Source organism: Kitasatospora sp. NPDC089797, from assembly GCF_040684795.1.
Taxonomy (GTDB): domain Bacteria; phylum Actinomycetota; class Actinomycetes; order Streptomycetales; family Streptomycetaceae; genus Kitasatospora.
In genome coordinates this window covers 1-57,671 of sequence record NZ_JBFBGS010000005.1, presented here as the reverse complement: position 1 = coordinate 57,671, position 57,671 = coordinate 1, and the positions used below count along the sequence as shown (strand labels likewise).

Annotated in this window: 46 protein-coding genes and 1 pseudogene (1 of these 47 running past the window's edge); 17 read left to right on the top strand and 30 right to left on the bottom strand. The window is 71.6% G+C overall.

Translation table 11 applies throughout. From position 1 onward, the window contains the following. The 11 genes from AB0O91_RS05900 to AB0O91_RS05850 all read right to left on the bottom strand — a co-directional run. Positions 1 to 4,873: the 5' portion of a hypothetical protein gene (locus AB0O91_RS05900; protein WP_363428300.1), read on the bottom strand. It extends 8,129 nt beyond the left edge of the window; only the first 4,873 of its 13,002 coding nucleotides appear in the window; its start codon is at positions 4,871 to 4,873; its stop codon lies off the left edge, out of view. Positions 4,874 to 5,142: 269 nt separating this feature from the next. Further along, positions 5,143 to 5,733 (bottom strand): fasciclin domain-containing protein, encoded by a 591-nt coding sequence (locus tag AB0O91_RS05895; RefSeq protein ID WP_363428298.1) that lies wholly within the window; start codon positions 5,731 to 5,733, stop codon positions 5,143 to 5,145. A 131-nt stretch (positions 5,734 to 5,864) separates the two neighbouring features. After that, complete coding sequence (locus AB0O91_RS05890) at positions 5,865 to 8,165, bottom strand: glycosyltransferase family 4 protein (RefSeq protein ID WP_363428296.1); 2,301 nt, start codon at positions 8,163 to 8,165, stop codon at positions 5,865 to 5,867. Beyond that, entirely contained in the window at positions 8,162 to 10,939 is a 2,778-nt protein-coding gene (locus AB0O91_RS05885) for a polysaccharide pyruvyl transferase family protein (RefSeq protein ID WP_363428294.1), read from the bottom strand. Before AB0O91_RS05885 ends, AB0O91_RS05890 begins: the two co-directional genes overlap by 4 nt. After that, entirely contained in the window at positions 10,936 to 12,255 is a 1,320-nt protein-coding gene (locus AB0O91_RS05880; RefSeq protein ID WP_363428292.1) for a glycosyltransferase family 4 protein, read from the bottom strand. Before AB0O91_RS05880 ends, AB0O91_RS05885 begins: the two co-directional genes overlap by 4 nt. Further along, on the bottom strand, positions 12,252 to 14,702 hold the full coding sequence (locus AB0O91_RS05875; RefSeq protein ID WP_363428290.1) for a DUF2206 domain-containing protein: 2,451 nt from the start codon (positions 14,700 to 14,702) through the stop codon (positions 12,252 to 12,254). The genes AB0O91_RS05880 and AB0O91_RS05875 overlap by 4 nt, the downstream gene beginning before the upstream one ends. A gap of 76 nt (positions 14,703 to 14,778) precedes the next feature. Next, positions 14,779 to 15,870, bottom strand: a complete 1,092-nt coding sequence (locus tag AB0O91_RS05870) for a glycosyltransferase family 4 protein (RefSeq protein ID WP_363428288.1) — start codon at positions 15,868 to 15,870, stop codon at positions 14,779 to 14,781. Continuing rightward, entirely contained in the window at positions 15,867 to 16,640 is a 774-nt protein-coding gene (locus tag AB0O91_RS05865; RefSeq protein ID WP_363428286.1) for a polysaccharide deacetylase family protein, read from the bottom strand. The genes AB0O91_RS05870 and AB0O91_RS05865 overlap by 4 nt, the downstream gene beginning before the upstream one ends. Continuing rightward, on the bottom strand, positions 16,637 to 17,179 hold the full coding sequence (locus AB0O91_RS05860; RefSeq protein ID WP_363428284.1) for a hypothetical protein: 543 nt from the start codon (positions 17,177 to 17,179) through the stop codon (positions 16,637 to 16,639). Before AB0O91_RS05860 ends, AB0O91_RS05865 begins: the two co-directional genes overlap by 4 nt. Next, on the bottom strand, positions 17,176 to 17,919 hold the full coding sequence (locus AB0O91_RS05855) for a glycosyltransferase family 2 protein (RefSeq protein ID WP_363428282.1): 744 nt from the start codon (positions 17,917 to 17,919) through the stop codon (positions 17,176 to 17,178). The genes AB0O91_RS05860 and AB0O91_RS05855 overlap by 4 nt, the downstream gene beginning before the upstream one ends. A gap of 1,131 nt (positions 17,920 to 19,050) precedes the next feature. Then, a complete protein-coding gene (locus AB0O91_RS05850) occupies positions 19,051 to 19,788 on the bottom strand; it encodes an FCD domain-containing protein (protein ID WP_363428280.1) in 738 nt (245 codons plus the stop codon). Between the two features lie 55 nt (positions 19,789 to 19,843). Between AB0O91_RS05850 and AB0O91_RS05845 the strand changes: the two genes are divergently transcribed. After that, on the top strand, positions 19,844 to 20,686 hold the full coding sequence (locus tag AB0O91_RS05845; RefSeq protein ID WP_363428278.1) for a type 1 glutamine amidotransferase: 843 nt from the start codon (positions 19,844 to 19,846) through the stop codon (positions 20,684 to 20,686). Beyond that, positions 20,683 to 22,122 carry an amino acid permease gene (locus tag AB0O91_RS05840; protein ID WP_363428276.1) on the top strand — a complete coding sequence of 480 codons (1,440 nt, stop codon included), beginning with the start codon at positions 20,683 to 20,685 and terminating at the stop codon, positions 22,120 to 22,122. The genes AB0O91_RS05845 and AB0O91_RS05840 overlap by 4 nt, the downstream gene beginning before the upstream one ends. A gap of 191 nt (positions 22,123 to 22,313) precedes the next feature. Here AB0O91_RS05840 and AB0O91_RS05835 read toward each other — a convergent pair whose 3' ends face one another. Both AB0O91_RS05835 and AB0O91_RS05830 read right to left on the bottom strand, forming a co-directional pair. Continuing rightward, complete coding sequence (locus AB0O91_RS05835; RefSeq protein ID WP_363428274.1) at positions 22,314 to 23,129, bottom strand: DUF6551 family protein; 816 nt, start codon at positions 23,127 to 23,129, stop codon at positions 22,314 to 22,316. Then, positions 23,126 to 24,022: a ParB/Srx family N-terminal domain-containing protein gene (locus AB0O91_RS05830; RefSeq protein WP_363428272.1), complete on the bottom strand. Its 897-nt coding sequence runs from the start codon at positions 24,020 to 24,022 to the stop codon at positions 23,126 to 23,128. Before AB0O91_RS05830 ends, AB0O91_RS05835 begins: the two co-directional genes overlap by 4 nt. A gap of 12 nt (positions 24,023 to 24,034) precedes the next feature. Here AB0O91_RS05830 and AB0O91_RS05825 point away from each other — a divergent pair, with 12 nt between their 5' ends. Next, positions 24,035 to 24,301, top strand: a complete 267-nt coding sequence (locus AB0O91_RS05825) for a hypothetical protein (protein WP_363428270.1) — start codon at positions 24,035 to 24,037, stop codon at positions 24,299 to 24,301. A gap of 259 nt (positions 24,302 to 24,560) precedes the next feature. Further along, the gene (locus AB0O91_RS05820; RefSeq protein WP_363428268.1) at positions 24,561 to 24,842 is read left to right on the top strand and encodes a hypothetical protein; all 282 of its coding nucleotides are present in this window, start codon (positions 24,561 to 24,563) and stop codon (positions 24,840 to 24,842) included. Between the two features lie 157 nt (positions 24,843 to 24,999). Here AB0O91_RS05820 and AB0O91_RS05815 read toward each other — a convergent pair whose 3' ends face one another. The 4 genes and pseudogenes from AB0O91_RS05815 to AB0O91_RS05800 form a co-directional block, all read right to left on the bottom strand. After that, positions 25,000 to 26,250 carry a histidine kinase gene (locus AB0O91_RS05815; protein ID WP_363428266.1) on the bottom strand — a complete coding sequence of 417 codons (1,251 nt, stop codon included), beginning with the start codon at positions 26,248 to 26,250 and terminating at the stop codon, positions 25,000 to 25,002. Then, a complete protein-coding gene (locus AB0O91_RS05810) occupies positions 26,247 to 26,927 on the bottom strand; it encodes a response regulator transcription factor (protein WP_363428264.1) in 681 nt (226 codons plus the stop codon). Before AB0O91_RS05810 ends, AB0O91_RS05815 begins: the two co-directional genes overlap by 4 nt. Before the next feature lie 597 nt (positions 26,928 to 27,524). Next, positions 27,525 to 27,824: pseudogene (locus tag AB0O91_RS05805) on the bottom strand (transposase); the annotation flags it as partial. 1,272 nt (positions 27,825 to 29,096) lie between these two features. Further along, the gene (locus AB0O91_RS05800) at positions 29,097 to 30,128 is read right to left on the bottom strand and encodes a helix-turn-helix transcriptional regulator (protein ID WP_363428262.1); all 1,032 of its coding nucleotides are present in this window, start codon (positions 30,126 to 30,128) and stop codon (positions 29,097 to 29,099) included. A 521-nt stretch (positions 30,129 to 30,649) separates the two neighbouring features. Here AB0O91_RS05800 and AB0O91_RS05795 point away from each other — a divergent pair. The 11 genes from AB0O91_RS05795 (at position 30,650) to AB0O91_RS05745 (ending at position 41,350) form a co-directional block, all read left to right on the top strand. Next, the gene (locus tag AB0O91_RS05795) at positions 30,650 to 30,916 is read left to right on the top strand and encodes a hypothetical protein (protein ID WP_363428260.1); all 267 of its coding nucleotides are present in this window, start codon (positions 30,650 to 30,652) and stop codon (positions 30,914 to 30,916) included. A gap of 93 nt (positions 30,917 to 31,009) precedes the next feature. Next, positions 31,010 to 32,332, top strand: a complete 1,323-nt coding sequence (locus AB0O91_RS05790) for a hypothetical protein (RefSeq protein WP_363428258.1) — start codon at positions 31,010 to 31,012, stop codon at positions 32,330 to 32,332. Between the two features lie 76 nt (positions 32,333 to 32,408). Then, entirely contained in the window at positions 32,409 to 33,092 is a 684-nt protein-coding gene (locus tag AB0O91_RS05785; protein ID WP_363428256.1) for an HAD family hydrolase, read from the top strand. A gap of 30 nt (positions 33,093 to 33,122) precedes the next feature. Beyond that, positions 33,123 to 33,578: a discoidin domain-containing protein gene (locus AB0O91_RS05780; protein WP_363428254.1), complete on the top strand. Its 456-nt coding sequence runs from the start codon at positions 33,123 to 33,125 to the stop codon at positions 33,576 to 33,578. A gap of 89 nt (positions 33,579 to 33,667) precedes the next feature. Beyond that, positions 33,668 to 34,099, top strand: coding sequence for a cupin domain-containing protein (locus AB0O91_RS05775; protein ID WP_363428252.1), 432 nt, complete (start codon positions 33,668 to 33,670; stop codon positions 34,097 to 34,099). Between the two features lies 1 nt (position 34,100). Further along, positions 34,101 to 35,459 (top strand): aspartate aminotransferase family protein, encoded by a 1,359-nt coding sequence (locus tag AB0O91_RS05770; protein WP_363428250.1) that lies wholly within the window; start codon positions 34,101 to 34,103, stop codon positions 35,457 to 35,459. A 13-nt stretch (positions 35,460 to 35,472) separates the two neighbouring features. Then, positions 35,473 to 36,855: an ATP-grasp domain-containing protein gene (locus AB0O91_RS05765; RefSeq protein ID WP_363428248.1), complete on the top strand. Its 1,383-nt coding sequence runs from the start codon at positions 35,473 to 35,475 to the stop codon at positions 36,853 to 36,855. 60 nt (positions 36,856 to 36,915) lie between these two features. Further along, positions 36,916 to 38,028 carry an Ldh family oxidoreductase gene (locus tag AB0O91_RS05760; RefSeq protein ID WP_363428246.1) on the top strand — a complete coding sequence of 371 codons (1,113 nt, stop codon included), beginning with the start codon at positions 36,916 to 36,918 and terminating at the stop codon, positions 38,026 to 38,028. A gap of 58 nt (positions 38,029 to 38,086) precedes the next feature. Then, complete coding sequence (locus AB0O91_RS05755; RefSeq protein WP_363428244.1) at positions 38,087 to 38,482, top strand: VOC family protein; 396 nt, start codon at positions 38,087 to 38,089, stop codon at positions 38,480 to 38,482. A gap of 255 nt (positions 38,483 to 38,737) precedes the next feature. Next, positions 38,738 to 39,982: an Nramp family divalent metal transporter gene (locus AB0O91_RS05750; protein WP_363428242.1), complete on the top strand. Its 1,245-nt coding sequence runs from the start codon at positions 38,738 to 38,740 to the stop codon at positions 39,980 to 39,982. A gap of 120 nt (positions 39,983 to 40,102) precedes the next feature. Further along, complete coding sequence (locus tag AB0O91_RS05745; protein WP_363428240.1) at positions 40,103 to 41,350, top strand: MFS transporter; 1,248 nt, start codon at positions 40,103 to 40,105, stop codon at positions 41,348 to 41,350. A 20-nt stretch (positions 41,351 to 41,370) separates the two neighbouring features. On the opposite strand, the gene AB0O91_RS05740 is transcribed toward AB0O91_RS05745, so the two are convergent. Further along, positions 41,371 to 41,556, bottom strand: a complete 186-nt coding sequence (locus AB0O91_RS05740; protein WP_363428238.1) for a helix-turn-helix domain-containing protein — start codon at positions 41,554 to 41,556, stop codon at positions 41,371 to 41,373. Between the two features lie 8 nt (positions 41,557 to 41,564). Then, complete coding sequence (mobF, locus tag AB0O91_RS05735; RefSeq protein WP_363428236.1) at positions 41,565 to 46,595, bottom strand: MobF family relaxase; 5,031 nt, start codon at positions 46,593 to 46,595, stop codon at positions 41,565 to 41,567. A 315-nt stretch (positions 46,596 to 46,910) separates the two neighbouring features. Between mobF and AB0O91_RS05730 the strand changes: the two genes are divergently transcribed. Beyond that, positions 46,911 to 47,381 (top strand): hypothetical protein, encoded by a 471-nt coding sequence (locus AB0O91_RS05730; protein WP_363428234.1) that lies wholly within the window; start codon positions 46,911 to 46,913, stop codon positions 47,379 to 47,381. A gap of 104 nt (positions 47,382 to 47,485) precedes the next feature. On the opposite strand, the gene AB0O91_RS05725 is transcribed toward AB0O91_RS05730, so the two are convergent. The 4 genes from AB0O91_RS05725 to AB0O91_RS05710 all read right to left on the bottom strand — a co-directional run bounded on the left by AB0O91_RS05725 (position 47,486) and on the right by AB0O91_RS05710 (position 52,234). After that, positions 47,486 to 48,478, bottom strand: coding sequence for a hypothetical protein (locus AB0O91_RS05725; RefSeq protein ID WP_363428232.1), 993 nt, complete (start codon positions 48,476 to 48,478; stop codon positions 47,486 to 47,488). 559 nt (positions 48,479 to 49,037) lie between these two features. Next, on the bottom strand, positions 49,038 to 50,075 hold the full coding sequence (locus tag AB0O91_RS05720) for a hypothetical protein (protein WP_363428230.1): 1,038 nt from the start codon (positions 50,073 to 50,075) through the stop codon (positions 49,038 to 49,040). Positions 50,076 to 50,430: 355 nt separating this feature from the next. Then, entirely contained in the window at positions 50,431 to 51,279 is an 849-nt protein-coding gene (locus tag AB0O91_RS05715) for a phosphoadenosine phosphosulfate reductase family protein (RefSeq protein ID WP_363428228.1), read from the bottom strand. Beyond that, complete coding sequence (locus tag AB0O91_RS05710) at positions 51,242 to 52,234, bottom strand: DUF2637 domain-containing protein (RefSeq protein ID WP_363428226.1); 993 nt, start codon at positions 52,232 to 52,234, stop codon at positions 51,242 to 51,244. The genes AB0O91_RS05715 and AB0O91_RS05710 overlap by 38 nt, the downstream gene beginning before the upstream one ends. Before the next feature lie 138 nt (positions 52,235 to 52,372). Here AB0O91_RS05710 and AB0O91_RS05705 point away from each other — a divergent pair, with 138 nt between their 5' ends. Beyond that, positions 52,373 to 52,510, top strand: a complete 138-nt coding sequence (locus AB0O91_RS05705; RefSeq protein ID WP_363428224.1) for a hypothetical protein — start codon at positions 52,373 to 52,375, stop codon at positions 52,508 to 52,510. Between the two features lie 104 nt (positions 52,511 to 52,614). Here AB0O91_RS05705 and AB0O91_RS05700 read toward each other — a convergent pair whose 3' ends face one another. From AB0O91_RS05700 to ssb, 7 genes are all read right to left on the bottom strand, one after another. Beyond that, entirely contained in the window at positions 52,615 to 52,803 is a 189-nt protein-coding gene (locus tag AB0O91_RS05700; protein ID WP_363428223.1) for a hypothetical protein, read from the bottom strand. Positions 52,804 to 52,888: 85 nt separating this feature from the next. Then, complete coding sequence (locus AB0O91_RS05695; protein ID WP_363428221.1) at positions 52,889 to 53,401, bottom strand: hypothetical protein; 513 nt, start codon at positions 53,399 to 53,401, stop codon at positions 52,889 to 52,891. Between the two features lie 272 nt (positions 53,402 to 53,673). Continuing rightward, positions 53,674 to 53,952 carry a hypothetical protein gene (locus tag AB0O91_RS05690; RefSeq protein WP_363428219.1) on the bottom strand — a complete coding sequence of 93 codons (279 nt, stop codon included), beginning with the start codon at positions 53,950 to 53,952 and terminating at the stop codon, positions 53,674 to 53,676. Positions 53,953 to 54,037: 85 nt separating this feature from the next. Beyond that, on the bottom strand, positions 54,038 to 55,192 hold the full coding sequence (locus AB0O91_RS05685; protein WP_363428217.1) for a DUF932 domain-containing protein: 1,155 nt from the start codon (positions 55,190 to 55,192) through the stop codon (positions 54,038 to 54,040). 431 nt (positions 55,193 to 55,623) lie between these two features. Next, complete coding sequence (locus tag AB0O91_RS05680; protein ID WP_363428215.1) at positions 55,624 to 56,535, bottom strand: hypothetical protein; 912 nt, start codon at positions 56,533 to 56,535, stop codon at positions 55,624 to 55,626. Between the two features lie 49 nt (positions 56,536 to 56,584). Further along, the gene (locus AB0O91_RS05675; RefSeq protein ID WP_363428213.1) at positions 56,585 to 56,854 is read right to left on the bottom strand and encodes a hypothetical protein; all 270 of its coding nucleotides are present in this window, start codon (positions 56,852 to 56,854) and stop codon (positions 56,585 to 56,587) included. Positions 56,855 to 56,919: 65 nt separating this feature from the next. After that, positions 56,920 to 57,405, bottom strand: coding sequence for a single-stranded DNA-binding protein (gene ssb / locus AB0O91_RS05670; protein ID WP_363428211.1), 486 nt, complete (start codon positions 57,403 to 57,405; stop codon positions 56,920 to 56,922). Positions 57,406 to 57,671: the final 266 nt, after the last annotated feature.

Below are 57,671 nucleotides of genomic sequence, written 5' to 3'. Positions count from 1 at the left end.
CCTGCGGCGACGGCGAGGAGCTCGGCGAGGCGACGGCGGTGCGCGCCGTCGCCGACGGGTCGGGACCGCCGGTGACCACCGCCGTGTTGGTCGGCGTGGTGGTCGCGTCGGGGGCGAGCGTGCCGGTCAGCGTCCAGGTGAGCGTGTCACCGACGGGGATCTCGACGGCCGGGCAGGTGGCGGTGCCGTTGGCGATCGGACAGGCCGTCCCGTCCGAAGCCGCCATCGAGGCATTGGTCACGCCCGCCGGAACCTGGTCCGTCACCACGACGTTGCGAGCGCGCGACGGACCGTTGTTGGTGACGCTCACCTGCCACTGGATCTGTTGACCCGGCACCACCGGGTTCGTCAGCAGGGTCTTGGCGATGCTCAGGCCCGCCTGCGGTGTCGGGGTGCCGGTCGGCGAGGCGACGGCGGTGTGGCTGGAGGCGGTCGGGTCCGGGCCGCCGGTGACAGTGACGCCGTTGGTGGGGGTGGTGGTCGCGTTCGGGTCCAGGGTGCCGGTCAGCGTCCAGGTCAGTGTCTGTCCGGCCGGGATCTCCACGGCCGGGCAGGTCGCGGTCCCGTTGCTGATCGGGCAGGCGGTACCGTCCGAAGCCGTCATCGAAGCGTTGGTCACGCCCGCCGGAACCTGGTCCGTCACCACGACGTTGCGAGCGCGCGACGGCCCGTTGTTGGTGACGCTCACCTGCCACTGGATCTGCTGACCCGGCACCACCGGGTTCGTCACCAGCACCTTCGACACCGACAGGTTCGCCTGCGGCGAAGGCGAGTTGGACGGCGAGGCAACGGCCGTGTGGGTCGGCGTGGCGGGGTCGGGCCCACCGGTGACGGTGACCGTGTTGGTCGGGGTCACGGTGGCGTCGGAGGCGAGGGTGCCCGTCAGCGTCCAGCTCGCGGAGGAGCCGGCCGGGATCTCCACCGCCGGACAGGTCGCGACGCCGTTGCTGATCGGACAGGCCGTCCCGTCCGAGGCCGCCATCGAGGCGTCGTTCACGCCCGCCGGAACCTGGTCCGTCACCACGACATTACGGGCCCGGGACGGACCGTTGTTCGTCACGCTCACCCGCCACTGGATCTGCTGACCCGGCACCACCGGATTCGTCACCAGCACCTTCGACACCGACAGATTCGCTTGCGGCGACGGCGAGTTGGACGGCGAGGCAACGGCCGTGTGCGTCGAAGCCGTCGGATCCGGGCCGCCCGTCACCGTCACCGTGTTCGTCGGGGTCACGGTGGCATCGGAGGCGAGGGTGCCGGTCAGCGTCCAGGTCAGTGTCTGCCCGGCCGGGATCTCCACGGCCGGGCAGGTCGCGGTCCCGTTGGCGATCGGACAGGCCGTCCCGTCCGAGGCCACCATCGAGGCATTGGTCACGCCCGCCGGAACCTGGTCCGTCACCACGACATTACGGGCCCGGGACGGACCGTTGTTCGTCACGCTCACCCGCCACTGGATCTGCTGACCCGGCACCACCGGATTCGTCAGCAACACCTTCGACACCGACAGATTCGCCTGCGGCGACGGCGAGTTGGACGGCGAGGCAACGGCCGTGTGCGTCGAAGCCGTCGGATCCGGGCCGCCCGTCACCGTCACCGTGTTCGTCGGCGTCACCGTCGCATCGGAGGCGAGCGTGCCCGTCAACGTCCACGAGGCGGTCTGCCCGGCCGGGATCTCCACCGCCGGACAGGTCGCGGTCCCGTTGCTGATCGGGCAGGCCGTCCCGTCCCGGGCGGTCATCGTGGCGTTGGTCACCCCGGCCGGGACGGTGTCGGTGACGACGACGTTCCGGGCGCGGGAGGGACCGGAGTTGAAGACCGTGACCTGCCACTGGATCTGCTGCCCGGGCACCACCGGATTGGTCAGCAGGGACTTCGACACCGTCAGGTTGGCCTGCGGTGAGGGCGAGGAGGTCGGGGAGGCCACCGCCGTGCGGGTGGAGGCGGAGGGATCGGGGCCGCCCGTGACGGTCACCGTGTTGGTGGGGGTCGTGGTCGCGTCCGGGGACAGCGTGCCGTTCAGCGTCCAGCTGGTCGACGTCCCGGCCGGGATCTCGACGGCCGGGCAGGTGGCCGTGCCGTTGCTGATCGGGCAGGCCGTCCCGTCGGCGTCCGCCTTCATCGTGGCGCCCGTGACCCCGGTCGGCACGGTGTCGGTGACGACGACGTTGCGCGCCCGGGAAGGGCCGTTGTTGGTGACGGTCACCCGCCACTGGATCGGTTGACCGGGCACCACGGGGTTCGTCAGCAGGGACTTCGACACCGTCAGGTTCGCCTGCGGCGACGGCGAGTTCGACGGCGAAGCCACCGCCGTGCGGGCCGTGGCCGAGGGGTCGGGGCCGCCCGTGACCACCGCGGTGTTGGTCGGGGTGGTGGTCGCGTCCGGCGACAGGGTGCCGGAGAGCGTCCAACTCGTCGACGTCCCGGCCGGGATCTCCACGGCCGGGCAGGTCGCGGTGCCGTTGGCGATCGGACAGGCCGTCCCGTCCGCGGCCGCCATCGAGGCATTGGTCACCCCCACCGGGACCTGGTCGGTGACGACGACGTTCCGGGCGCGGGACGGGCCGTTGTTGGTGACGGTCACCCGCCACTGGATCTGGGCGCCCGGGACGACCGGGTTGGTCAGCAGGGTCTTGGAGATGGTCAGGCCGGCCTGCGGGGTGGGCGTGGCGGTCGGCGAGGCCACGGCGGTCCGGGAGGAGGCGGACGGGTCGGGCCCGCCGGTGACCACGGCCGAGTTGGTCGGGGTGGTGGTCGCGTCGGGCGACAGGGTGCCGGTCAGGGTCCAGCTGGCGGTGCCGTTGACCGGGATGGTGACGGCCGGGCAGGTCGCGGTGCCGTTGCTGACCGGACAGGCCGCGGAGTCCTGGTCGTTGGCCATGGTCGCGCCGGTGACCCCGGCCGGGACCTGGTCGGTGACGACGACGTTGCGGGCCGTCGAGGGGCCGTTGTTGGTGACCTTGACCTGCCACTTGATCGGCTGGCCGGGGACCACCGGGCTGGTCAGCAGGGTCTTGGAGACCACCAGGTTGGCCTGGTTGCCCGGCGGGATCGGGTTGGCGGTGCTGGTGCAGTTCGGCGAGCAGTTCGGGTCGGTGACGCCGGCCGGCGGGGTGACGGTGGCCCGGTTGTCCAGGGAGCCGGTGGCGTCCGGCGGCACGGTGCCGGTCAGCCGGTACGTCACCTGGCCGCCGGCCGGGAGGTTGACCGTGGTGTTGATGTTGCCGGTGCCGGAGGCGGTGCTGCCGCAGCTGCTGCCGGAGGCGGCCGTGCAGGTCCAGGTGAAGTTCTGGATCGCGGCGGGCAGGGTGTCCCGGACGCTCACGCCGGTGGCGTCCGACGGGCCGTCGTTCTTCACCGTGATCGTGTAGGTCAGCGGCTGGCCGGGCACGTACGGGTTCCTGTCCGGGGTCTTGGTCACCGAGAGGCCGGTGGTGACCTGTCCGGGGGTGTCCACGGTGCTGGAGCAGGTCGGGCCGCAGTTGGGGTCGGTCGAGGCGGCGGGGCGGGTGACCGTCGCGGTGTTGGAGAGGGTGCCCGTGGTGCCGGACGGGACGGTGCCGGTGATGGTGTACGTGACCCGGTCGTTGACCCCGACGGTGGCGGTGGTGTCGATGCTGCCGGTGCCGCTCGCGTCGCCGCAGCCGCTGTTGGGGCCGGCCGCGCAGGTCCAGGTGAAGCCGGACAGTGCCGACGGCAGCGCGTCGCGCACCGCCGCGCCCACGGCCGGGGCCGGACCGGAGTTGCTCACCACGACCGTGTAGGTGAGGGTGCGGCCCGGGACGTAGGTGGTCGGGGAGGCGGTCTTGGCGATGGAGAGGCCGACCAGGGTCTGCCACTCGAGGACGACCTCGCCGTTGCCGCCGTTGGTGTAGCCGCCGCCGTTGCCGATACCGCTCGAGTACTGGGCGTCGGTGCGGCCGCCCGAGGTGCCGCCCACGCCGTTGCCGCTGGCGTTGGTGCCGTTGGAGGTCTGGGTGTTGGTGACGCCGGCGCCCCGGTTGTAGCCGGAGCCGCCACCGCCCATGCCGTTGGCCTCCGAGCCGCCGGAGCGTTGGCAGGCGCCGCCGCCACCGCCGTAGTAGCCGCCACCACCGCCGCCGCCGCCCTCGTAGGTGCTGGCGCTGGCCCCGCGGCCGCCGAGGTACTGGCTGCCGGCCTGGGCGGCCGCGCAGGCGGTCTGGGTGGCCGCGGCGCCGCCCGCGGTCTGGCTGCCGCCGCGGCCGGAGATGGTGGGTTGGTTGTCCTGGCCCCCGTTGCTGCCGCCGCCGCTGCCGCCCGCCGGGGTGAAGGTGTCGCCGCCGGGCGAGGAGCCGCCGCCACCGCCGGCGACCAGCAGCGGGTTGGTGCCGTAACCGCCGTTCCAGACGGCGCTCAGGCCGCCGCCGCTGCCGCCGGTCCCGAGGTTCTGGTAGCCGCCCAGGCCGCCCGCGCCACCACCCCCGTAGGTCGTGGCGGTGCTGTTCAACAGGCCGCCCTGACCCGCGGTGACGGTCAGCTTCTGCCCGGGCGTCACCGCGATGCTGCCGGTGGTGTAGCCGCCGCCACCGCCGCCGTACTGGCCGGTGTAGTAGGCGCTCGGGGAGCCCGCGCCGCCGCCGCCGAAGACCCGGGCGTACACGCTGGTCACGCCGGGCGGCACGGTGAAGGTCTGGTCGCCGCCGCTGTAGGTGTAGCGGACGCAGTTGGTGGCACCGGCGAACTTCGGTGTGCAGGCCACCGCCGCCCGCTGCCGCTCCGGGAGCCCCTGCGGCGCGTACGCGGGCGCGGCCGCGGCGACCGCGAGCCCGCTCTGGGGCACGAGGCAGAGCAGCGCGAGCAGCCCGCGCAGCGCCGTCGGGAACCGACCGCCGGGCAACGACCTGACCGGAGCCATCCGGCGTCTCCTCTCGCGACCGCGCACCGCTGGACGCAGACGGGCGGACCACACGACAGTCACGCGAATGCGCGTGCGAGATCAGAGCGTGCCTAGGGAAGGCCCCGCGTCAGGATGACCTGACATCGTGTCATCGGATGTTCGCCACGGAATCCGCACGTTCGGCGCAACACCCCGGACCGTTCGGCGCAGTCTGCCCGCGCCCGGGCCCCGGCACACGACGAGGTGGGCCGGTCCACCGGACCGGCCCACCTCGGGAACGCCGCTCGTCAGCCGAAGGACGGCACCGTGTCCAGGACAGCGAGCCGTGCGTTGGCCGTCTTGATGCTGCCGCAGAGCACCTGCGCGCCGCCGATGCGGTAGTCCTCGCCGCTGCCGGCGGCCTTGATGACGGCCCCCTGGAGCGAGGTGTACTGCTTGTCCTGGAGGTCGTCCTTGCGCAGGTCCCGGACCACGATCAGCTTGCGGACGAGGTCCCCCGCGCCCTGCTGGGTGGCCAGCGGCTTCTTCTGGTCCTCCGTCAGCTTCGCGAAGGCGGCGTCGTTCGGGGCGAAGACGGTGACGTTCTCCATCGAGTCGAAGATGTCCTTGGCCTTGGCCGTCTTGATCAGGGCCGACAGCTGACCGAGGTCCTTGGTCTGGTCGATCGCGGTCAGCACGGGCTGGCCGCCCAGGGCGTCGAGGCCGCCGCCGTTCCCGGACAGGGCGGTGCAGGCCTGGCCGAAGGCCTTCTCCGGCGGCGGGGGCGCGGCGACGACCGGCCCGGGCGCGTCCACCCCGCCGCTGCAGCCGGTGAGCGGGGCGAACACGATCACGGCGCCCGCCAGCAGGGCGGCCGGGCCGAGGGGACGACTGGGCATGCGGATTCCTCCTCAAGGGCGAAATGCCCTGTTCCGTGCGGATCGGTCCGATAGTGACACCCGATCGGACGGCGACGCGGGAGGACATGCGCGGCCGCCGCCGTCTCGCCCACCGGGGCCCACCGCGCCGGTCAGGACCGCGCTGGCTCCGCGAACAGCTCCAGGTAGCGCCGGGTCAGCCCGGGCCAGGCGTAGTGCTCGGCGACGTGGCGCCGGCCCGCGGTGCCGAAACGGTCGGCGGTGCGGGGGTCGGTGAGCAGCCGTCGGCAGGCCGCGGCCAGCGCGCGCTCGTCGCCGGGCGCCACCAGCAGGCCGGTCACGCCGTCGTCCACCACGTACGGGATGCCGCCGACCCGTGAACCGACCACCGGGGTGGCGCAGGCCATCGCCTCGATCAGGGTCATCCCGAAGGACTCGGCCGCGCTCAGCGAGGGCAGGACCAGCAGGGCGGCCTGCTGGAGTTCGGCCACCAGGGCCGGGCCGGTCAGCGCCCCGGTGAACTCGACCCGGTCCGCGAGGCCCAGCCGGTCCGCCTCGGCCCGCAGCTCCGGCCGGGCGTCGCCGTCGCCGACCAGCCGCAGCCGGGCCCCGGGCAGGTCGGCCAGCTGGGCGAAGGCGCGCAGCAGCACCGGTACGCCCTTCCAGGCCGAGGTGCGGTCCATCCGCCCGACGTAGAGCACCGTGGGCGGCCGCCGGGCGGCCGGCGGGCCGGGGGTGAAGCGGTCGGTGTCCACTCCGGGCGGGATCTGCAGCGCACCGCGACGGCCGGCCGCCAGTGACACCGGGGAGACCGCGACCAGGGCCGCCGCCCGGCGGAAGACCCTCGGCAGCAGGAACCGCTCGTAGCAGCCGATCAGCCGGTCCACGCCGCGTTCGCCCTTGGCCATCGAGCCCGCGTGGTAGGTCAGCACCGAGGCCCGCGCGCCGCCGAGCGCCACCGCCAGGTCCGCCAGGCCCGGCACCGGGGCGTGCGCGCTGACCACGTCGATGTCCAGGCGGCGCAGCCAGTACGGGAGTTGGAAGGGCCAGAGCGGGCTGAGCGGGGTGTTGGAGAGCCGGGCCCAGGTGCCGAGCCGGACCACCGGCAGGCCGTCCTCGATCCGGACCGTGGTGCGGCGGCCGGCGGTGTTGCTGGTGATCACGGCGGCCCGCAGGCCCGGTTCCTGCGCGACCGCGTCGGCGATCCGGGCCGCGTAGTTCTCCACGCCGCCGATCTTCGGCGGGTAGTAGGGGGCCACCACCGCCACCCCGCGCCGGCGCCGGCCGGCCAGTGCCCGGGCGAAGACCTCCGCCGTCCGGTCGGCCTGCCGCTCCCAGGAGAACCCGGCCTCGACCCGGCGCCGGCCGGCGGCGCCGAGCCGACGGGCGAGTGCGTCGTCGCCCAGGACCGCGGTCAGCGCCGCGGCCAGCGCCGGGCGGTCGCCGGGGTCGGTGAGCAGGCCGTTGGCGTCGTCGGTGCCGCCGCCGTCGATGGAGCCGGGGCGGTCCTCGGTCACCAGCGAGGGGATGGCGCCGACCCGGGTGCTGACCACCGGGCGCCCGACGGCCATCGCCTCCACCAGCACGCTCGGCAGACTGTCGTAGTGGGTGGGCAGCGCGACCACCCGGGCCCGGCGGTAGGCGGCGGCCAGCTCGGCTCCGGCCAGCCGGCCGCTGAACCGCACGAGCGGGGCGATCCCCAGGCGGTCCGCCAGGCGCCGGTACGCGGCCGCGGCCGAGCCGTCCCCGACCACCTCCAGGCTCACCCCCGGTACGCGCAGGGCCAGTTCGGGCAGGACGTGCAGCAGATCGGGCAACCCCTTGTAGGAGGTGGCACGGGCGAGTGAGCCGACGAACAGGATCCGGGGCGCGCCAGGCACCGGGCTCGCGGTGAAGCGCGCCAGGTCGGCGCCGGGCGGCACGGTGACGGCCCGCCCGGCGAACAGCCGGGCGAGATCGCCCCGGACGTGGTCGGAGGAGCAGATCAGCTCGGCGGCCCGGCGCACGGTGCCGGCCAGCAGGGTGTGCTCGTAGAGCGAGCAGGCGGCCGTGCCCAGCGGATCGCGCTTGTGCATCCGACCGGTGTGGTACGTCAGCACGAACGGCAGGTCCCCGCAGGCCCGGGCGGCGGCGTCGGCGAACAGCGGCACGGGGGCGTGCGCGTTCACCAGGTCGACCCGCTCCTCCCGGATCAGCGTGCGCAGTGCGGCGCGCCAGCCGGTGCCGAGCCGGGTGCGGGAGACCCGCAGCGGGGCGGGCAGCCGGTGCACCACCAGGCCGTCCGGCTCCACGTGCCGGCCCGGGCGGCCGCCGTCGCCCACCGTCGCGGCGACCACCACCCGGTAGCCGTGCCGGGCCCGCAACTGCCGGGCCAGCTCCCAGGTGTACTGCTCGACCCCGCCGGTGTCGGGCGGGAAGTAGGGGGTCGCGAGCAGGACCGTGCGCCCGGTCATGCCGCCACCCGCTCCGGCGTGCGGTCGGCGGCGGCGCGCAGCAGCTCCGGCAGCTCCTCGGCGCGGGCCACGTAGCCGGGCATCCGCTCGGCCAGCACCCGCAGGTACTCCTCACGCCCCAGCCGGAGCCGCTCGACCAGTGTGCCGAGGCTGGCCGCCGACACCTCGGCGATCGGCAGCACCCAGGATTCGAGCCCCAGGTCCCGCATGATCCCGCGGGTCTTGTGCTCGTACTCGATCGCGATGCACGGCACCCCGCTGGTCAGCGCGAAGATCACCGAATGGAAGCGGGTGCCCAGCACGTAGGCGCACTCGCCGTACAGGCCCTTGAGTTCGCGGAAGTCGACCCGCTCGTCCACCCGCAGGGGCGGTGTGGCGCAGTGGCCCGCGATCCGGCGGTCCACGATCCGGTCGTCGTCGCCCAGGTAGTCGGTGGTGACCTGGGGGATCAGCACCACCTGGGCGCCGGTGGCCCGCACCGCGTCGATGGTCTGCGCCAACGCCCTTTCGTAGCGGTCCTGTTCGGCGGCCGCCAGCCACTGCCGGGCGGTCACGCCGACCAGCGGCACCTCCGGCCCCACCCCCAGCCTGGCCCGCCAGTCGCCCCGCGGCGGGGGTGCGAAGGCGAACCCCGAGTCGACCGCCCGGCGCACCGGGCCGCCGCGCACCCCGCACCGGGCCAGGATGTCCGTGCTGACGTCCTCCCTGGTCAGGACGAGCGCGGCCCGGCGCAGGACGTAGGCGGCGAGCCGGCGTTGGGCCGGGGCCGGGAACGGGCCGAAGGACTGCGGGGCGAACACCACCGGCACGCCCCGGCGGTGGGCCAGCAGCAGCGGCAGCGCCACGTAGAAGACGTTCTGGTAACCGTCCAGGCCCGGGCGGGCGTTGAAGTAGCCGCCGCCCATCGACACCACCAGGTCGGCCGCCTCCACCGCCTCCACCTCGCGCCACACCTCGGTCGGCAGCAGCGTGCGCAGCAGCCTGCCCGGCGCGCGCGACGGCAGTGACAGGACGAGCGGCAGGGCCAGGAGTCCCAGCGCCTTGCGCGCGATCCGGCGCGCGGTGCCGATCCCGGCGTCCGCCACGTAGCGGCGGATGGAGCCGATGTTGGCGGCGCCGTCGAAGGCCGGGTGGACCACCGGGTCCTCCATCCCGGCGACGGTGACCACGGCCTCCGGGAAGGCCGCGCGGACCTGGCGCAGGCACACCGCCAGCAGGGCGGCGTCTCCGGCGTTCTCACGGACGTAGGCGTTGACGACCAGCACTCTCATGGGGGCGTGTTCCGTTCGTGGGCCCGCCGGGGCGGGGGACGGGGTGGCGGGGGCGGTGGTCCGTTCGGGGGTGGTCCGTTCGGGGGTCGTCCGTTCGGCGGCGGTCTGCTGTGCGGTGGTGCGGCCCGGCAGCGGGGTGCGGGCCAGCGCCAGGACCGCGATCAGACCGGAGGCCAGGTTGCCCAGCCCCCAGGCGTAGCCGAACCAGATCAGTCCGCGCCCGGCCCACGCGGCGGCCAGGCCCACGGTCACCACGGCGTAGACGACGTTGCTCCACACCAGCGGCGCCATCCGGCGGACCAGCTTGAGCGCGAAGCTCCCGACCGTGTTCAGCGCCACCGCGCCGGTGCCCACCGCCAGCACCACCAGCAGGCCCTGGGCCCGCGCGGGGTAGGACCCGCCGAACAGCCGCAGCAGCAACCCGCTGCCGGCGGCCAGCGCCACCGCGGCCGGGAGTTGGAGCAGGACGATCAGCCGGGCCGAGCGGCGCAGCACGGGCACCAGGCGCGACTCGTCGGCGGACACCTCCGCGAACATCGACTCGCAGACCGCGAACGGGACCGCGTTGGCCAGGTTGGCGATCTGGAAGGCGACGAAGTAGTAGGCGGCCGCCTCGGCGCCCAGGCGCTGCAGCACCAGCAGCGGCAGCACCAGCAGCGGTACCAGGTTCAGCAGGCTGGACAGGTAGCTGCCGGCCGAGAAGCCCAGGTGCTCGCGCAGTCGGGTGCCGCCGCCCAGGACGGTCGGGCGCAGCCCGATCCGCCGCCGCAGGAACCAGAGCGAGGCCAGCACCGCCACCGCGTAGCCGCCGCCGATGGACGCGACCAGCCCGAACGACCCCAGCCCCGTCAGCAGGAACGGCAGCCCCAGCTTGGCCAGGCCCTGCAACACCCCGTCGACCAGGGTGTTGTACTGGGCGAGCCGCTCGCCGACGAAGACCGCGTCGGTGAGCAGGTTGACCGCCGACAGGGCGCAGAACAGCACGATCAGCCCTGCCTGCACCGGGTCGGCCCGCACCGCGAGCAGCCGGGTGCCGTACAGCGGCAGCCCGAGCAGGTAGCCGGTGCCGAGCAGGCAGCCCGCGCCGAAGACCAGCAGCACGGCCCGGTTGATCTGGGCGTGCCGCCGCTCGGGGGCAGCCGGGAAGCGCACCAGGGTGCTGTTGAGGCCGCAGAGGCTGAAGTAGGCGATCAGCGAGATCGCGTTGGTGAGCGAGGTGGCCGTGCCGACCTGGCTCGGGGAGAACAGCCGGGCGGCGGCCACCCAGAACAGGAAGCCCAGCGCGGAGGTGCTGACGGTGGCGGCCATCAGGTAGACGGAGCTGCGGGCCACCTGGTCGTGGCGGGCGGTGCGGACGGCGCGGGCGAGGCGCGCGACGAGGCCGACGCCGGTGGTGCGTCCGGCCCGGTCGGGCCGGACTGGTCGGCCCGACCGGCTCGCTCGGCCCGGCCGGCCCGGCCCGTCGGCACCGGGCGCCGGGGAGCGCGGGCGGTCGGTCGTCATCCGCCCGCCCTCGTCCCCGTCGGGGCCCACCCGGCGCTCGGCGTGCTCGCCGCCGCGTAGTGGCCGAGCAGCGCGCTCACGTGCTCCGACCAGCCGAAGCTGCGCTCCGCGTAGGACCGCGAGTAGCGCCCCATCCGCCTCCGCCGGCGCGGATCGGCGACCAGCGCCGCCAGTTCGGCCCGCAGCCGCTGCGCATCGCGCGGCAGCAGGCTGACCTCCGCCCGGTCCAGCGCGTACGGCGCGTACCCCGGGTCGTCGGTGGTGACCACCGGCAGCCCCGAGGCCATCGCCTCCTGCACGGTGAGCGGGAAGCCCTCGGCGGTGGAGGGCAGCGCGAAGACGTCGCAGGCCCGGTAGACCTCGGCGACCCGGTCGGGCGGCAGGGCCCCGAGGTGGTGGACGCCGGCGCCGCCGCCGCGGTGCTCCTCCCCCCCGGCTCCGGTCCCGACGAAGACCAGGTCGTAGGCCGGATCGGCGGCCGCGCGCAGCAGGTCGTACCCCTTCTTCGGGACCAGTCGTCCGACGAAGAGCACCAGGGCCCGGTCGGCCGGCAGCCCGTACTCCTCCCGCAGCCGCCGGGTCTCCTCCGCCGAACCGGCGGGGTGGAACAGCACGGTGTCCACCCCGTTGGCCAACTGCCGTACGGCGTGGGCGCGGGCACCGTGTGCCCGGGTGAAGGCGCGGACCGTGTCGTTCAGCACCAGCACCCGCCGGGCCCGGTGCAACAGGGCCCGGCCGAACACCCCGTACACCACCCGCTGCACGGCGCGGACCAGTGCCGAGGGGTGCGCCACCAGGCCGACGTGCTGGGTCAGGACCAGCGGGGTGCGGGTGAGAGTCGAGGCCGCCCAGGCCGCCCAGGAGGTCGGGTAGAGGCAGTCGTGCAGGTGGATCACCTCGGCCCGGCGCGCCTCGCGCACCGCGTCGAGCAGCAGCCGCGGGGAGGGGACGGGGAACGGTACGCCGGTGCGGCGCTCGATCCCGTTCCAGGCGGCGCAGCGCAGGACCCGTACGCCCGGCTTCCCGTTCTCCGGCGTTGTCACCGCATCCGCGTCCGGCTCCGGCTCCGGCCCCGGCTGGGCCCGGGCAGGTCGGGTGCCGGTGGTGAGCACCGTCACCGCCACGCCGCGGCGGGCGAGTTGCTCGGCCTCCTGGCGGACGACGTTCTCTATCCCGCCGACGTGCGGCGGGTAGTAGTGGCTGACCAGCAGCACCCGTCCGGCCCTGGCGCTGTCGGCGCTCTCGGCGCTCCGCGCGGTCCTGGTGGTCTTGGCCGTCGTCGAGGTCGTGGCGGTCTTGGCGGTCTTGTCGGTCATCGGTAGATCTCCGCTCCGTCGCTGCTGTAGATCTCGTTCTTGGTGGCGTCGAGCAGGCCCATGGGGTAGCGGTAGGTCACCAGGTCGCCCTGGTAGAAGGCGGTCGCCTCGCCCTTCGCCACCGTGGTGCTGCCGAGGAAGACGTAGGAGTCGGCGCCGATCAGGGTCGGGTAGATGTCGTCCAGTGCCCGACCGCGAATCAACGTCTGGAGCCGGCTGAAGGTGTAGCGGTCCGTCTGCACCTCGGACTGGACGTTCTGCTTGCGGTCGCCGGCGGTGAGCTGCTCCAGCCAGGTGATCGCGGTCCGCTCCTGCGGCTGGACGTAGTAGATGTCGTAGTACTGGCCCGCGTTGTTGAGGTTGAGTTGGGGCGGGTAGCCGCCGATCAGCTGCGGGACCGCCCCGGTGAGGTCCAGGAAGAAGGCCACCGCGAGGGCGCCGGCCAAGGGCGGCGTCCAGCGCCCGGCCCAGCGGAGGACCCGGAGCGAACCGGCGGCGATGAACGGCGCGAAGAAGAACAGGCCCTGCTGGAAGGCGCGCAGCACGCCGTAGTCCACGGACAGCTGCGGCAGCACGGTCAGCAGCCCGATCACCGTCAGCATGCCGATGGTCAGGGTGATCTGGTCGCGCGCCGGGCGGAAGGCCCGCCGCTTGCTCCACAGGCAGACCGCGAGCCCGACCAGCAGCAGGAGTTGGAGCAGGTCGGCGGCCCACTGGCGGATCGCCTTGTTGGCGGCGGAGACGTCCAGACCGGTGTGCTGCAGGGCCCGGCCCAGCGCCGTGAGCGGCAGGTCCGGTTCGGTCACCGCCGCCACCGGGTACCGGCCGACCTGGTCGGCCGACAGGTAGTCGCCGTTCGCCCGGCCCTGGGCGGTCAGTTGCAGCGTGCTCTGCTGGTACTGGGCCAGCCGCTGCTGCGGGGTGACCGCCTGCCCGCCGAGCAGGCTGTAGGAGGTGTCCGAGGAGCCGCTCTGCACCTGGGCCGGGTCCGTGACGTCCCGCACCGTCGCGCTGACCGTACTGCGCAGCTGCCCACCGGTGCCGGTCAGCGGTCCGGTCCACAGCACCGCGGCCACCGCCGTGGCGAGCACGATCCACCAGGTCACGAACGCGGTGGCGGTCGGCCGCGGCCGTCCCGCGCGCCGGGCCCGGAGCCGGGAGAGCAGGCGCCAGCCGTGGTCGGTGAGCAGCGCGATGGCGAGCACCGCCACCAGCACGAAGGTGGTCGAGTAGTGCGAGAGCACCACGCCGCCCATCAGGGCGGTGAACACCACCCGGCGCCGGCGCAGCGGCCGCCCCCGGTCGGTGAGCACCACCAGGGCGGCGCCCGACAGCAGGAAGGCGATCTCCTGGCGGGCCAGGAAGGTCATGTCGGTGAAGAAGGTGGGGAAGGCCGCGAAGTACAGCGCGGACAGCAGCGCCACCGTCCGGCGCGCGACGTTGCGCACCGAGCGGTAGACCAGGGGCACGCTCAGCGCGAAGAGGAGCGGGAAGACGGCCTTGAAGACGTACAGGCCGCTGATCCCGGTCAGCCGGGCGAAGGCCGTGGGCAGCAGGGTGATGCTCAGGCAGGCGTTGTAGGGGTCGCGGAAGGCCGCGATCTGCCAGCGGTCCGCGCCGGACGCCAACTGGAAGACCTCGTACTCGCGTTGGATGTCGTGGCCGGTGATGAACCAGCCGCGCAGGGAGGTCAGCAGCAGCAGTGCGGCGGCCAGCAGGAACAGGCCGAGGCAGAGCACCTCCTCCGGGTAGCGGCGGCGGCCGCGCAGCAGTTGGACGAAGAGCACGGCCATGGCGCCCAGGGCGAGCAGTGCCATCGTCGGGCCCAGGCCGTTGTTCAGCCGGATCGCCCCGCCGACGGCAAGGACCAGGCAGCCGGAGCCGAGCAGCAGCACCGGGCGCAGCCCGGGGGTGCGGCGGCGGGGCGTACCGGCGCGGCGGCGGTGTCGCGGCCCGGCGGCAGCGGGCTCGGGCTCGGGCTCGGGCTCGGGGCCGGACTCGGACGCGGGCGCAGCCTCGGGCGAGCGCTCGGGCGAGCGCTCGGGCGAGCGCTCGGGCAGTGGCAGCATCCAGGCCGCCAGCAGGACCGCCAGCGCCGCCGACAGCGCCAACGGGGCCTGGCGGAGCGGGCGGTCGTCGCCGAGCAGCGGCAACGTGGTGTTCAGCAGCAGTTCGGTGGCGAGGTCGCCGCCGATCGCCAGCCCAACGGCCACCAGTGCCCGCCCGGCCCTGGTGGCGACGAAGGTGTCGGCGTACCCGTACCAGAGCAGCCAGGGCCCGCCGAGCAGCAGCCAGCAGCCGGACGGCACCAGCAGCGGGGCCGGCACACCGGGCAGGACGTCGACGACCACGGCCAGCGCGGTGACGGCCAGCAGCCTCCACCGGGCTGCGGTGCGGCGGCCGACGGCCCGGCCGCCGCGTCGCAGTGGGGCCGTCGCGCGCCTCATCGGCCGGCCCCGGTCGGCCGGGCGGTCGTCGACGGGCCGGTGACGGACAGCGGCCCGGTGGTGGGAGCCGGCCCGGTCATCCGAGCACCTCCGCGTAGATCCGCTCCACCTGCCGGACCACGGTGTCCCACGCGTAGGCGGGCGCTGCGGCGACGCTCTGCTCGGCCAGTCGGCGGCGCAGTCGGGCGTCGCCCGCCACCCGGTCGACGGCGGCCGCCAGCGCGGCCGGGTCCGGAGCCGCCAACAGGCCGATTCCTTCGAGGAGTTCGGTGTTGCCGGGGACGTCGGTCGCGATCACCGGCAGGCCAGCGGCCATCGCCTCCAAGACGACCAGCGGCATCCCCTCCCGGTCCGAGGGCAGTACGAAGGCCTCCGCCTCGGCGTAGCAGCGGACCAGCTCCGGCCCCAGCTTCGCCCCGGCGAACTCCACGTTCTCCAGGCCGAGTTCGGCGGCCTGCCGCTCCAGTCGGCCGCGCAGCTCACCGTCGCCGACGATCCGCAGCCGCACCGGTCGGCGCAGCAGGGCGATCGCCTCCAGCAGCCGGCCCACGTTCTTCTGCGGGCTCAGCCGCCCCACGTAGAGCAGTTGCAGGGGCCGCTCGACCGGGTCGCGCACCGGCATGAAGTAGCCGCCGTCCACGCCGTTGGGAACCACGTGGATCCGCTCCCCCGGCACCCGGTAGACCGTTCGGACGAAGTCAGCCTGACGGTCCGTCAGGACGATCACCGCGGCGGCCGCCCGCAGCACCGGGCCGAAGACGTACTTCTTGTAGGCGGGCAGCAGCACACCGAGCCGGCCGGAGGAGTCGACGTCCAGATGGAAGTGCAGTACGAACGGTCGGCCACGCAACCGGGCGGCGAGCGCCACCAGTTCGGGGAGCAGCGCGTGCGCGGCGTGCAGGTGCAGCACGCAGTCCCGCCGACCGCGCAGCAGCGCCAGCGGCAGTCCCGGGACCAGCGGGGTGTGGGCGAGCTCCACCGACCGGTGGCGCCGTACCGTCACGCCGCCCTGCCGACTGCGCCGCGGGGCGCCGCCGGAACCGATCGTCGTGGTCAGCACCTGGACCTCGTGCCGCTCGCCCAGGCCGGCCGCGAGGTTCTCCACCACCCGTTCCAGGCCGCCCAGATGGGGCGGGTAGTAGGGGGTGATCTGCAGGACGGTGCTCATCGGGCCGCCAGGTCGAGCAGTTCGCCGTTGGTGCGGTACGCCACCTGCGGGCGGTCCGCGATGTGCGCCAGCACCCGCTCCAGACGGGCCCAGTCGCCCCGGGCGTCCACCTCCCAGCTGTGCCCCCACAGGTGGTACACGCCGCCCTCGCTCAGGCAGCGGTCGAACCAGTGGACGGCCAGGTCGTCCCAGGCCAGGAACAGCCTGGCCGCCTTCCGTGGCCGGCCCCGGGCCAGCCGCAGGGCCGACGGCCCGTCCACCCGGTGCGCGTAGGCGTTCACCGTGGTGGCCAGCTCCAGCGCGGGCCCGGGCCGCAGGCGGCCGCGCCGCACCGTGCGGGCCAGCGTGAAGCCGGCCCGGCCGACCAGCGGGAGGTGGCGGGCGGCGTACTCGCCGCGCGGATAGCAGAAGCTGGTCACCGGTCGGCCGATGACGGACTCGAGCTCCTCCCGGCCGGTCCGGATCTCCCCGGCCGCGACGGCGTCGGTCAGCCGCGGCAGCCGCCGGTGGGTCAGGGTGTGCCCGCCGATCTCGAAGCGTTCGGCCAACTCCCTGATGCCCGCTGCGGGCAGCCGCTCGGCCGCGGTGAGCTCGAGGTTGCGCGGGGCGATGTAGAAGGTGCCGGGCAGCCGGTGGCGCTCCAGCAGCGCCGCCAGGCGGGAGTCGAGGACGTGCCCGTCGTCCCAGCTGGTCGTGACGGTGACGGGCCGCCGGCCGGTCGTGCCGTCCGTCCTGCTGTGCGTCGTGCTGCTGTTCGTCGTGCTGCTCATCGTGGTGAGGCCTCGGGGTCGGGGGAGGCGGCGGCCTGGAAGCGGTAGTGCAGGGTCTGGTCGTGACCCAGCAACGCGACCTGGACCTCCGCGTCCGGCTCGGTCAGCGGCAGGTGGACGGTGGTGCCCACCGGGGTGTCCGGCTTCGGGACGAGGGTGACGGTGGTGCTCCCGGTGACCGTGCCGCCGGGGGTGGTGAGCGAGACCCGCACCTGGAGATTCGGGGTGGGGGTGCCGTGCTGCACCACCGAGAGCGGGATCACCGCCTGGCCGCCGGCTGTGGTCGGCAGTTGGGTGAAGTACAACTCGTCGTAGTCGGCGGGGATCCGGGTGAACGTCTGGCGCAGCGCCAGACGCACCGTCGGCTGGGCCCACAGCAGCGGTACCGCGACCGCCGTCGCGAGCACGGCGGCCAGCAGCACCACGGCCCGCAGGCGCGGCCGCCGGCCGGGCGGCCGACCCCGCCGCCGGCCCGCCCGGTGGGGCGAGGGGGCCGGCGACGGCGTCAGACCCTGGACCCCGCCCAGGGGTTCGGTCATACGGGATCGAACTCCTGGGCGGCGGCGTCGATCAGCACCGGTCGGCGGACCGGCCGGGCGCGGCGGAAGTTGTGCTCGAAGAGCTGGCGCAGGTTCTCGGTGCCGTCGCGGAGCGCGTTCAGCTTCACCTGCCCGCCGCGCTTGCGGTACTCGATGGGGAGCTCCAGGTAGCGGTAACCGGCCCTGGTGGCCGCGTTCTTGATCTCCTGGGAGAAGGCCATCCCGGTGGAGCGGACGTCCAGCCGCTGCCAGACGTAGCGCCGGAACACCCACATGCCGGACTGCGAGTCGCGCAGCTCGTTCCGGAACAGGGAGCGGCTGATCGCGCTGAGCACGTGGTTCCCCAGCGAGTGGGAGGGCTTCATCGCCTCGCTGTTGCCGCGGGCCAGCCGGTTGGTCGTCATGAACTCGACGTCGTGGTCGACCAGGGTCCGGAGCAGGCGGGGCAGCGCGTCGAAGGGGTAGGTGCGGTCGGCGTCGCCGGTGGCGATCACCTCGCCGGTGGCGGCGCCGAAGCCGGCGCGGTAGGCGTTGCCGTAGCCGCGCGCGGGTTGGTGGACGACCTGGGCGCCGAGCAGCCGGGCGACGTCGCCGGTGCCGTCGGTGGAGCCGTTGTCGACGACCAGCACCTCGGCCTGCCACCCGCCGTCCTTCAGCTCGGCGAACGGGATCGAGGCCATCACGGCCGGCAGGTTTTCGGCCTCGTTGAGCGCGGGTATGACGATGGACAGTGTGTTCATGTGAGCTCCCTCTGGCATGCGGAGATCAACGCTGGATGGTCCGCCCCACGAGCGAACGTGGGGTCGGGTGGGACCGCGCCTGGCAGCGCGGTTGACACAACCCTTCGGCACCGTCGGGCAGTTGCGCCACGACGGCCGGGATCCGTACGGGTGGTTGCGAGCACACGGAGGGCGGCCGGGTTCACCGGCAGGATCCGACCCGCCGGGCAGCACGGGGTCAGCACACCCCGGCTTCGAGTTGGGCGCGGCCGCCCGCCCTCACCCCTGGACGTCTACCGGCTCTCCCTGACCGGTCTGACAGGGACGGCCTGTCGTTCCGCACCGGCGACATCGGCGACGCCCATGACTCCCCCTCAGGCCGTGGATGGCTGTATCCCAGCGCATCGCTGTGCGTGAGCACCACACTAGGCAGAGGCCTGACGGGTTGTGAAGCAGTTCCCGATTTCCTCGTCCGATTCTCAGCTTGACAGCGCCGGGACTTGGGCTTCTTTCCCGGGAAGGGTCCGCCGGGTCGACGTATCTGAGAATCCTTAACGACCGCTGACAATTCTCCGAAAGCGATCGGATTTCCAGCCCGGGTCCGCTACTCCCGTACGGCTTTCCGCCGAGCCGCCGGCCGCCCTTCCGGCCTCGGGCGCGCTCGCGACGGACGCCGGGTGCCACGAAGTTGACACAGTGTCAGAACGACGGAACCGCAGGCCCCTTGGAGGCGTCGTAGCCTGTCGCGGGGTGGCCCGGTCCGCTCCTGCCGTCGGGCACCGAGCCGTCGACGGCGGCCGACGACGCCGTCGCGCACCGACCGGCCCCGGCTGGCCACTTCACCGGGTTTTCCCACACCGTTCACCGGCCGCCACAAAAACGACTGAACGTTTCTCCATCCATTTCACCGCCGCTGCACCCGGGACCGGCGGCCTTTTCCGTTTCCGCCCGCGACACGGCTCCGGGCGCTTCCGGACTTCCCCGGGAAATCCCGACTCCCCCGCAATACCGAGCCGGAAACGCCACCGCGGTCGCCGCCGGGCGGACCGACGAGCCCGCGGTCCAGCAGGTTCGGCCTCTGGCCTCCGATCGAGGAAACCCCGCAGGAGGCCGGGATCGAGCGCTCCCTGTCGCTGCTGCGGGCCGGGGCGGTCAGGCCGGGTGGGGCGGCTGCTGGACGAAGGGGAGGAAGAGGTCCGCGGTGGCCTCGGCGTGGACGGTGAACTGTTCGCGGGCGCGGGCCGGGTCGTGGGCCTCGATGGCGGCGGCCAGGGCGCGGTGGCGCTGGCCGGGGGTGCTGCGCGACTCGGTGCCGCCCGGGTGGTGGGCGAGCAGCCGGGTCAGCTCGTGCTGGATGCCCTGCTCGGCCTCCAACAGGCGTCTGGAGCCGGAGAGTTCGGCGATGTGCAGGTGGAGGCAGGCGTCCGCGGTGCGGTAGGCCTCGGCGTCGGCGACGGCCGCGTCGGCGGCGGCCTCCAGCTCGCGCATCCTGGCCAGCCCCGCTGCGGAGGCCCGGCGGGCGGCCCGGGCGGAGGCCTCGCCGGACACGGCGATCCGCCAGGCCGTCAGCTCCTCGATGTCGGCGAGCGTGTACGGGTGGAGAGCGGTCAGTTCGCCGATGCGGGCGAGGATGTCGGGGACGACGTAGGTGCCGGCGCCGTGGCCGCGCCGGGTCTCGATCAGACCGTCCTCGCGCAGCACCGCCATCGAGTGGCGGACCGTCATCACGGCGACCCCGAAGAGCTCGGCCAGGGTCTTCTCCGGCGGCAGGCGGTCGCCTCCGACGAGGATCCGCGCGCCGATGAGTTCGCCGAGCCTCCGGGCGATGGCCTCGGCGGCCCCCGCCGAACGCACCGGTTCGATGTGTCGAGTCCAGCCCTTGCCATCCATGAAATCTATCTTCTAGATTTCGCATCTCATCCGCAAGCCGTTCACTGGAGAGCCTATGAGCGCCACCGACCACCCGGCACCCCTCATCGGGATACCCGTGCGCCTCAGCGACGGCGACGCGCCCGGCGCCGACGAGCGCATCGGCGAGGCGAACCGCATCTTCGACGACGTCGTCGCCCTGGTCCGGGCCGCCGGCGCCGAGCCCGTCCTGCTGCAACCGCACTCCGAGGACAGCCCCCTGGAGGAGCGGCTCGCCAGCTGCGCGGGCTTCGTGGTGCCCGGTGGCGGGGACGTCGACCCGGCCCTGTACGGTGCCGATCCCGGCCACCCGTCGCTGTACGACGTCAACCCCGCACAGGACCGGCTGGACGTCGCGGTGATCCGGCACGCCCTGGAGAACCGGCGGCCGATGCTCGGGATCTGCCGCGGCATGCAGCTGCTGAACGTCCTCTGCGGGGGGACCCTCCACGTCGACATGGCGCCGACCCCCGTCACCCACAACCCGGAGCCCGGGACCGAGTGGGCCGTCCACGACGTCGCGCTGTCGGCAGGCAGCGCGCTGACCGAGGCGTTCGGGGACGACCGGATCGCGGTGGCGTCCGGTCACCACCAGGCGGTGCACCGGGTCGGCGACGGACTGCGGGTGTCGGCCCGCGCCGACGACGGGTGCGTGGAGGCCGTCGAGGCCGCCGCCGGCCCGGAGGCGGCCTGGACCGTCGGCGTCCAGTGGCACCCGGAGGCGCTCGTACCGGACTCCGGGCTGCGGCTGCCGCTGTTCCGTGCGCTGCTCGCCCAGGTGGAGGCGGGCTCGGGCGCCGGTTCTCGTCCGAGCTCCGGCTCGGGCTCGGGCTCGGGTTCCGACGCTGACGCCCGGCGGAGAGCGGAGCCGCAGCCGTGAGCGCGGTGAAGGGACGCGCGGACGCCGGCACCCTGCGCGACGGCGACCGCGGTGAAGATGTCCGCGGTGAAGGTGCCGGCGGGCCGCAGCTGTCCCGGAGCCTGCTCAGCCGCCACATGACCATGATCAGCATCGGCGGCGCGGTCGGCGCCGGACTGTTCGTCGGTTCGGGCGTGAGCATCCAGCAAGCGGGCCCGGGCGTGCTGATCGCCTACGCCCTGACGGCCGCGATCGTCGTGGTCGTCATGCGGATGCTCGCCGAGATGTCCGTGACCCGCCCCGACACCGGCGCCTTCGCGGTGTACGGCCGGCTGGCGTTCGGCCGCTGGGCCGGGTTCGCCAGCGGCTGGATCTACTGGGTCGGCTGGCCGCTGGGCATGTGCATCGAGTCGATCGCGGCCGGGCAGATCGTGCACGGCTGGCTCCCGGCGCTCCCGGTCTGGCTGGTCGCCCTGCTGATGCTCGGCACGGTGACCGCCGTCAACCTCGTCTCCGTGCGCGCCTACGGCGAGATGGAGTTCTGGGTGGTGTGGGTCAAGGTCGCGGTGATCGCGCTGTTCATCGCCGTCGGCCTCGTCGCGGTGGCCGGCCTGCTGCCGGGCACGCCCGCCCCCGGCACCGGGAACCTGCTGGGCCAGGGCGGCTTCCTCCCGATGGGCCTCAGCGGTGTCGTGATCGCCACCTCCGGCGCGATGTTCTCCTTCTCCGGCACCGAGATCGTGACCATCGCCGCCGGCGAGGCCGAGGACGCCGCCGCGGCGATCCGCAGGAGCACCCGCACCATCATGTGGCGGGTCAGCGTCTTCTACCTCGGTTCGCTGTCCGTCGTCGTCCTGCTCCTGCCCTGGAACAGCGCCGCCGTCGGCGCGAGCCCGTTCGCCGCGACCCTCGACCACCTCGGCGTGCCCGGCGCCTCCACCGTGCTGAACGTCGTGCTGTTCGCGGCGATGCTCTCCACCATGAACTCCCAGGTCTACGCCAGCTCCCGGATGCTGTTCGCACTGGCCCGGGACCGCGACGCGCCGTCGCTGTTCGCCCGGATCTCCCGACGCGGGGCGCCGCACACGGCGATCCTCTTCACCTCCGCCCTCGCGGGGCTCTGCCTGCTCCTCCAGGTCTCGCACCCCACGACCGCCTTCAGCCGGCTGGTCGACATCACCGGTGACACCGTCTACGTCACCTGGATCGGCATCGCCGCGGCCCACCTGGTGCTCGGCCGTCAGGCCCGCTCCGGCGGACGCCGCCCCGCCCCCGGCACCGCCGTCCGGCTCTTCCCGGGGCTCACCTGGGCCACACTGCTGGCGCTGCTCGGGCTGTACGCCGTGATGATCGCCCTGGCGGCCTCCCGCGTGGACGCCCTGCTGGCGCTGGCACTCACCGTGGCCGTCTCCCTCACCGGGCTGTGGCTGCAACGGAAGCAACCGCCGTCCGCCTGACCGCCCCCTTCGAACGACCACCTGCCCGGGCGAGGTCCGCCGGTTCCCCGGCGGACCACCCGTTGCCCTGCGCACTCGCCGCCCTCACGGCGCCGACAGCGATCGGGCGGCGATCGGCTCCGCAAGCCGTACGGCCGCCACCCGGGTGGGGCGGTGGCCTGCCCATGCCCCACCCGGGCACCACCGGTCGCCTATTGCTGCGGCGACGAGGGCCCCGCCGGCGGTGGGCCCCAGGTGTGCAGGCGGCCGGTGCGACGGCCGGTGTTGTAGATGATGCGGATCACCTGGTCGACCCCCAGCGTCACGGTGCAGCCGGTCGCCGTACGAAAGCCGCGGCCCTTGCCGAGCAGGCTGGCCGCGCCGCCGTCGTGCTTGGCGAGCTTCTTGGTGAGAGAGGCCGGGTTGAGGCCGGGGCAGTCGTTGAGGACGGAGGCCAGGCCGAGCAGGACGGGCGCGGTGACCGCCTCCTGGGTGTGGCCCCAGGCTTCCGTGAGGATCGAGAGCACCGAGGAGAGGGTGCCACCGGGCGGGGTGCTGGACCGGTGGATCGTGCCGAGCGCGGCGACGGCGGCGATGTTGTTCGGATTGCCCGCGTCGGAGACTGCCCAGCCGAAGTCCGCGACGATCCGGCTGATGGCGACGGCCTCCGGGCGACGGGCCGTCACCTCGGCGGCGAACTTGTAGATCAGCGCGACTCTGCGGTTGTCGTTGAGGCCGAGGAACAGCTCGGCCTCGCCCGCGAGGTCCAGCCCCCGGAACACCTTCATGGCGATCCTCTCGTCGCCACGGCCCGCCCGCTCGCTCAGGGCTCCTCGGTTCTGCCCGTCGAGCCAGACGTACGTACCGTCGGCCCTGGCCGAGACCGTCGGCACGCCGATGCGCCTCTCGTCGTAGCCCTCCCGGTGCTTGCGCTGTGCCCAAGCACGGTCCGCCGGCCTGGTGTTGACCCGCGAGTCGGTGGTCACCTCGTTCGGTGCGAGCATCTCGATGCTGGACGTCGGGCTCATTGCTTTCCTGTCCGTTCTCCTCCGGGCAGACCCCTCACGACCTGGCGAAGGACCTGCACGGTGTTGTTGATCTCGTGCTTGGTGTGGGCGACTTCGTCCGGAGCCAGGCCGGCCGTGTCGAGGCTGGCCAGCCCGGCACAGGCCCCGGCAATGGCGTCCAGGGCTCTGCGAACCTCCGGGCCGGACGTCCGCTTCGAGACCGCGGCGCGCTCGAAGCCCCGCCGCGGCGGTACGGTCGGCGAGCCGGGTCGCCTGCCGGCGGCTCTCTGCGGGAGGTCGGCCAGCGAGCGGGGAAAGTCGCCCGCCCCGAGGGCATCGTGCAGATGACGGACCGCTTGTCGGCGCGTCCAGCCGTCCGGAGGACGTTCCACAGCTTCGAGCATCAGGGCGAGGGTCCGCCTCGCCGCCACGGCCTCATCATCCACGTCGGTCTCGCCTTCCCGGGCCTTCCTCACGGTGGAGCGCAGCCGCCGGAGGATGGTCGAGGTGAGACCGACGGCCGGCCCGACGTGGGTGTCCGACGAGAAGGACCTGGCCGGAGCATCGGCGGGCCTGGGCAACTCGGCGAGCAGGACGGCGAGGTTGATCCGCTCGCGGACGGTCAGCGGTACGGACCGGATGTTCTGCTCGTCCAGGTGACTGCGGACTTCTTCGCACCCCTCCAGCAGGTCGGCCGGCAGGCCGACCCGCACCGAGGTCCGGCTCCCGGCCTTCACGATGGCCTCGTATCGCCGGTATCCGCTGATCAGTCGGAAGTTCTCCGGGTTCACCAGAAGCGGTACGTGGAGTCCGTTCCGCCGGACCGACACGAACAGGTCGTCCTCCCTCGCCGGTGCCAGCCGGACGGGCCGATCCGCCCGGATGCTGTCGAGGCGGATGTCTTTGTATTTCACTCTGACCTTTCGATGACGCCGGGTGGGCCACTCGACGCGCGGGTCACCCAATTCTCCGGCCCGGGACCGGAATTCATTCCCGACACTCTGCCCGCCGACCTCGCCGATGGCAATACGACGGAGCCGGTGTCGAATTCTGAAACCAAGTGGGGACTTTCGCCCCGCTCCCCGGTGGTCATTGATTTTTGTCCCGTGCAGGATGAGTTCGACACCTCGACGGAAGCGGCCGGAGCGGCAGGCCTGACCGTGACCAGGACCGGGACGACGCGCATCGCCTGACGTGCCCTCGGGTCCGGTGACATGACGTCCGACCGGTGCTCCAGAGGGAAGGACGCGTACGTCGAGGGGTGGGGCCGGGAGGACCGCATCTTCAAGGTGACCCCGTCCATGGTCCTTTTCAGCTGACGTGGCACGGAAATGGTCTTCCCCGGGGGGCGGCCCGGCATCGTTTCGACTGCCCCCGATTTCGGTAAGTGTGCAGACGTGGCGCTCTGCGCGAGCAGGATTCCACGACCGCGGCAAGCAGCAAGGAGACCCCATGGCACTCCTCCTGATCCTCGGAGGCTTCCTTCTGGGCGCGGGGCTTCATGCCGCGCTCTGGCTCGCCCTCCGGGCGAGGGCCCCGAGGGCGGCCAGAGCGCTGAGCTTCCTCGGCGCGGCAGTTGTGGCCACGGCCGGCCTGTGGGCGACCAGTGGGTTGCGGGACAACGGCCCGCTCGGCGGCGTCGTCCATCCCGATTCGCTCTTCAACACCGGTTTCATCTTCGCGATCGCCATCGGCACCGCCACCGTGAAGGCGGCACGGCAGGAAAAGCCGTGACCGACCGGTGCCACTGCCTCCGCCGGGCCGACCCGGTCGGCACGGCTCTCCGGGTCGGCGCCGCGAACGCCCCGGTCTCCGTGCGGGGCTCCGCGCGGTTCGGCCCGGTCCACCACCCCTCGCCCTTCGGCCCGTAGGCCGGGGCGTACACCCCGGCCTACGACGTGCGCGGGTGCTGGTCGCGGTGCCCGTGCACGGGGAGCGTGACGCTCACGCGGTGGCCTTCCCGGTCGGGGCCGTGCTGGATGGTGCCGCCCAGACCGTTGACGAGTGCGGTGAGACCTGCCAGCCCCAGACCGCTGCCGGGGAGAGCGGTGGCGCGCCCGCCGCTCGGACGGCCGTTGGTGACGGTGAGTCCCACCTGGTCGTCGTGGTACGTCATGACGAAGTCGACCGTCGCGCCCGGCGCGTGCTTCACCGCGTTGACCAGGCACTCGCGCGCGATCCTCAGCAGCGCCCGGCGCAGGGACGCGGGCAGCGGACGCGGCGGGCCGTCGACGCGGTGGGTGACCTGGACGCCCACCGAGCCGAGGTTGGCCACCAGCGTGTCGAGGAACGGCGTGCCGTGCTGCTCCTCGACCGTCCCGCTCCCCCCGGTGTCGTCCGGGTCGGTGAGGTGGACCGGGTGCGCGGGGTCGTCAGGAGCGCGGCGCAACAGGTCGAGAATGCGGTGGAGATCGGTCATCACGGTGCGGGCGGCGTCATGGACGATCTCGGCGCTGTGCCGGACCTTGTCGGGCCGTTCGGCGTTGAGGCGGATGACATCGGCATGGAGGGCGACGACGGCGAGTTGGTGGCCCAGGTCGTCGTGCATCCGGTAGGCGATCCGGCCGCGTTCTTCGAGGACGGCGTGGCGGACGGCCTGGTCGACGGAGGCCTGCAGGTGGGCGACCTGGCGGGCGGCGCGGTCGTGCAGGCCGGCCTGACGGCGCAGCACGGCGCCGGCGAGGCCGGGCAGGACGATGACGGTGGCCAGGTGGTAGAGGGCGGTGGCGGACACCGTGGGCGTCCCGAGCAGGGGGCGGGTGGCCAGGTACGCGGTGGCGGTTGCCCACAGGACGGTGGCCCGGAAACGCCGCCCGTACCGGGCGAGGGCCCAGGCTCCGAAGATCAGCAGCGTCGGCTCGTCGGTGGCGATCGAGGCCAGCAGGCCTGCGATCAACGGGAGTTCGCTCCGGTGGCGTCGGACCAGGAGGCTGACGGAGCACAGGGCGGCCACCGCCGCGGAGGCGGTCAGGCCGGGGACGACGCCGGTGCGGTACTTGAGGGCGGCGGCGAGCACGGCCAGCGCTGCGCAGGAGAGGGCGACGAGCGCATCGGCCGCCAGGGGGTCGAGGCTGCGGAGCCGTTCGGCCGAGCGGCAGCCGAGCCCGGACGAGGCGGCCGCCGCCTGGACGGTGGCCTTCATCGCGACTGCAGCTGCGTGCGGCGCAGGGTCACCAGGCCCGCCTGGTGGGCGAGGACGGCCGCCTGCGTCCGGTTCTCCAGGCCCAGGGCGTTCAGGATCCGCGAGACGTAGGTCTTCACGCTGGCCACCGAGAGCTGCCGGGCGTGGGCGATCTGCTGATTGGTCAGTCCGTCGCCGAGCAGGCGCAGGACCTCCACTTCACCGGGGGCGAGGCGGGCGTCGATCCGCGCCCGGCTGCTGCGCCCGGCACCGGCCAGTCGGCCGGCCTCGTCGACCAGGTGGGCCATCGCTCTCGGCGACATGGCGGCACTGCCGGCGGCCACCGAGCGGACGGCGGCGAGCAGTTCCTCCGCGCCGCTGTCCTTGAGGAGGAATCCGCTCGCGCCGGCCCGGAGCGCGCCCAGGACGAGGTCGACGGTGTTGAAGCTGGTCAGCGCCAGGACCCTGGGCGGATCAGCGGCACGGAGGAGGGCCGTGGTGGCCTGCACGCCGTCCATGCGGGGCATGCGCAGGTCCATCAGGACCACGTCCGGGCGGTGGGCACGGACGGCGGTGATCGCCTCCGCCCCGTCACAGGCCTCCGCGGCCACGGTGAACTCCTGGCAGGTCTCCAGGATGGCTCGCAGTCCTGCCCGGACCAGCGGCTGGTCGTCGACCAGCAGCACACGCACCGTCACCACAGGCTCCCGCGTTGCATTCGTCCATCCTCACGAAACAGTCCTTCCATGCCAACGGTGGTTCGACTGCGACCCGAATTCTATTCGGCCCCTTGAGAGCAAAGGTCTCGACCAATGTCACCCTTCGGCGACTGTCCGCCCGCCCTCGGGGCGTCAGGATCGACACCCGCCGGGCCGCCCGGGGCGACACCGGCCGCGGCGGCGCGCGACGAGCACCGGTCCGCCGGTCGAGAAAGGCCTCTTCGTGTCCCACTCCGACGAGCCCCCGCACGGCACCGCCGAGCGCTGAGGCCGGCGACCTCCCCCGTCGACAAATCCTTCGCGTGCGACGAGAAAGGCGGGCTCGAACCTGCCGCAGCATCGGTGGAGCTGTCGACGATCCGCACACCGGAGGAACTCGACACCGGAACACGACTCCCGACTTTCGGCCGCACTTCCATTTCTCATTCAATTCTTATACGAACACATTTCCTCGCCCCCGCTCTGCCGGACCGGCCGATCGATACATGGCCGACCGGCCTCGGCCCCACCGACACCGGTGACCCGCTCACCGGCACGTCCAGCAGTGCCCGACCGGCCACACCGCAACTCGGCCAGCAACTCCGCCAGCAGCAACCCGTGCAGCTGGGGCCAGACCCCGGACTCGGTCCACTCCCCCAGCCTGCGCCAGGCGGTGACGCCGGCACAGCCCACGGTCTCGGCGGGGACGTCACGCCAGGCGACACCCGTCCGCAGCACGTACATGATGCCGGTGAGAGCGGTGCGGTCGGAGACACGCGGCCTCCCCCGGCGCCGAGGACGACGTTCGGCGGCGGGCGGCAGCAACGGCGCAACCCGCTCCCACAATTCATCTGAGACGAGATCAGAACGCATTCCCAACACCCTGCCCACCGGCATCGGAAAACACAATACCTGACGGGTTCGGGCCATCTTTTGAAACCAGGACAGGGCTTTGGTCCCGTCTTTGATTTCCCCTCGAATTAACCCTCGTGCGTCCTCGCAGGACGGCACGATCATCTGCCATGGCCCACCTGCCACCCGGCAGCCACCTCACCGGGGCGTCACCGGGTGAGAATTCGATGAATACGCCGGAGGATTCTTCATGCGCCCGGCGACTCGAACGGTCGCCACCCGGGTGGGGCGAGTGGCCTGCGCTCCAACGGGTTTGACCTTACCTTTCGATCGAGGGGGTCACTCAAGCGGAAGGCTGTTGACGGCATGGCTGGGAAGTTCGAGCTGTACACGGACTTCTGAACCGGGACTCTTACCCCTACTGGGAGGAGCACCCACATAGGCCATCTGACCTGGGAAAACATATCTCATCATTACTCACTGATACTCACCCCTCCTCGTCGCCTTGTGCACCCGATGTGCACCGCACGCCGTCGCGCCTGACGGACCATCATGCCGCCCTGCGAGCGCACGCCCCTGCGCAACACGGGCGGCACGCCCGCAGCACGGCCAACGAAGGGTGGCCTGAAAATGCCGACACAAAGCGCGACGCTGCCAGCAGCTTGACCAGCTTCTAGAACGTCGCGGCCGACAACCCCCAGGGACGTCCACACGCCCGGACCGAGACCGCCTCCAACTGTCTTGGCCAGTGGGCGCGGACGGTTTCGAACCGCCGACATCTGCTTTGTAAGTTTTCCCCGGGCAAGCCTCTGACCTGCTGAATGACCGACCACATGGCCACTGACCTGTGAAGATGCCTCTCTGGGGCTCTCGCGACCTCTCCGCGTTTCTCGGCCTCATGTGTGCCGATTCCGTGCTGCGAGGTGGTCGGTCAGCATTGTGGCCGCCACCGACCACCTGGCCATGCTCGCCCACGCCTTCCTCGCCGCCATGGCGGCCGCCGCGACATCAAAGGGGGCTGCAGAACCGGTTCCCGCACCCTGGTCGACCTCACCTTGGCAGAGATCCGACAGCTCCTTACAGCTGGCCGCTCCCACGCTCCGTGTCCGCCACGGTGCTCGCCCCGCGCGCACACGTTGAAATGGTCCACCTGACGCCGCGAACGCCAGGCCGTCGCCCGCCGCTGCCACTACCAACGCCGCCTGCACACGATCGAGGGGCGGTCCCATGAAGACCCTCCCCTGACGGGCCATCGGCCCACTACACTCACCCCGCGCAGCCTCTGATCAGGCAAAACATCGAAGTCCTGCTGGAGTATTAGATCCAGCCTCGCTCACGGGCCAGCAGTGCGGCCTGGAAGCGGTTGGACGCGCCCAGGGTCTGCATGATCGACGCCACGTGTTTTCGATAGGTGCGGACGGCGATGCCGAGTTCCCGCGCTCCGATCTCGTCCTTCTGCGCGGTACTGAGGATGTGCAGGAGCTGCCTCTGGAAGTCGTTGGCGAGGTCGGGATCCGCAGCCTCGGCGTCCGTGTCCAAGGGAAGGTCGTGGGCTAATTGCCACATGCGTTCGAAGAGGGCCACGAGAGCGGCGACCAGTCCCGGGTCGCGGGTCAGGATCGCGCCCCGGGACGTGTTCGTGGGATCGATCGGCGTGAGCGCGGCAGACCGGTCGCAGATGATGAGACGCTCCAGGGGCTGGTAGGAGATCCGAATGTGCGCGCCTTTCGAGGCTAGTTCACGCAGGTAGTTCATAGTGCTGCGGTCTTCGAGCGCCGACGAGGCCATGAGGGTCCGCATGTGCACGTTGCGGCGAAGAATGCGGCTGTCCAGTACCCGCGCGTGACTGATGCTCTCCGGGCTGAGGATTCCGCTCGGGCTGGTGGTGAGGCTCTCGGTCCGAGCAAAAAAGGTGAGTTCGTCGATGGCGGCGCGCACGGAGACCATGCCCTCGATGTATTGGGACGTGGCATTGAGGTCGAGGATCTGAGTCTTGCCGTCCAGTGACTTCTCCTGCTCGGCGAGTAGCGAGTCCACGATTCCGCTGCCGCCGACTTCCTGTTCGAGCTCGCGCCGGAGCTGACCCACCGCGTGCTCCACGAGTCCCTCCACGGCCTTGGCCGGCGAGACGGGAACCAAGATCCCGCCGAGGGTCTCCGTGGCCAGCCCCAGCTGGGTCAGGCGGTGGTGCACTGCCTGCGGGTCCTGTTCCGTGTCTCCGTCCCGTGCGCCCTGGGCCAGCTGGCATGCGAGCTCCGACTGGCTGAAACCGCCTCTACGCAGCAGGAGTCGGTAGACCTCCTCGTCATCGGAGTCGACACCCAGGAACCGCAGGTCCGCGTGGATCACTGGTCCTCCTCGTAGTCGTGTGCTGGCTGCCATGCTCGTTGATCTCGAACCAGTGGCGACTATTTTACGAGCGCCCCTCCCCCGAAAGTGCGCTTTCGTCACACTGGCACCTGTGCCCGAATCGACGGCATCTGGCAGCAAATTCCCCCATAAATCACCAGATCAGTTTCTTGTTGTGCAACAAGCGGCATCGCAGGGCTGCAGGAAGATGAGCCACACGGCCGATCGACCGCAGGCCATTTCGGATGCAGAGTTGTTGGCGCAACGGGAATCGAGTGCAACAAAACCATTCGATATTGGGGGTCCCTACACAGATGGCAGCTCGTGTGAAATTCACGGGGAAAGTTCTCCTTACTTTCATTTCCGCTGTAGCAGCTGCGGCCTTTTCCTGCCTCGGCACCGCCGCGGCCAACGCCGACGTCCCTGGCGCCACCCAGCCCACACCGGTCACAACATCCGAACCGGACGTCCACGACTGGGGCTGAGTCGCTGCTAGAGAAGCCTGAATCGAGGAACCCACCATGCGCACCTATCAGCTGCGGATCACCGGAGCCGCCGGCGCCGCTCCCGAGACTGCGGCAGTGCGGCTGATCGCCCGCCTGCCCGCATCTTGGGGCTCGACTCTCCTGTCGAGCACCCCCACGTCGGCCACGCTCGCGTTCACGGTGCCTGGGGCGCCCTCAGCCAAGGAGGTGTCGGAGTTGGTGGACACCGTGCTGGCCGCCCCGGAACTGCAGGGCTGGGCCAGGCAGGGAACAGTGGTCCACCGCCACGACGGCGAGGGCTGATCCACAGGGTTCCACGCACACCGATGATGCCGGGCTGGTCTCCGTGGTCCACCGGAACTCTCCCGGCCCACGAACAGCACTACTTGGGGAGAAATGGAAGGCACAACAGGCGAAAAAAGCCTCGTGCTCGGCTGCGCATCGACCGGTGCCAAATTCACGCCGGGAAACCACCGTGCGACCGGCGATGCACTTCTCGATCAGATCAGCACAGGCATGACCATCAAGAATTCACCGCTGGCCCTGATCGCCGAAGCGGAAGCTCTCAAGGGCATGGGGTGCCGCTACTACCACTACCACGCCAGGAATCCGCGAACACACGAACAGTCCACCAGCAATGACATCTACCAAGGGATAAGCATCTCCCTGCAGCACCGCTGCAGGGACATGCTCATCAGCTTCGGAGGCAGCCGGAACGGCCCCGAGGTGCGGGAGAGTATCCAGCGCTTCGGAGAGTGGGAGCGCATCAGCCAGAGCAGCCTTCCGCTGCACTTGGGCGGAGCGCACTTCGTCACCGTCCAAGCTGCCGTCGAGCTACAGTTGATGTGCGAGGCGGAGCGCCGGTTCGGCGAGCTGGGCCCTGACTTCGTCGACAGCGAGAGGTTCCTCAAGGTCGTCGAGGGTTACCAGCCGTCCGACCGCCTAACCAGGACCACTCTGGAGACGTACTCGACGACCAACGGGGCGGACTACGGGAGGACCTCCCCGCTCATCCAGTTCGAGGTCTACCGGAGCGCAGTGCAGGCCCGGCAACGACTCGGCCTCTTCCACGAGGTGGAGTGGGTCCAGTTTCCGCGCAGCTACGCGATGACCCGGTATGCGGTCGAGCATCCGCAGATCCGGCTCGGCGGCAGCGGCCAGCTGAACATCACCCTGCTGTTCGGATTCTCCCCGCGCCTGCCCTTCCCGCGGAGCTACGCGGAGTTCAAGCAGGTGGTGGATGCCGCGCGGAGGCTGGAGTACGACCTCGCCGAGCCGAGGGTGAAGCGGCGTCATGTGACCGTCTCGGTGGGTGCCGCAGTGCTGCCGGAACACGCCGCCCGTCACGTCGCGCAGCTGGACGTGGGGGCTCGGCGAGGTCGTTTCGTCTCCGCCCTGGAGCGGTTGGCCGCCTACGCGGCCCAGCCGGACAGCGGCGTGGACGTGCTCCGGTTCGGCATGGAGGACACGCCGTACGCGGTCACTGTGGATGAGGGCGGCCGCGGTCACCTCCGCTTGGCCGACAACTGTGAGCTCGCCGAGATCGTCATCGGTGAGATCCACGCCAACGGCGCGCGGGTCGAGACCGACAGCGAAGTGATCTTCGAACGCATGGGCTTTAACTGGGTCAGGCGGAGACTCTCCTTCGAGCAGCGGCAGCGCCCGCTCGGCCGGCCCGAGGAATCGCCGGACGTCAGCGCCGTCCTGCAGCATGTATGACCTTCCACCGGCCACATGACCACTCGTCAGGCTTTTGACGCGGTTCGACCTCAGTAGAAGGGAAAGAACAATTCACGTGTTCCAAGGGGTCTGCTTCGACCTGTTCTCGACACTGGTCCACAGAAAGCCGGGAAACCCGTTCTTCCGTGACGTCGCCAACGATCTCGGACTGGATCTCGAAGCCTGGAAGAAGGCCTACGACGATCTGCACGACGAAACCATGGCGGGAATCGTCCCGGGCATCGTGGAGCGCATCTCGCTGGCCGCCAAGGCCACCGGCGTGCAGTGCTCCCAGGAAGCGACACGCGCCGCCGTCACACGGCACTTCCCCAGCATGGCGGCGAGCTTCGAAACCGATCCGCAGGCTGTGCCGCTACTGAAGCACCTGCGCGGGCAGGGTCTGGCCCTGGCACTGGTGTCGAACGCCTCCGACCACGCCGAATGGATCTTCGACCGGCTGGGCCTGCGGGAGCACTTCGACGTCGTCGTCTTCTCTCACCAGGTCAAGGTCCTCAAGCCGCAGCCGGAGATCTACCTGCATGCCACCGATCAGCTCGGGGTCTCGGGCCAGGGCTGCGCCTTCGTCGGCGACGGCCAGCACCACGAGCTGGCGGGGGCCCGCAGTGTGGGCATGGCGACCATTCTCCTCGACCGGCGCCTGACACACACCGAGCAGGCCCGGGCCGAGGCGGACATCGTCCTCGCCGACCTGACCGGCGTACCGAACGCCCTCGACACACTGAGCAGTTCGCGCCTTTAGTCCCGGACCCGACTGGAGAGAAGAATCGCCATGACCAAAAACCAGCTCCGCCTCATCACAGGCTGCCGCGTCACCGACTCGTCCGGCTGCCACCGGTACGACTTCTGGAACGAGCAGTTCCTCTTCGACGGAAACTCCCACACCGGCTGGGGCTCGCAGAGCCGCAACGCCTCCCAGCCCGAGCACCTGGACATCGACCTCGGAGGCGTGCACGCGCCGCTGAGGATCCGTCTCCAGCGGCGCCCCGTCCCGGCGATCAAGACCGGTTTCCCCGTCGCACTGCGCATCATCGCCTACCCCGAGGAGGGTGGCGAGAAGACGGTCCTCGTCGCGGAGAACATCGACGTCGAGGCCGGCGAGTGGTTCGAGGCCGACCTCGAACCGGTGGCGACCCGGCGTATTCGGGTGGTGACCGGCGGCGTGGCCATCCGTCCCAGTGGCAAGTACTTCACCCAGATCATGCAGATGCAGTTCCTCGAAGCATGACCGGAGGAGCTCTTTCGGGGCCCTCGCCGGAAGAGCTCCTCCCGCACCTCAGCCACATCGGGAAGTCTCACTGCGAGAAAGGGAAGTCAATGGTTCTTCGTGCTGTTGCCGTACCGACGGAGCCCGTCTTCGACGCGGTCCCGCGCAAGCTGGGCCTGTGGGCGAGCGGACGCCTGCAGGCGTCCGCCTGGCGGCTGAGCCCCGGTCAGGACATCTCCGCGCGCATGCACCCCCAGGCCGACGGCATGTTCCTGATCGTCCAGGGCCGCGGGGAGTTCCAGGTCTTCGACGGGCAGGAGCCCGAGGCGGCCGGAGCCTACGTACCATCCGCGCACTACCCCCTGGACGCGCCGCCCAAGCGGCCGCTGCCCGAGCCGAGCCGGTCGCAGGTCGAGGCGGGCATGGTGTGCATGGCGCCGGCCGGCCTGTTCTACGGGCTGGTCAACACCAGCGAGGAGCAGCTGGTGGCCGTCGCGGTGACCGCCTCGGACACCAGCGGCACTGCCTGGACGGTTCGCTGACATGACCGGCATCGATCAAGGTCTGACCCTCACCGTTCCCTCCGGCGGCGCCCTCCCCTCGATGGCGGACGGGGACGACGCCTGGGTGATCGACACACTTCGACGTCACGAGCCGGCGACCATGCACACCCAGCACCCAGTGGTGTGGGAACGTGCCAGCGGCAGCCGCGTCTTCAACCGGGAGGGCCGCTCGTGGCTCGACTGGACCAGCGGGATCCTCACGGCGAACGCCGGACACGCGCGCCCCGAGGTCGTCGACGCGATCACCGAGCAGGCCAGGCAGGGGCTGCTGCACGCGTACATGTTCCCAACCCGCGTGCGGGCCCGGACGGTGCGTGCGCTGTCGGAACTCTCCGGCTTCCCGCAGTCGGTCCTGTACACCACCGGGGCCGAAGCCGTCGAAGGTGCGCTGAAGATCGCCAGCCGCTATGCGATGGCCCGCCGCCCCGAACGGGCGCAGGGCGGCCGCCGGTCCGTCGTCGTCACCTTCGAGGGCTCCTTCCACGGCCGGACCCTGGGAGCCCAGCTGTCCGGGGGACTGCCGGCGCAGCGCGACTGGGCGCCGGAGCTGGACGAGGCGTTCGTGCACGTCCCCTTCCCTGCGCGGGGCGAGGCATGGAGCACGGAGATCATCGAGGCCGCAGTGCGCAAGGTCGGGGCGCAGCCCGAGGACGTAGCCTGCGTGATGAGCGAGATCTACCAGGGCTCCACCCTGCAGCAGATCGACCCGGAGGCCGCCCGGGAGCTTCGCGAGTGGTGCACCCGACACGACGCGATCCTGATCTTCGACGAGATCCAGTCGGGTTTCGGTCGTACAGGGGCGCTCTTCGCCCACGAGCACGTCGGTGTCCGCCCCGACCTCCTGCTGGTGGCCAAGGGCCTGTCCGGGTCGCTGCCGATCTCGGCGGTGCTCATCGGCGACGAGCGCTTCGCTGCGGACGTGCGCCCGGGAGAACTGACCAGCACCCACAGCGGTAATCCCGTCTCGCTCGCGGCCGCCGAGGCCAACCTGGCCCTCTACGCGGACGGGCAGATCGTGGCTGAGGCCGCCCAGCGCGGCCGGCAGCTCACCGACGGACTTGCCGACTGGGCGGCCCGACTGCCCCGGCGGCGCCGGGTCGTCGGGGCAATGGGCCTGGTCGCCGGTGTCGCGTGCACCACCCTGGACGGGACGCTCGATCCCGCGACGTCCAAGCGGCTGGCCGCCGCGTGCATCGAACGCGGCCTGCTGGTGTGCGTCCCGTCCACGCTCGGCGGGGCCATGCTCAAAATCATGCCGCCGGTCACGACCTCGGAGGACGAACTCGCCGAGGCGCTGGCGCTGTTCAACGCCGCCGCCGACTCCGTCCAGCTCGGCTGACGCCGCGTCATCCATGACCGATTCCACACAACGAGAGGTACGTGCATTTTCCGTGGGTGCAGTCGCACAACCGGCGTTCATCATCTTCAGCGACCTGTCCAAGATCGGCCCGTCGTTGATCGAACTGCGCAAGCGCGGTCTCGCGGTCCTGGCCGTCTCCCAGAAGCAGGGCTCGGTCATGGTACAGAAGGGCATCCAGCTCCTCGGCACCCCCGGTCACCCGTTCGCCGATCTCACCGAGGTCAGCCTGCGCGACGCCACCGACATCAGCGGCATCGCCGACCAGGCATCGCGTTGGGCCCAGCAGTACGACGTGCAGGGCGTTCTCGTCAACGCCGAGGTCTACGTGGACGCCGGACAGGTGGTCGCTGACATGCTCGGCCTGCCGAACCCGGGCTGGCGGGCCTCGACCGTGTGCCGCAACAAGCTCCTGCAGCGCCGCTACCTGCGCCAGTGGAGCCCCGTCTCGGCACTGGTCACCATCCCCGCAGACGGTGTGGAGGGGCGTTCGCAGGCGGAGAAGCTGGCCGCGGAGTACCCGGGTCCGTTCCCAGCGGCGATCAAACCGCTCGACCGCGAGTCCAGCATCGGGGTGCGGGTCGTCAAGGACGCCTCAGCCCTGGCCGACGCCATCGCCGCCCAGGAGCCCGGCAGCCGCGTGCTCGTCGAAGAACGCGTCTGGGGACGTGAGTTCAACGTCGACACACTGGTCAGCAACGGGAAGCCGATCGTCACACTGTTCACGCAGAAGGGCACCAACGAGGACTCGACCGAGTTCTTCGTCGAGCTGGTGCACACGACGCCGCCCGCCAACCTGGACGAGCACGAGACCGCGCTGATCACCGAGGCACAGCTGGGCGTGGTGGACCGCCTCGGGTTCGAGAACGGCTACGCGCACGCGGAGTACCGCATCACCCACGACGGGCGCGTAGTCCTGATGGAGATCGCGGCGCGGGCCCCGGGCGACGGGTGCCTGCACCTGTACCACCTCTCGACCGGCAGGCCCATCGAGCCGGTGATCATCGACATCGCCCTGGGCCGGCCGACCGAGTACCCGGCCGTGTTCCGGCGCCGCGGTCGGCAGGTCTACTTCGAGCACACGCCCGGGGTCCTGCGCGACATCAAGGCCGAGGGTCTCGCGGGGATCACGCCCCGGTGGCTGGCCGACACCACGGGGATCTGGCCTGAGCTGGCCTCCGCCGATGCCGACGCCCCGGCCACGGTCCACGAGCTGTTCGTGATCAAGCCGCGCGGTTTCGTGCTGGAGCAGCTCACCGAGTCCTCGAACCGGGCAGTCACGGCCATCTTCGACGTACCTATCGACGGCGACATCGATGCCGAGGAGGCGCGGGTCCGCCGGGCCGTCACCATCGAGACCGAACCGGCGGACGGCTGAGGTGCTCACCACGCTGCGTTCCGTCAGCCGGATCCCACCAGGTCGGACAGGAGGTGCACCATGACAGGCTCCACCGGCGGCCAGGAGTGGCGGCTCGTCGACGCTGCCGAACTGACAAGGTTCACCGTCGACGCGCTACGTGCGGCGGGTGCCTCCCTCGATGAGGCGACGGTGACCGCGGAGGTACTCGTCGCCGCCGACCTGGGCGGCGTCGAGAGCCACGGGATGGCCCGCCTGCGCCGCTACGTCGAGGGGCTTCGCAGCGGCACCATCAACCCGCACGGGGTGCCGGAGATCGTGTCCGACCAGGGCAGCGTGTGCGTCCTGGACGCACGGAACGGCCTGGGGCAGCCGGCCCTGCGCACCGCCGTCGACCTGGCCGTCACCCGTGCGCGCCGATTCGGCACCTCAGCGGTGATGGTCCGACGCTCCAACCACATGGGCATCGCCGGGTGGTTCGCCGAACGGGCGGCCCGAGCGGGGATGTTCGCCATGGTCTCCACCAACGCGGTTCCCCAGGTGGCACCGATGGGCACCAACGAGCCCATGTTCGGTACCAATCCGTTCTGCTACGCCGTGCCCGCAGGCCAGAGCGTCCTCTGCTTCGATGGTGCCACCAGCACCGTTTCCCGCGGCAAGCTGGAGCAGTTGGACCGCCTCGGTGAACAGATGCCGCACGGCTGGGCCCTGGGCCCGGACGGCTCGACCACCACTGACATCCCCGCCACTGTGGAGGGCCTGATCCACCGGAAGGGGTACGCGCTGCTACCGCTCGGCGGCGGCGATAAGAACCACGGTGGTCACAAGGGGTCGGCGCTGTCCCTGTTCATCGAGCTCCTGTGCGGGCCGCTGGCCGGCGCCCAGTGGAGCCGCCACACCTATCAGAACGGCGAGGGCGGGCTCGGCCACTTCGTGTTCTGCCTCAGCCTGGAGTCCCTCGGCGACCCCGAGTCCATCCGCGCCGGCGTCGAACAACTGACCCACGAAGTCAGAGCCGCCGCCCCGGTCGACCCCGCCACGCCGGTCCGTGTTCCCGGCGACCGGCGCAGCCTGCTCACTGGGACGCGCCGCACCCTGGGCGTCCCGGTCCTGACATCCGTCCTCGCCGACCTTCACGACATCGCCCGGTTCGTCGGCGTCACGCCTGTCCGCGCCCAGCACGCGGACGCGTGACCTCGTGACCTCGTGACCTCGTGACAACAACGATCATTCGCCCATAGGAGGCTTTCCCGTGAAGTACGAGCGGCTCGACCACACCGTCCTGACCGTCAACGACATCGACGCCACAGTGGACTTCTACAGCCGCGTCCTCGGCATGGAGGTCATCACCTTCAGCATGCTCGTCAACGACCGCAAGGCCCTCCGGTTCGGCGACACCAAGATCAACCTGCATGAGGTCGGCAAGGAGATCGCCCCGCACGCCGCCAATCCCGGACCGGGCACCGAGCACCTGTGCTTCATCGTGTCGGACCCCATCGAGGAGGTCGTCGCGCGCCTGGAGACCCGGGGCGCGGTGATCGAGTCCGGCCCCGTGGAGCGGGTGGGTGTGCTGGGGCCGCTCAACAGCGTGTACGTCCGCGACCCGGACGGCAACCTGTTGGAGCTCAGTAACCACGTGGAGCGCTGACCCACCGCCAGGCGGCGGTGGTGTCCGTCCAGTCGCAGGGCGGGCACCACCGCGCTGGAAGCGGATGAGAGAACCTCGGCGTCCGGCGGCACGGCGCGCCCGGGACCGCGCTGTCGCCGTCGACGTCTGCGGCACCCGTCGTGGCCACGGCCCCGCCGGCGGATCCCCGGCCAGGTATCTAGAGAGCTGACGATATGGGGGCCGCCGGCGGCGTCGCACCCCGGCTCCCACCACTCCGACTGAGGTGAACCACCTGTGACGGCGACCATCGCCCCTTCCCGTCAGCCGGCACTTCGGCGGACCCGGATGTACGGGCCCGCGTTCGTGGCGGCCATCGCCTACGTAGATCCGGGGAACTTCGCCACCAACTCCGCGGCGGGCTCCCAGTTCGGGTACCTGCTGCTGTGGGTCGTCATCGCGGCCAACTTGATGGCCCTCCCCGTACAGATGCTGTCCGCCAAACTCGGCCTGGCCACCGGGCTCGACCTTCCCCAACTGTGCCGCCGCCGCTTCTCCCGACCGGTGGTGCTCCTACTGTGGCTCCAGGCCGAGGCAGTCGCGATCGCCACCGACCTCGCCGAGGTGGTGGGCGGCGCGATCGCCCTCAATCTGCTATTCGGGCTGCCCCTGCCGGTCGGCGGACTCGTCACCGGCGTCGTCGCCTTCGCGCTGCTGGGTCTCGAATCGCGCGGCCACAGCCGCTTCGAGATCGTGACGGCCGGTCTGCTCGCCGTGATCATCGCGGGATTCCTCCTGGACGCCGCGCTGGCCGGCATCGACCTGAAGGGAATCGCCAGCGGCACCGTGCCCGCATTCTCCGGACCGCAGAGCGTGCTGCTGGCCGCAGGGATACTCGGCGCGACCGTGATGCCGCACGTCATCTACCTGCACTCCAGTCTCACCAGTGCGCGCACTGGCGCCTCGGGCGAGGGTCTGCCAGCCCCCGGACGCCTGCGGCTGCTGAAAGCGATGCGGCTCGACGTGCTCGTGGGCCTGGGCCTGGCAGGCGTGGCCAATGCCGCGATGCTCGTCGTCGCCGCCCGGCTCTTCTACCCGTCGGACCGTCCCGCGCAGAGCATCGAGGACGTGCACGCCGGCCTCACCGACATACTCGGCCCGGGTGCGGGACTCGCCTTCGCCATCGCGCTTCTCGCCTCCGGGTTCGCGTCCTCGTCCGTCGGCACCTACGCCGGCCAGGTGATCATGTCGGGCTTCCTCGGCCGCTCCGTGCCGCTCGCCGCGCGCCGTGCGATCACGCTGCTGCCGAGCATGATCGTCCTGTTCGCCGGCATGGACGCCACTGCGGCCCTGGTGTGGTCGCAGGCCGTGCTCTCCTTGGGCATCCCGTTCGCCCTCGTGCCGCTGATTCTGCTGACCCGCGACCGGAAGGTCATGGGCGGACTGGTGAACCGGCCGTCGACCACGGTGGCGGCCCTCGTCATCACGGCGCTGGTGATCGGACTGAACGCCTGCCTCATCAGCTGGACGCTGTTCGACTGAGTCGCGGACGCACGGATTCACGCCCGTTTCCGCCATTCCCCTGCGAGCGGCATGCTGCTGCTTGTAATGTCCAATGAACTCGATCACCCCCTACAACCTGCCCGGGATGCGGAGCACACCATGTCCCACCTGCTGCCGGCCACCGGACCGCAACGGATCATCGCCGCTTCGAACTTCGTCTACACCGTCGGCAGCGGCCTCTACCTGACCGTGGGCGTGCTCTACTTCACCGAGGCCGTCCACCTCCCGGTGGCCCAGGTCGGTCTGGGACTCGGCATCGCCGGAGCCGCCTCCCTCGCCGCCGGCATCGCGGTGGGCCACCTCGCGGACCGGCTCGGGGCGCGCGGCGTGTATTTCACCACGCTCGTCGTCCAGGCACTCGCGACGGCCGGGTTCCTGTTCGCGCACAGCTTCTGGCTCTTCGTGGCCACGGTCTGCGCGGCCACCGGCGCGAAGGGAGCCGGTCTGGCCGCGCGCAGCCCGCTCATACGCCACCACGGAGGTGAACGACCACAGGAGTTCCGCGCCTATCTCCGCGCCGTGACCAACATCGGCATCTCCCTAGGGGCCGTGCTGGCGGGCTGGACCGTCCAGGTCGGCACCGCCGGTGCGTACCAGCTCATGGTCGTGGGCAACGCGGTGGCGTTCGCCGCTTCCGCCGCGATCCTGCTCGGCCTCCGGCCGGTCGAGCCCGTACCGCACACCAGCGGCCCGCGCTGGATCGCCCTGAGAGACCGGCCCTATCTTCTCCTCACCGCCCTGGACGGCATCATGGCCATCCAGTTCAAGGTGCTCACCGTCGCCGTGCCCCTGTGGCTGGTCTCCGAGACCACCACCCCCCACTGGCTCATCTCGGGAACTATGCTCCTGAACACCTCCCTCGTCGTCCTCTGCCAGATCCGGGCCAGCCGCAGCATCAACACACCCACGGCTGGCGCCACCGCCTACCGCCGCGCCGGCTTCGCCTTCCTCATCGCCTGCACACTGATCTCGCTGTCCGCCGGCATACCGACATGGGCCGCCGTAACGCTCATGCTGGCAGGAGTCGCCGTTCACACCATCGGCGAGCTGTGGCACTCCGCCGCGGGCTTCGAGATCTCCTTCGCCCTCGCCCCCTCCCACGCCACCGGCCAGTACCTCGGTGTCTTCGGCCTCGGCGCCGGACTCTCCGAAGCCGTGGGCCCCGCCCTGCTCATCTCCCTGTGCATCACCTGGGGACGCCCCGGCTGGTTCGTTGCGGGCGCACTCTTCGTCCTCGCAGGCCTGGCCGAGCCCCTCGCCGTCCGCTGGGCACAACGCCAACAGCACGCCGGCCAGCCGTACCTCGCAGGTTCCCCCACCCCGGCCAGCGCGCCTGGCCCCACCTGAGCATGGGTACTCCGGCAGGATCACCGGGGGCAGGCCGACGCCGAGCCGTCCAGCCCGAGCGCGTTGAAGCGGTGCAACCACCACCGCACCGTTTTGGCGTGACAACCCAGCTCGGCCGCGATGACCGCCACCCGCACGCCCGACCAGCGCCCGGAGTTTGAGGTCTGGCCCCGGGGCCGGGGCTGGGTGCCTCGGCCTCGAAGCATCGTGATCGTCAGCGGATGCGCGGACCGCGCTGGTCCTGGCGAGCCTGCGGCGGCTGCTGGACCTGCGGCTGCGGAGCGGCGGCGGGGCGCTGAGCAGGGGCCTGAACCTGGCGGTGTTCGACGTCGGCCTGGCGGCCCGGCACAGGCCGGGCAGTCCGGGTGGGCTGTCCGCCACGCTGCTGGAGCCCCTCGCGGTGGGCCTGGCGCTCGGCCTGGCGGCCGGCTCGGCGGCGTTCGGCGAGGGTCGGCTGACGCCGTTCCTCCGCCTGCGGCTGCTCGGGCCGGAGGGCCTCTGCGGTGAGCTGGCGGCGCTCGGCGAGCACGGTCGTGACCTGCTCGGCGACGGTCTGCTGGGTGAGGGCGGCGTCGTCCAGGCGCGAGAGGCTGGCGAGCCAGGTGGCGCCGGTGCGGGTCGCGACGGTGCGCAGGATCTCGGCCTGGTCCGCCTCGGGCAGGGCGCGGTAGACGTCGGTGACGAGCTGGCGGAGGGCCTGCTGGTCGGTGGTCGCGGGGGTGGACTCAGCGCTCGCCGGTGCGGCGGTGATGCGTCGGGCGGCCATCGCTGCGGCGGTGGCCTGCCAGTAGGCGTCGTGGCCGGTGCGGCCTTCCTCGATGTAGGGGCCGGCGGGCTGGGCAGCGTTGTCGTCGGTGACCCGGTACTGGTCACGGTAGGCGGCGACGAGGGCGAGCTGCTGCTGCCACTGGGCGCGCCGGGTGGGGTCGGTCGGGGCTTCACCGAGGGTGCGGCTCCACTCCGGACGGTTCTCCGCGGTGCGGTCGGCGAGCACCGAGAGCCGGTTGGCGACGAGGGCGGCGCTGTCGGTGAGGTACTCGTGGTGGACGGGGTTGGCCGTGGAGGAGCGCGGCACCGGGCTGATCCAGGCCGGGAGGTCGGCGCGGCCGGAGGCGGCGCGGGTGTGGGCGAGGGCCTGCTGCTGGGCGTGCTGGAGCAGTTCGGGCAGCGCGGTGCGGCCGGTCACCTCGGAGAGGGCGGTCTCCGCGGTGGTGCCGGTGTTCTCGATGGCCTTGAGGGTCCAGGCGAGGGCGCGCCACAGCTCCGCTTCGGCGCGGTCGCCCTGCTGGTTGGCGGGCACTGGAGCCTGCGCGGCAAGGGAACGGCCGATGCGCCAGGCCAGGACCTGGCTGAGGCTGTCGGCGCCGGTGAGTGGGCGGCTCTCGGCGACCTGGCGCAGCAGGGTGGCGGGTTCGTGGCCGGCGGTCTCGGCGCGGCGCAGAGCGGCGGTGAGGGCGGGCCAGGTGTTCTCGCCCAGGGCGCGGGTGGCGTGCTCGTCTCCGAGGACGGTGGCGGCGAGGGCCTGGTGGCGGAGGGCTTCGGGGGCCTGCTGGTGGTGCTCGGGGATGCCGTCTTCGGCCAGGGTGGTGCGGGCGGCGCGGGTCAGGGCGGTCACCGGGTCGCTCGTGCTGGTGGTGTGGGTGGCGGCGGTGGTGAGCAGGGTGGTGGTGTCGCGGCCGGTGCGTTCGGCGGCGGCCAGGGCTCCGGCGAGGTGGGGCCACTGCGGGTGGGCGGTGACCTTGTCGGTGGTGGTGCTGAGTGCGGTGACGGCGGCGGTGGCGGTGGCGTAGCGGTTGAGGGTGTCGGTGGAGACGTGCGGGTGCGCGTCGGGGGCCTGGGCGGCGGCGGGTGCGATGTGCAGGGCGGCCGGTTCGGTGGTCGCGGTCTCGGGGTCGAATCGGTGGGCGGGCAGGTTGGTGAGCTGCGAGACCAGGGCGGCGTAACGGGTGGTGTCGGCGGTGGTGGGTGCGTTGAGGTGGGCGGGGGCGGGGCGGTCTTCGGTGATGGTGTTCAGGCGCCAGGCGAGGGCCTGGGCCGGGGAGTCGGCGGGGTTGAGGTCGCCGCGCCAGGTGGCGGCGGCGAGCAGGCGCTCGGGCTGCCAGCCGGCGGCTTCGGCGGTGCGCAGGGCGCGGGCGACGGCGGTGAAGGCGGGGTCGTCGGTGATCTGCTCGGCGAGGGCGGGGCCGAGGAGTCGGTGGATCAGCTGGTGGTAGTAGGGGGTGGTCAGGGTCTCGACGGCGTGCTGGTGGCGGGGCGCGAGCGTGGCCAGGGAGACGGTGTCCTCCTGGGCGCTGCGGATGGTGTCGGTGGCGGAGAGCTGGGCGCCCTCGCGGCTCAGAACGCGCTCCAGCACTTCGCGGGCGGCGAAGGAGTCGGGGTCGTTCTTCGGCTGGTCGAGCTGCTCGTCGGTGTCGAAGGGGAGGAGTTCGTGGGTGGCGGTGTACAGGGTGGTGGTGTGGCGGGCGCGGGTGAGCTGGACGTACAGCTCCTCGCGGGTGGTGTCGTCGGTGACCAGGGGGTGGGCGGTGTCGACGGTGCCGCCCTGGGAGCGGGTGATGGTGGAGGCGTAGAGCAGCTGGACGTTGGCGGCGACGTACTCGGCGGGCAGGGTGAGGCGTCCGCGGTGCTCCATGTGGCGGACCTTGAGGGAGCCGTCCTCGTGGCGCTTGAGGATCTCCCAGGCATCGCCGTTCTTGAGGAAGTCGCGGCCCCGGTTGGTGGTGAGCTTGCGGTCGTTCTTGCGGGTGACGATCCAGTCGCCGCGTCCCGCGCGATTGCCGTCGCGCAGCAGGACGCCGTCTGCCTCGACCTGGCCGGCGGCCACGCGGTCCTCGCGGGCGCGGGCAGACAGGGCGGTGACGTCTGTGCCGGTGCGGGCGCTGATCAGGGTGGTGCGGCCCGCGAGCATGTCGGTCTTCCAGCCCTCGTAGGCGGCTTCGACCATCGCGGTGCGCGAGCCGCTGACCACCCGCTGGTTGTTGAAGTAGAAGTCCAGCGCGGCGGTGTCGCCGGTGCGGATCTTGAGGGTGGCCGCGGCTTCAGCCTTGTCGCTGAACCGGTGGAGCGTGGTGAGCTCGACGGCGCCGGCCTCGGCGGCGATGAGCCGCAGCGCGCCGCCCGCTTCGACGCTGCTGAGCTGGCGGTAGTCGCCGAGCAGGCGCACGGTCGCGCCGCGCTGGGCGGCGATCTTGACGAGGTTGTCCAGGTTGAGGGTGCCCGCCATCCCGGCCTCGTCCACCAGGACGACATCGCCCGGGTTCAGGACGAAGCCAGCCCGGCTCTTGGGCACGTTCCGGCCGCTGAGCAGCTCGCCCATGTACGTGCCGCCGGTGTACTCCCAGAGGAACTTGTGGAGGTTCTCGGCGGGCTGCTTGAGGTCCTTGGCGAGGACGGCGGCGGAGGCCGCGGAGGTGGCGAGCGGGACGACGCGCTGGCCGGCCTGGTTGGCGACGTGGACGTACGCCTGCATTGCGGTGGTCTTGCCGGAGCCGGCCGGGCCGAGGCCGAGGGAGACCAGCCGGGGGTCCGTGACGAACGCGGTGACGAGGGCGCGCTGGCCCTCGTCGAGTGCACGGTTTCGGGCCTCGAAGCCGTCGAGGGCGGCGCCGACGAAGGCCGGGTTCGGGCCCTCGGTGACGGGGGTGAGGGCGGCGGTGACCAGGCGGCGCTCGGCGTCCAGGATCGCGGTGCTGGTGTAGCGGGTGGAAGCGTGCTGGACGAACACGGAGTCGCCGTTGGCGCGGCGCAGTTCCTCGGGCTCGGTGAGCAGGGCAGGGGCGTCGACGCGGACGCTGTGCCCCGGGGAGACGGCCTCGGTGACGATCGCCTCGACCAGCTGCCGGTGCTCGGCGGTGCTGGTGGTGGGGTGCTCGGAGCGGGCCAGGCGCTCGGCGTGGGCGCGCAGGTTCCACACCGTCCACACCGCGCGTTCCTCACCGACAGCGGAGATCACGGCGGCGGCGAGAGTGGGGATCTCGACCGGCTTCGGCTCCTCCTGCTGGGTGGTGGCCGGGGTGCTTTCAGGCGCGGGGACGGCCGCCATCACGCGGTGGACGATGTCCTGGCCATGGGCGGTGGTAACGGTGTGGGTCCAGTCGGCGCGCATCTCTTCGAGGGAGCGGGCGGCCTTCTTGCCCTCGCGGGTGTCCAGGTTCGCCTGGCGGGCGAGCTGGTGGGTCATGCCGCGGGAGGGGTCGTGCCCGTGCTCGCGCCGGTACTCCCGAAGGAGTTGCTCGTAGCGGGCTTCGATCTCGGTCCGGCGGGAGGAGAAGTGGGTGATCGCCTCGACGGGGACGCCGACGATCTCGCGCACCGGCTGGCGCTTGGTGGCGGAGTCCTCGCGGGCCTCGAAGGTGACGCCGAGCCGAGCGGTCAGCTCCGTCTCGAACCGCGAGTTGTAGAACTCGGAGGTGGCCACGGTCATCGCCAGCAGGCCGCGGGCGTCGAGCGAACGCCACTTCCCGTCGACGCCCTGGATCTTGTTGGCGACGACAAGGTGCGTGTGCAGGTTGGGGTCGCCGGCCCGGGAGTCGTAGTGGTCGAAGGCGACGGCAACCAGGCCCTTGGTATCGATCTGGGCCTGGCCAGTGCTGCCGGTGCGGGTGTACGCGGCGTGCTCCTCCAGCAGCTCCAGCGCTGCGTCGCGGGCGGCCTCGTGGGCCGCGCGGACGGCGGCGCGGACCTCGGGTCGCTCGTCCAGTGCCCACAGGACCGCGGCGGACTTCACCGGGGCGAAGACCAGGTCGAATCCGGCGACGGCGGCGCGCTGGCGGCGGGACTCCTCGTGCTGGACCTTCTTGATCTCGGCGCTCGTGGGCGCCCGCCGGATCTCCTTCTCGATGACGGCCAGACGCCGCTCGACGCGCTCGGCGAACGGGTCGAGGGGCTCGTACTCGGGGTACTTGCGGCCGAGGGTCGCGGCCTTGATCGCTGCGGCGCGGACGGCGCGAAGCTGCTCGTCGTCCATGTCGGCGCGCACGTTGGCGGCCAGGTGCTCGTCGATGATGCGCTGGGCGTCGGGGTGCTGGCCGAGGCCGAACAGGTGCTTCATCTGCTGCTCGGTGACGGTGGTCCCGTCGAGTTCGAGCAGGGGTGCGCCGCGGCCGAGCCAGACGCCCGCCGGGTTGCCCTTCTGGGTGTAGTACTCCTCGGCGGACTGACCCCGCTGACGCTGTACGTCGCCGCCCGCGACCTGGCGCGTCAGGTAGGTGTAGCCGTTGCCGGCGGTGAGCTTGTGGATGGTCATCAACGCGACCACCCCCAGCTTTCCGGAACCTGGATGAGGGTAGGTGCGACGGCTATTCGAGCCGCCGATTCACCTGCCTCATCAAATGCCATACGAGTACTTTAGCCCCGCGCAGCGGACCATGCTCAGAATATCTGCAAGAGGTGTCTGGATGGCTTGGCCGGGGTGGCATATTGCCAGCTCAGGAGCACTACATGACTGCCTTGGAGATTCTCGCTTCGGTTTTTCTATCGAGACCTCTCGATGTTTATCAGCGTTTATCGAGAGGGAATCTTCGGGGTTTGCCACCTGGGATTTTGCGGTTATGGTTCCGGCATGAGCGGACGAATTTCGGCGTCGCGGGCCAGTGCGGTTCGAGCGGCGCAGCAGGCGAAGGCAGAGCGGGACGCGGAGCGTCTCCGGCGCGAGCGGCAGGTGGAGTCGGCGTTGGCCGACTTCTACGAGCAGACGGGGAAGGCGGAGCAGTTGCGGACGAGTGCGAGCGCGCGGGCGGCGAAGATCGTCGCGCATGCGGAGAGGGCGGCGGTGGAGCCGGAGCGGCGGGCGCGGGAGGCGGTGGCGCTGCTCCACGATCTGGGTGAGCCGCGTGATCAGATCGCGGTGCTGACGGGGCTGGCGCTGACGGAGGTCCGGGCGATCCTCGCGGGCGCGGCCGACGCGGCCGCGCCGCGGGACGGCGGGCGTGGGACGGGCGCGGCGCCTGCGGTAGTTGCGGTGGAAGCAGGCCCGGCGGGCGCAGCGCCCGGCTCCGGCGCCATCGTGGTCGGCGCAGCGGTGCCGGGGTGAGTCGGAGGGCCGGGCGCTGGTGGGCGGCGCCTGGGGTGAAGAACGACGACGGCCCTGCCGACCAAGTAGTGGTCGGCAGGGCCGTCGTCGTGTCGGGGCTGGGGCTACCGGCGCCAGAAAGTGTCGAACTCCTTGGGGTCGTAGCGTGTGCCGTCCTCGGTTTCGATCGGGGTCGGAACGAGTTCGCCAGCATCCCGGGCGCGACTGAGGCGTCGGCTGACCGCGCTGAGCGTGACGCCGTAGTGGGCGGCCAGCTCGGTCGCCGAACGGACCGGTCCGACCAGCCAGGCCCGGTGCTCGACGCTGCCCGCGGGGTCGTAGCCGAATTCGAGCAGCACGGCCGCCTGCTCGGGGGTCGGCCTTCCCTTCGCGGGGAGGTAGCCGAGTTCGACGAGGACGGCGGTCTGCTCCGGGGAGAGCGGGCCGGACTCGGGCAGGTAGCCGAGTCGCCAAAGCACCGGCAGCAGGGCGGCGGCAGGCCACACTCGCGAACGGCCGACCTTACCGCTGCTGAGATCGGCGATCTCCGGGCGGCGGACCAAGGTCTTGACGGCTTCCTTGCCCCGGCCGGTGAGCCGCTCGATGGCGGTGGTGGTGAGCACGTCCGACGTCGGCGTGGTGGTCGGCTGCTTCACCGGGGCCGGGGGTTCGACCGCACCGCGGGGGCCGCTGCGGTGGTGGCGCCGGCTGAGCCAGGTCTTGACCTCGCCCCAGGTGTACGTGCCGAGGACGTCGGCCTCCGGGAACGGGTCGTTGCTGTCCTTGTATTTCGCGGGCAGTGGGCTGATCGAGCCGCGACCGATGCCGGTCCGGTGCGCGATGTCGGTGATGGTGACCCGGTCGCTGTCCGCCCCCGGCAGCTCGGTGACATCGACGCGAGCGGCCTGGTGGTCGCGCATCCACTGGACGCAGGCGGTGCGTGCGAACCGCTGCTCCCCCGCGTCCTCTGGCACGGAGCTAGCCGGCCACTGCGGGTCCTTGGTGAGGCGGCGGACGGTCTTCTCGGTAAGGCCGGTCGCGCTGGCGATGTCGGCGACGCTGAGGCTGTCGGACGGAGCGGCGGCCAACCGCTCGGCGAGCGTCGGTGCGGGGGCCATCAGCTGGGTCTCCTTCGGGTGAGGCCGGTGGGAGTGGTCGGCCTCCCCGCTCCGGCATGAACTAATCTACCTGCGCGAGGTAGCGATCTTTCGGGATCGGTCTTCGTGGGAGGGGGCCAGGCAGCTTGCCCAGCCGATTCGCGAGATCGGCACGGTTTCGGCCGTGCTGCTGGCCCCCGTCTTTCATCCGGGCTCACCGCCGCGAGAGTCACCGCGCGCCGGGCTCCCGGGTCGACCTAGTGGTGGAGTCGTTCTCGCCAGGAGCCGAACGCGGTGCGTTCCTTATCGCGGACTCCGGCCGGTGCTGATGCGACGCCATCCCGATGGCCGAATAGCTACAGGTGCGCGGATGACCTCAACCCCGGTGATGCCGGTCTCGTCGGTGACGGCGAGTCTGGTGGGAGCCGTGCGGAGCCCCAGCTGGGCTTCGACGCAGTGCCCGGTGAACACCGTGCGGACACTGCACCGGGCTCTGCTCCGTGCCCCAGGGGCATCGCTTCAGGGTGGTTGTAGGCAGGGGCGCCGCGGTCCGCCGGATCGCGGCGCCCCTGACGGCTGTTCACCAGGCGAGGACGATCGCGCCCAGTCCGCCCAACCCTCCCCTGCTTCCCGGCTCCCCGTTGTGGCCCCGATGGCCTTCATAACCACCGCGGCCCCCGGAACCGCCGTTCCCGCCCCGGCCGCCGGTGGCCGGACCGTCGGGAAGGGTGTAGCTGGTGCCGTCCGGCAGGGTGATGGTGTTCACGCCAGGTTTGCCTCCGCCTCCGCCCAGACCGCCGGAGTTGCCCCCTCCTCCGATCCCCGAGCTCCCACCAGGACCTCCCATCAGCCCCACCCCTCCGGCTGCACCCCCGTTACCGGTGACGGGACCATCGCACACGGCAAGCGTCGGATCGACGATCAATCCCTGTCGGCCTCCCGCCCCTGCAGCACCTGCCGCTCCTGCGGCACCCCCGGGAGGGGCATCCTTAGAGCCGCCCCTACTGCCGTTACCCGCCCCGCCGCCCTTCCCGGCGTAGCCGCCATGGACACTGACGATCGGGGCCTCGGTGAAATCCGGTCTGCGGAACGCGGCAGAGGCCCGCGCGGTAGCCTGCTGGCCGCCTGTACCCGCCGTTCCGGAGCCGCCGGGCGACTTGCCCACCACGAATCCGGCCGCCCCGCCCTTGCCGGGGCTCCCTCCACGGGGTTCAGACGCCCCGGGGTTTCCGAGGGTGATCTGGTAGGCCTGCCCGAACCCCAGTTTCACGGGTTCCAGGTCCAGCGTGCACTTCATGAACGCGCCGCCGCCACCACCGCCGCCACCGCCGCCGGAACCACCACCGCCGCCGCCGGTGGAGGTGCCGCCGAGACTGGTGTTGGGTTTGGCCTGACCACCGCCGCCGCCACCACCGCCACCACCACCCGCGCCCTCGCTGCCGGGCCCCCAGATGAACAGGGTCACACGGGTGACCCCCTCCGGCGGAACCCAACTTCCGGAATCGAGGAACACCTGCTTCCCGTGCACCGCAGCCCTGGTCTGCCCGTACGCGGGAACCGGCGCCGCGAGCACAGCCGAGACCATCACCGCCGCACACCTGAAGACCGGACGTCTCATCACACCTCCTCGCAAATTGACGATGCATGTCGAAGACCCAGCCGCTCCACGACTCAGCCGGCGGGCGACCCTTCCTGGGTGTCGGCAGTCGGAAACGGATCCTCCAGCACCACTCCACCGAACCACCCCTGTTTCGGCACGTCAGCACTGGTCTGAGTGGCTCACGAACAGCAGGCGACAGCGGAACCGGCGCCCCGGTCACTCCGCGAGACGGTGACTGCCAGCATGCCGCAACTACCGGATTGCCCAGGACAACGGCGTCTCCGGGTAACAGTCGCCGTGCTTCGCACCGTCCTGGTCCATCCTGTGGCTCAGTACGACGGGGAACTCGGCTTCTACGGGGGTGTCGTGCGGGTCATGCGGCGCAGCCCTCCGCACGGCGCCGGAGCGTACGGGTTGGCGTCCCGCAGGGGCGCAGGGCCCGTACGGGGTCGTCGTCCGTACGCTCGGCGGCGTCGATGATCTCGGCCATGGAGAGGTCACGGCGGAAGGGCTGGCGGATCTCGTCCTCGACCAGGGCATAGTCGAGTGCGGTGTCGGGTGCCATCCGTGCGGCCGTGATGAGGTGGGCGCGTCCGGCGAACGGGCACAGGCGGCAGCTCAGACGGGGCAGGTGCTGGTAGACGGGGTGGGGCGGGATGCCGCTGGCCCGTACGGTCTTCCACACGGTGTCGGTGCTGAGCTGGTGGATGGGCAGCCATGTGGTGATCTGGCGTCGTCCGGAGCTGGCCGCCCGGTCCAGGGCGATGGCGGGGCGGCGGGCCCGGACGGCGCTCTCGTCGGCGCGTAAGCCGAGTTCGGTGACGATGTGCGCGGGTCGGCCGGTGATACCGAGTCGGGTGGTCAGCTCGGTGTAGAACTTCCTGGCCACGTCCCGTTTGAGGTAACTGCGGCAGAAAGGGGTGCCGGGCCCAGGCCAACGGCCGCGGGCCCGGACGAGGTCGAGCAGGCCGCCGCGTTCACGGCGGCGGACCTCGAAGGGCAGTCCGTACGCGGCGGCCTGCTCGCTGGCGAGGGCTGGCACTCCGTCCCACTCGGCGTCGCCGAGGTCGAGGTGGAGCACGACGGTGCGCTCCAACATCTCCTCGGTGGCGGTGATCGCCCACAGGTGGAGCATCACGGCGCTGTCCTTGCCCGCACTGTTGTTCAGCACGTACGCGTCGGCGTCACGCAGCCGCGGCGGTATGTGGAGGGTGGTGCTCACGGGCGGGTTCCTTGTACGGGTTCGGTGCGGGCTGGGAGGTGGGGGGTACGGGCTGGTCGTCGGCGTCGCGGGGCGTACGGACCGGGTGGAGGGGCTGCGGCTCGCCCGTGCGGGCGGCGGCCTCTTCGGGGGCGGCGGGTTCCGTACGGCCTCGGTGGAGCGTGCGGGCTTCGCCCACACGCTTCTCGCACCACGACCGGCCCCAGCCGGTCGTACGGATCAACTCGTCGTAGTCGGGCTTCCAGTCCGGGTCGGCCGTCATCGCGGCGAGCAGCTGGGTCATGACGTGCAGCCGACTCGGGCGCTGCCGGAGCGGCTGCTCCGGGTTGGTCTGCTCGTCCTCGGCGGGCTCGTCCTCGACCTCCGGTTCGGCCGCCTCCGGCTGCTGGGGCTCGTCGGCCGGCGCTGGGCCAGACCGCTGCCCGGCGGCCTCGGGGCTCTCGTCGGCGCCGGTCTCTTCGGCGGGGTCGACGGGCGGGCCGCTGGTTGCGAAGGGTGACGCCTCTGGAGCCGGCCGGGCCGAGGAGCGAGACTCGATGATTCCGGCGGCGGCCAGGAACGCGACGGCGGGCCAAGCGGCCATCACGTACCCCCAGGGGGTGGGCTGGGCGACGGCTAGGTTGGCGGCGAGGCTCATCACGACGCCGAGGACCAGGACGGCGCGGGGCCAGCGGGCGGGGTGTCCGTGGCGCTTGCGGCGGCGGAGTTCGGAGACGGAGCCCAGGGCCATCAGTTCGACGGAGACGGCGATGGCGTAGGCCACCCATCCGGTCTGGCCGGCGGCCGCGGCGGTCTGGACGACGTGCTTGAAGCTGACCGCGAACGCGGCGACTCCGAGGACGCCGACGACGATGTCCGCGGTGAGCGCGTCGCCGTCGCGCGGGAGTTGGAGCCGGGTGGGTGGACGCTTGGCGGGCACGGCGCTGGAGGGCGCCGTGGGACGGGTCGTGGTCACGTGGTACTGGTCTTCCGGGTTCGTGGGAGGTCGTCGCGGCCCGGTTGCCCTCCGGGCCGCGACGGTTGATCAGCCGGGTGTGCCTGGTGTCAGCGGTGCTGGCTGAGGTGCTGCTTTCGGGATTCGTCGACGTAGCCCTTGACCGTGCTGCGTGTGGTCCAGCCGCACGTGCACCTGGCGCTGGAGTACGCCCGCCCGGGGCACCCCTCGGTGAGCGGCTTGCCCGCGCTGGTGTGCTTGTGGGTGGGCGGGCACTCGGTGCCGTCCGCGTGGTGATCGGTGCGGGGCGCGCGGGGCTTGGCCGCGGGGCCGGTGTCCTTCGGCCGGCTGGCCGAGAAGGGGCTGGGCTGACCGCTGGTGCCGGTGCGGCTGATGCTCTCCTACTCGGCGTCCCACTCGGCTTCTGTGTGGGCGTCCCCGACCACCACGGGCTCGGCGTGGTCGAACCAGGTCTCCCAGTCGCCCGTGACGATGCGCTCGGCCTCAGCCTGAGCAGCTTCGGGGGTGGACGCGAGGACGGGCACCACGTGCACGGTGATGACGTCGACGGGAATGATGTACTTCGGCATGCTGCTGGTCTCCTGGGCAGTTGGGGGCTTGGGGCTGGCCGGGCTCGGCACGGCGGGAGGTTGCCGTGCCAAGCCCGGAGTGGGCTCAGGACTCGGAGGCGCCTGTCAGGGGCTCCCAGATGCTGCCGTTCCAGAACTCGGTGACGGCGCCGGGGGCCAGCGGTTGGCCGAGGGCTTCGCGCAGCCGCTTTCGGCCGGCGGCGCTGTCAGGTATCGCGGCGGTGCCGGTGATGCGGGTGCCGTCCGCGGTGACCTCGCGCAGCATCGTGCGGCCGTTGCGCAGTTGGGCCCGGAGGGAGCGGGCGACGTTGTACTCCTCGATCAGCAGGTCGAGCAGCAGCGACAAGCTGACGGGGTTGTCGTCGAGGCGGCAGGCGTCGGCGAAGCTCGCGAAGTCCGCCGTGGCGAAGTCGCCGTGCGGCACAAACTCCGTGGGGGCGCCGTCACCGTAGCTCTGGGCGGTTCCGATATGGCGGTGACCGTGGCTGATGGTGGCCAGGAACGGCGTTCCGCGGAGGAGTATCAACTCGCGGCAGGCGGTTACCTCGTAGCGGGGCTGGTCAGGGGTCTGGAGCCCGGTGTGGGGCAGGGTTGGCACGTCGTTCTCCTGGTGGTGCGAAAGGTAAAGGTGGGCAGCAGGAGGCGCCGCGCGGGGTTGGGCCGAGGTGCGGGGTCGATCCCCGCAGCTCGGCGCCCCCGGCCGGGGCCCGGCTGGCCACGGGCGGCAGGGGCCGGCGGGCGGTGCGGCGCTTGGTACTGCGGCGGGAAAGCGGCGGGAGGGGTTCGGCCGAGGTGCGGGGTCGATCCCCGCTCCTCGGCGCTCCCGGCCGGAGGGCCGCCCAGCGTCACGCTGGGCGGCGGTAGGCCCGGTTAACCGGGCTGGTCGGCCTCGGGCTCGGGCTCGGTGGCCGTCAGCTCGCTGATGACCTTCTCGATGCCGATGGTCGTCCGGTACAGCTGGTCACGGGCCTCGGCGGCGCGGTCGCCGCACAGCTCGAAGTAGCGGACTTCGTCGCTCGGGTCGACGGGGAATCCGTCGCGGAACGGGTCGTAGGTCGGGAGGGCTGCGCGCAGCTTCTCCTCCCACTCCTCTTCGAAGGTGGTGACCTCGGCGACCAGATCGCGCAGGCGGTCGGCGGTGGTGTTCATGGCGGGGTCTCCCTCGGGCGCGCTGGGCTGCGGCTGGCGGTCTGTGACGGGCCGCCCGGCCCTTTCGGGTCGGGCGGCGGGGCGATCACAGCGAGGCGGCCAGCTCCATGGCGCGGATGCCGAGCGATTCGAGTTCGTGGGCCTCGTCGGCGTCGGGCAGGGTCTGGGCGACGGAGGTCACGGCGTGCATGACGCCACCGGCGGACAGGTCGGCGCCCCGGATGAAGTGGGAGAACACGTCGGCCCGAACCGCCTCGGAGAAGCGCAGGCGCTGGCTGACGGTGGTGATCGCCTTCTCGGGGTCCGTGATGCGGGCTCCGGCCTTGTCCTCGATGTCACGGATCTGCCGGAGGATGTAGTCATGGTCGAGGAAGGTTCGGACGGCGTCGGCGGTCTGGGAGGTGACTAGGTCGAGGGTGCGGTCCTGGGTGTTGCCGCTCCACTGGATCACGCCGTCCGCCTGGCGCCCGCCGATGTGCACGGACTTCATGGCGTCCTTGGTGATGGTCATGCCGTTGTCGCAGACCTGGACGACCAGCCGGGGCACGATCGTGAACGCGCCGCACCCGGTCTCGCTGTTGCTGATCTCGAACCCGGCGAAGACGGTCGGGTTGTCGCTGCCGCGCGCCTCGGTGAACGGGGAGCGGTAGTTGCGCAGCAACTCCGGTGCATAGGCGCGGACTTCGTCGGCGACAACCCGGATGTACATCTTCTGGTCGGTGAGGTCGCAGCTGTCCAGGCGAACCTGAACACCCGCGTCGTAGACGCCCCGGAGCGCGGCGGTCAAGATGTCCAGGTTGTCGATGATCCGGTAGCTCGCACTCAGGAACGCGCGGGCCGTACCGGTGTCCTCCCCCTGGCCGGGCCGGAGCGTACGGATCATGTAGCTCTTGGCCTCGCGGCTCTCGTGCGTGAGCCAGCCGTTGACGTTCTGATCCCACAGCTCCGGGGCCTCGACCCGGGTCTTGCGCAGGTAGCCGACCGGGATGCCCAGCTTCTCGGCCAGCCCCGACTCGGCGACGCCGGTGAGGCGGAGTTCGGCGGCCTTGCGGGTGACGCCGTCCGGGGTGATGTCGTAGTCGTAGTCCGCGCCGTTGACGATCAGTCGACCGCCTTCGGCCCGGATGCTCTGCGCCGGGGTGATGATGTCGGCCTTGCGGGGCTGCTGCTCCCGCAGGATGTCCACGATCTCGCGCAGACTGGCGTTACGGGTAGAGGTCTTGGCCAGGGAGATGGTCATGTACGAGGTCCCCTCACACGGGTTCGGTTCGTGGGCGTCGGCCGGGGTTGCCCTCCCCGACCAATAAGACAAGAATACCTCAAAGAGGGTTTTTGGTCAAGCATGAGGGCGGGGTTCACCGCCCGGGAAGGCTGGGTGACGGACCGTCAGATTCGAGGGCACACCTCCCCCGTCCCCCCGATAGCTGCCTGGGGTCCGGGGCAAAGAGGCCGTCCGGGTCAAGGGCCGGCCGCAGGCCGGTGGCGAAGCCACGCGAAGCGCCCTTGAGGCGGGCGGCCGGCTCCGGATACTGGGCCGCGAAGGGGGGCCGGGGGAACCGCGCAGCGGGGCGCCCGGACCAGAAAAGGCAGCCGCGCCGAAGGCGCGCCCGAATCCCGCCGCCCCCGGCGGCGACCACCACCGGGCCCGATCCGGTGGTGGTGATCACGGGCTCACGCCGCGAGCGGGCTTTCCTCCTCGGGGGCGGGGATGTCCACGGTGAGCGCCGGATGGGTGGCGGCGATGCGGCGCAGACGAGTGCGGGCGTCGGCGCGGGCTGCGGGGCTGGGCGCCTGCCGGGCAGCCTCGGTGAGGTGGGCGGTGAACGCTGCGAGCGCGGCAGGGGTGTGCAGGATGACCCTGCGGGGCTGGAAGACCGCTGCCGGGTCGCCGAGTCGACGGGCGGCGGTCCAAGCCCGGTAGAACTCCTGGGTGCCGGGGGTGAGGGGCTGGTGTCCGGCGAGTTGGCCGCTGAGCCAGTCGGCAAGGAATCCGCCGACTTCCACGGTGGTCGGGCTCGCCTGGGGGGCTCGGAGTCGAGTCCAGCGAGTGAGGAGGGTTTCGAGCTGGGCCACGCGGCGGACGGCGGGGCGAAGCTCGTCCGCCTCCCGTGCGGCCCTGGTGAGCTGCTCGTCGGCTGCGGCTCGCAGGTAGTTGATGTGTTGGGCGTGGCGATGGGGGTCGGCGCGGTACTCGGCGATGAGCTTCTCCCCGATGTCCCGGGCGCGGGCGCGGGCACTCTCGGTCGCTACTTCGTAGGGGCTGCGGTGGAACCGTTCCCACGGGTCGCGGGTGCTGGTCGAGCCGGGCGGCGGCAGGGTGATGCCGTCGTAGATCCACGCGTTGTAGACCGCGAGTCGGTCGGTGTACCCGCTCGGGTTCTCGGTCGGGTCGTAGCGGCCGGAGATGAGGCGAAGGCTGGTGTAGGCGTCGGGGTCGTCGCGTTTGCCTGGCGCGGGCTCGGGGTGCACGGTGACGGTGCCGAAGACGTGCGGGGCGCGGACGGTGTAGTACGTGAGGCCGTTCTGCGCGTATTCGACGTCGTAGCGCAGCAGTAGGCGGGTTGCGGTGTAGGTGGTGATCAAGGGTTCTCCGGATGGCCGGCCGGACCGTGGTGGCTCGGCCGGCTCGGGTTCAGCGCCTGGCGGCTGGGGTGCTGGGGAGGATCGGCGGGATGCCGTGCGCTTCGGCGGCGGCGTTGATGAGCTTCGGAAGGCGCAGGGTCACCGTCTGGAGCCACAGGAGGCCGCCGACGATGGCCAGTAGTGAGCCAGTGATGAGGAGTTGGTCGTAGATGGCGCACGCCGCGCCGAGCCCGGTGAGGGCGAGGACGGCGGCGAACAGGGCGCGCTGGATGGTGTTGATGGTGCCGGTCAGCCCGGACTCGGGCGGGGTGCTGCTCACGGGTGGGGCCTCTCGGTGCCTGGATTCGGCGGGCCGAGCGGCTCGGTGCCCCCGGCTCGGGGCGATCATCCCGCCATGGCCGGGGTCGGCCAAGGGTTGACGGCGGGCGGGGTGGCGGAGCGGGGCGGCCACGTCGCGGCGGGCGCCCCCTGGGCGGGCGCGGCCTGCTGGGTGGCGGGGTGCTTGCCGGTCGCCTTGGTGACCTCGGCGGTAGCGAAGCGCAGAGCCGGGCCGACTTCGTCGATCAGCAGCTCGGTGTAGATGCGGCGGGGCCCGTCTGCGGGCTGGTACGAGCGCTGCTTGAGCGTGCCGGTGACGATCACGCGGGTGCCCTTGGTCAGGCTCGCCGCGATGTGCTCGGCATACTGGCGCCAGGCGACGCACGGCATGGACAGGGAGTCGCCGTCCCGCCAGACGCGGGCCGTGCTGTCGTACGTCTTCTCGTTCGCGATGACGGTCATGTTGACCACCGCCGCGCCGCCGTCCGTGTACTGGAGGGTCGGGTTGTCCGCGAGGTTGCCGATGAGGGTCACCTTGGTCTCGCCTGCCATGTTGCTGCTCCTCTTGGGGTTCGGTACGGGCGCTGTGGCCTCGGTCCGCCGATCGGGGTGCCATCCCCGACCAACAAGACAAGAATACCCCAAAGAGGGTTTTTGGTCAAGCATGAGGGCGGGGTTCACCGCCCGGGAAGGCTGGATGGCGGACCGTCAGATTCGAGGGCGCACCTCCCCCGTCCCCCCGATAGCTGCCTGGGGTCCGGGGCAAAGAGGCCGTCCGGGTCAAGGGCCGGCCGCAGGCCGGTGGCGAAGCCACGCGA

Coding starts and splice junctions, on each gene's coding strand:
- AB0O91_RS05895 (WP_363428298.1), bottom strand. CDS start 5,733: ATGCCCAGTCGTCCCCTCGGCCCGGCCGCCCTGCTGGCGGGCGCCGTG.
- AB0O91_RS05890 (WP_363428296.1), bottom strand. CDS start 8,165: ATGACCGGGCGCACGGTCCTGCTCGCGACCCCCTACTTCCCGCCCGAC.
- AB0O91_RS05885 (WP_363428294.1), bottom strand. CDS start 10,939: ATGACGACCGACCGCCCGCGCTCCCCGGCGCCCGGTGCCGACGGGCCG.
- AB0O91_RS05880 (WP_363428292.1), bottom strand. CDS start 12,255: ATGACCGACAAGACCGCCAAGACCGCCACGACCTCGACGACGGCCAAG.
- AB0O91_RS05875 (WP_363428290.1), bottom strand. CDS start 14,702: ATGAGGCGCGCGACGGCCCCACTGCGACGCGGCGGCCGGGCCGTCGGC.
- AB0O91_RS05870 (WP_363428288.1), bottom strand. CDS start 15,870: ATGAGCACCGTCCTGCAGATCACCCCCTACTACCCGCCCCATCTGGGC.
- AB0O91_RS05865 (WP_363428286.1), bottom strand. CDS start 16,640: ATGAGCAGCACGACGAACAGCAGCACGACGCACAGCAGGACGGACGGC.
- AB0O91_RS05860 (WP_363428284.1), bottom strand. CDS start 17,179: ATGACCGAACCCCTGGGCGGGGTCCAGGGTCTGACGCCGTCGCCGGCC.
- AB0O91_RS05855 (WP_363428282.1), bottom strand. CDS start 17,919: ATGAACACACTGTCCATCGTCATACCCGCGCTCAACGAGGCCGAAAAC.
- AB0O91_RS05850 (WP_363428280.1), bottom strand. CDS start 19,788: ATGGATGGCAAGGGCTGGACTCGACACATCGAACCGGTGCGTTCGGCG.
- AB0O91_RS05845 (WP_363428278.1), top strand. CDS start 19,844: ATGAGCGCCACCGACCACCCGGCACCCCTCATCGGGATACCCGTGCGC.
- AB0O91_RS05835 (WP_363428274.1), bottom strand. CDS start 23,129: ATGAGCCCGACGTCCAGCATCGAGATGCTCGCACCGAACGAGGTGACC.
- AB0O91_RS05825 (WP_363428270.1), top strand. CDS start 24,035: ATGACGCCGGGTGGGCCACTCGACGCGCGGGTCACCCAATTCTCCGGC.
- AB0O91_RS05820 (WP_363428268.1), top strand. CDS start 24,561: ATGGCACTCCTCCTGATCCTCGGAGGCTTCCTTCTGGGCGCGGGGCTT.
- AB0O91_RS05815 (WP_363428266.1), bottom strand. CDS start 26,250: ATGAAGGCCACCGTCCAGGCGGCGGCCGCCTCGTCCGGGCTCGGCTGC.
- AB0O91_RS05795 (WP_363428260.1), top strand. CDS start 30,650: ATGCGCACCTATCAGCTGCGGATCACCGGAGCCGCCGGCGCCGCTCCC.
- AB0O91_RS05790 (WP_363428258.1), top strand. CDS start 31,010: ATGGAAGGCACAACAGGCGAAAAAAGCCTCGTGCTCGGCTGCGCATCG.
- AB0O91_RS05780 (WP_363428254.1), top strand. CDS start 33,123: ATGACCAAAAACCAGCTCCGCCTCATCACAGGCTGCCGCGTCACCGAC.
- AB0O91_RS05775 (WP_363428252.1), top strand. CDS start 33,668: ATGGTTCTTCGTGCTGTTGCCGTACCGACGGAGCCCGTCTTCGACGCG.
- AB0O91_RS05770 (WP_363428250.1), top strand. CDS start 34,101: ATGACCGGCATCGATCAAGGTCTGACCCTCACCGTTCCCTCCGGCGGC.
- AB0O91_RS05765 (WP_363428248.1), top strand. CDS start 35,473: ATGACCGATTCCACACAACGAGAGGTACGTGCATTTTCCGTGGGTGCA.
- AB0O91_RS05760 (WP_363428246.1), top strand. CDS start 36,916: ATGACAGGCTCCACCGGCGGCCAGGAGTGGCGGCTCGTCGACGCTGCC.
- AB0O91_RS05745 (WP_363428240.1), top strand. CDS start 40,103: ATGTCCCACCTGCTGCCGGCCACCGGACCGCAACGGATCATCGCCGCT.
- AB0O91_RS05740 (WP_363428238.1), bottom strand. CDS start 41,556: ATGCTTCGAGGCCGAGGCACCCAGCCCCGGCCCCGGGGCCAGACCTCA.
- mobF (WP_363428236.1), bottom strand. CDS start 46,595: ATGACCATCCACAAGCTCACCGCCGGCAACGGCTACACCTACCTGACG.
- AB0O91_RS05730 (WP_363428234.1), top strand. CDS start 46,911: ATGAGCGGACGAATTTCGGCGTCGCGGGCCAGTGCGGTTCGAGCGGCG.
- AB0O91_RS05725 (WP_363428232.1), bottom strand. CDS start 48,478: ATGGCCCCCGCACCGACGCTCGCCGAGCGGTTGGCCGCCGCTCCGTCC.
- AB0O91_RS05720 (WP_363428230.1), bottom strand. CDS start 50,075: ATGAGACGTCCGGTCTTCAGGTGTGCGGCGGTGATGGTCTCGGCTGTG.
- AB0O91_RS05700 (WP_363428223.1), bottom strand. CDS start 52,803: ATGCCGAAGTACATCATTCCCGTCGACGTCATCACCGTGCACGTGGTG.
- AB0O91_RS05690 (WP_363428219.1), bottom strand. CDS start 53,952: ATGAACACCACCGCCGACCGCCTGCGCGATCTGGTCGCCGAGGTCACC.
- AB0O91_RS05685 (WP_363428217.1), bottom strand. CDS start 55,192: ATGACCATCTCCCTGGCCAAGACCTCTACCCGTAACGCCAGTCTGCGC.
- ssb (WP_363428211.1), bottom strand. CDS start 57,405: ATGGCAGGCGAGACCAAGGTGACCCTCATCGGCAACCTCGCGGACAAC.